General features: G+C 57.3%; 51 protein-coding genes and 3 pseudogenes. 16 read left to right on the plus strand and 38 right to left on the minus strand.

All coding sequences use genetic code 11. From position 1 onward, the window contains the following. Window positions 1–641: 641 nt before the first annotated feature. From AC07O2_RS22275 to AC07O2_RS22290, 4 genes and pseudogenes are all read right to left on the minus strand, one after another. Window positions 642–770 (minus strand): annotated as a pseudogene (locus tag AC07O2_RS22275) (IS3 family transposase); the annotation flags it as partial. A gap of 133 nt (window positions 771–903) precedes the next feature. Then, a complete protein-coding gene (locus AC07O2_RS22280; protein ID WP_495234423.1) occupies window positions 904–2136 on the minus strand; it encodes a D-alanyl-D-alanine carboxypeptidase family protein in 1233 nt (410 codons plus the stop codon). Between the two features lie 82 nt (window positions 2137–2218). Further along, window positions 2219–2371 (minus strand): hypothetical protein, encoded by a 153-nt coding sequence (locus tag AC07O2_RS22285; protein WP_495234424.1) that lies wholly within the window; start codon window positions 2369–2371, stop codon window positions 2219–2221. 211 nt (window positions 2372–2582) lie between these two features. Beyond that, window positions 2583–2957 (minus strand): hypothetical protein, encoded by a 375-nt coding sequence (locus AC07O2_RS22290; RefSeq protein ID WP_495234425.1) that lies wholly within the window; start codon window positions 2955–2957, stop codon window positions 2583–2585. Between the two features lie 212 nt (window positions 2958–3169). Here AC07O2_RS22290 and AC07O2_RS22295 point away from each other — a divergent pair, with 212 nt between their 5' ends. The 4 genes and pseudogenes from AC07O2_RS22295 to AC07O2_RS22310 all read left to right on the plus strand — a co-directional run. After that, window positions 3170–3607 (plus strand): HU family DNA-binding protein, encoded by a 438-nt coding sequence (locus AC07O2_RS22295; protein ID WP_495234426.1) that lies wholly within the window; start codon window positions 3170–3172, stop codon window positions 3605–3607. 115 nt (window positions 3608–3722) lie between these two features. Then, entirely contained in the window at window positions 3723–3938 is a 216-nt protein-coding gene (locus AC07O2_RS22300; protein ID WP_495234427.1) for an H-NS histone family protein, read from the plus strand. Beyond that, a complete protein-coding gene (locus AC07O2_RS22305) occupies window positions 3935–4144 on the plus strand; it encodes a hypothetical protein (protein ID WP_495106267.1) in 210 nt (69 codons plus the stop codon). The genes AC07O2_RS22300 and AC07O2_RS22305 overlap by 4 nt, the downstream gene beginning before the upstream one ends. Window positions 4145–4212: 68 nt before the next feature. Continuing rightward, a pseudogene (locus tag AC07O2_RS22310) lies at window positions 4213–4329 on the plus strand (P-type conjugative transfer protein TrbG); the annotation flags it as partial. 352 nt (window positions 4330–4681) lie between these two features. Here AC07O2_RS22310 and AC07O2_RS22315 read toward each other — a convergent pair. From AC07O2_RS22315 to AC07O2_RS22410, 20 genes are all read right to left on the minus strand, one after another. Continuing rightward, on the minus strand, window positions 4682–5308 hold the full coding sequence (locus AC07O2_RS22315; protein WP_495234428.1) for an ANTAR domain-containing response regulator: 627 nt from the start codon (window positions 5306–5308) through the stop codon (window positions 4682–4684). Between the two features lie 4 nt (window positions 5309–5312). Continuing rightward, on the minus strand, window positions 5313–6461 hold the full coding sequence (locus AC07O2_RS22320) for a transporter substrate-binding domain-containing protein (protein ID WP_495234429.1): 1149 nt from the start codon (window positions 6459–6461) through the stop codon (window positions 5313–5315). Window positions 6462–6470: 9 nt separating this feature from the next. Then, on the minus strand, window positions 6471–7466 hold the full coding sequence (locus tag AC07O2_RS22325; RefSeq protein WP_495234430.1) for an asparaginase: 996 nt from the start codon (window positions 7464–7466) through the stop codon (window positions 6471–6473). A gap of 22 nt (window positions 7467–7488) precedes the next feature. Continuing rightward, window positions 7489–8199 carry a branched-chain amino acid ABC transporter ATP-binding protein gene (locus tag AC07O2_RS22330; RefSeq protein WP_495234431.1) on the minus strand — a complete coding sequence of 237 codons (711 nt, stop codon included), beginning with the start codon at window positions 8197–8199 and terminating at the stop codon, window positions 7489–7491. Continuing rightward, window positions 8196–9908 (minus strand): ABC transporter permease subunit, encoded by a 1713-nt coding sequence (locus AC07O2_RS22335; protein ID WP_495234471.1) that lies wholly within the window; start codon window positions 9906–9908, stop codon window positions 8196–8198. The genes AC07O2_RS22330 and AC07O2_RS22335 overlap by 4 nt, the downstream gene beginning before the upstream one ends. 106 nt (window positions 9909–10014) lie before the next feature. Next, window positions 10015–10848 carry a branched-chain amino acid ABC transporter permease gene (locus AC07O2_RS22340; RefSeq protein WP_495234432.1) on the minus strand — a complete coding sequence of 278 codons (834 nt, stop codon included), beginning with the start codon at window positions 10846–10848 and terminating at the stop codon, window positions 10015–10017. A 619-nt stretch (window positions 10849–11467) separates the two neighbouring features. Then, on the minus strand, window positions 11468–12631 hold the full coding sequence (locus AC07O2_RS22345) for a substrate-binding protein (RefSeq protein ID WP_495106263.1): 1164 nt from the start codon (window positions 12629–12631) through the stop codon (window positions 11468–11470). Window positions 12632–12651: 20 nt separating this feature from the next. Then, the gene (locus tag AC07O2_RS22350) at window positions 12652–14349 is read right to left on the minus strand and encodes a methyl-accepting chemotaxis protein (RefSeq protein WP_495234433.1); all 1698 of its coding nucleotides are present in this window, start codon (window positions 14347–14349) and stop codon (window positions 12652–12654) included. Between the two features lie 275 nt (window positions 14350–14624). After that, a complete protein-coding gene (locus tag AC07O2_RS22355) occupies window positions 14625–15788 on the minus strand; it encodes a substrate-binding protein (RefSeq protein WP_495234434.1) in 1164 nt (387 codons plus the stop codon). A gap of 47 nt (window positions 15789–15835) precedes the next feature. Next, window positions 15836–16735, minus strand: coding sequence for a nitrilase family protein (locus tag AC07O2_RS22360; protein WP_495234435.1), 900 nt, complete (start codon window positions 16733–16735; stop codon window positions 15836–15838). A gap of 466 nt (window positions 16736–17201) precedes the next feature. Beyond that, window positions 17202–17339, minus strand: coding sequence for a hypothetical protein (locus AC07O2_RS22365; RefSeq protein WP_495234473.1), 138 nt, complete (start codon window positions 17337–17339; stop codon window positions 17202–17204). A 69-nt stretch (window positions 17340–17408) separates the two neighbouring features. Then, on the minus strand, window positions 17409–18170 hold the full coding sequence (locus AC07O2_RS22370) for an amino acid ABC transporter ATP-binding protein (RefSeq protein ID WP_495234436.1): 762 nt from the start codon (window positions 18168–18170) through the stop codon (window positions 17409–17411). A gap of 27 nt (window positions 18171–18197) precedes the next feature. Beyond that, entirely contained in the window at window positions 18198–19043 is an 846-nt protein-coding gene (locus AC07O2_RS22375) for a transporter substrate-binding domain-containing protein (protein ID WP_495234437.1), read from the minus strand. 68 nt (window positions 19044–19111) lie between these two features. Then, window positions 19112–19762: an amino acid ABC transporter permease gene (locus AC07O2_RS22380; protein ID WP_495234438.1), complete on the minus strand. Its 651-nt coding sequence runs from the start codon at window positions 19760–19762 to the stop codon at window positions 19112–19114. Then, the gene (locus AC07O2_RS22385; RefSeq protein ID WP_495234439.1) at window positions 19763–20431 is read right to left on the minus strand and encodes an amino acid ABC transporter permease; all 669 of its coding nucleotides are present in this window, start codon (window positions 20429–20431) and stop codon (window positions 19763–19765) included. 37 nt (window positions 20432–20468) lie between these two features. Next, a complete protein-coding gene (gene aroE / locus AC07O2_RS22390) occupies window positions 20469–21290 on the minus strand; it encodes a shikimate dehydrogenase (protein WP_495234440.1) in 822 nt (273 codons plus the stop codon). A gap of 20 nt (window positions 21291–21310) precedes the next feature. Further along, window positions 21311–22537, minus strand: coding sequence for a CaiB/BaiF CoA transferase family protein (locus tag AC07O2_RS22395; protein WP_495234441.1), 1227 nt, complete (start codon window positions 22535–22537; stop codon window positions 21311–21313). Continuing rightward, window positions 22534–22989: a MaoC family dehydratase gene (locus AC07O2_RS22400; protein WP_495234442.1), complete on the minus strand. Its 456-nt coding sequence runs from the start codon at window positions 22987–22989 to the stop codon at window positions 22534–22536. The genes AC07O2_RS22395 and AC07O2_RS22400 overlap by 4 nt, the downstream gene beginning before the upstream one ends. Before the next feature lie 8 nt (window positions 22990–22997). Beyond that, window positions 22998–23396 carry a VOC family protein gene (locus AC07O2_RS22405; RefSeq protein ID WP_495234443.1) on the minus strand — a complete coding sequence of 133 codons (399 nt, stop codon included), beginning with the start codon at window positions 23394–23396 and terminating at the stop codon, window positions 22998–23000. Continuing rightward, window positions 23393–24343 (minus strand): ketopantoate reductase family protein, encoded by a 951-nt coding sequence (locus AC07O2_RS22410; protein ID WP_495234444.1) that lies wholly within the window; start codon window positions 24341–24343, stop codon window positions 23393–23395. The genes AC07O2_RS22405 and AC07O2_RS22410 overlap by 4 nt, the downstream gene beginning before the upstream one ends. A 111-nt stretch (window positions 24344–24454) precedes the next feature. Between AC07O2_RS22410 and AC07O2_RS22415 the strand changes: the two genes are divergently transcribed. The 3 genes and pseudogenes from AC07O2_RS22415 (at window position 24455) to AC07O2_RS22425 (ending at window position 26975) form a co-directional block, all read left to right on the plus strand. Beyond that, window positions 24455–25396 carry a LysR family transcriptional regulator gene (locus AC07O2_RS22415; protein ID WP_495234445.1) on the plus strand — a complete coding sequence of 314 codons (942 nt, stop codon included), beginning with the start codon at window positions 24455–24457 and terminating at the stop codon, window positions 25394–25396. A gap of 71 nt (window positions 25397–25467) precedes the next feature. Then, window positions 25468–25599: pseudogene (locus tag AC07O2_RS22420) on the plus strand (integrase); the annotation flags it as partial. Between the two features lie 626 nt (window positions 25600–26225). Further along, on the plus strand, window positions 26226–26975 hold the full coding sequence (locus AC07O2_RS22425) for a hypothetical protein (protein WP_495234446.1): 750 nt from the start codon (window positions 26226–26228) through the stop codon (window positions 26973–26975). A gap of 291 nt (window positions 26976–27266) precedes the next feature. On the opposite strand, the gene AC07O2_RS22430 is transcribed toward AC07O2_RS22425, so the two are convergent. Together AC07O2_RS22430 and AC07O2_RS22435 are read right to left on the minus strand one after the other, a co-directional pair. Continuing rightward, window positions 27267–28694: a UvrD-helicase domain-containing protein gene (locus AC07O2_RS22430; protein ID WP_495234447.1), complete on the minus strand. Its 1428-nt coding sequence runs from the start codon at window positions 28692–28694 to the stop codon at window positions 27267–27269. After that, window positions 28684–30414, minus strand: a complete 1731-nt coding sequence (locus AC07O2_RS22435; RefSeq protein WP_495234448.1) for an ATP-dependent nuclease — start codon at window positions 30412–30414, stop codon at window positions 28684–28686. Before AC07O2_RS22435 ends, AC07O2_RS22430 begins: the two co-directional genes overlap by 11 nt. An 88-nt stretch (window positions 30415–30502) precedes the next feature. On the opposite strand from AC07O2_RS22435, the gene AC07O2_RS22440 reads away from it, so the two are divergent. Next, complete coding sequence (locus tag AC07O2_RS22440; RefSeq protein WP_495234449.1) at window positions 30503–30745, plus strand: hypothetical protein; 243 nt, start codon at window positions 30503–30505, stop codon at window positions 30743–30745. 31 nt (window positions 30746–30776) lie between these two features. On the opposite strand, the gene AC07O2_RS22445 is transcribed toward AC07O2_RS22440, so the two are convergent. After that, window positions 30777–31607, minus strand: a complete 831-nt coding sequence (locus tag AC07O2_RS22445) for a hypothetical protein (RefSeq protein ID WP_495234450.1) — start codon at window positions 31605–31607, stop codon at window positions 30777–30779. A 184-nt stretch (window positions 31608–31791) separates the two neighbouring features. Between AC07O2_RS22445 and AC07O2_RS22450 the strand changes: the two genes are divergently transcribed. From AC07O2_RS22450 to AC07O2_RS22470, 5 genes are all read left to right on the plus strand, one after another. Continuing rightward, window positions 31792–32073, plus strand: a complete 282-nt coding sequence (locus AC07O2_RS22450) for a DNA-binding protein (protein ID WP_495234451.1) — start codon at window positions 31792–31794, stop codon at window positions 32071–32073. A 196-nt stretch (window positions 32074–32269) separates the two neighbouring features. After that, on the plus strand, window positions 32270–33250 hold the full coding sequence (locus AC07O2_RS22455; RefSeq protein WP_495234452.1) for a PDDEXK family nuclease: 981 nt from the start codon (window positions 32270–32272) through the stop codon (window positions 33248–33250). A gap of 3 nt (window positions 33251–33253) precedes the next feature. Next, window positions 33254–35308 (plus strand): TnsB C-terminal domain-containing protein, encoded by a 2055-nt coding sequence (locus tag AC07O2_RS22460; RefSeq protein WP_495234453.1) that lies wholly within the window; start codon window positions 33254–33256, stop codon window positions 35306–35308. Further along, on the plus strand, window positions 35305–36726 hold the full coding sequence (locus AC07O2_RS22465) for an ATP-binding protein (protein WP_495234454.1): 1422 nt from the start codon (window positions 35305–35307) through the stop codon (window positions 36724–36726). The genes AC07O2_RS22460 and AC07O2_RS22465 overlap by 4 nt, the downstream gene beginning before the upstream one ends. A 1-nt stretch (window position 36727) precedes the next feature. Continuing rightward, complete coding sequence (locus AC07O2_RS22470) at window positions 36728–38464, plus strand: TnsD family Tn7-like transposition protein (protein WP_495234455.1); 1737 nt, start codon at window positions 36728–36730, stop codon at window positions 38462–38464. Here the strand turns inward: AC07O2_RS22470 and AC07O2_RS22475 are convergent. The 3 genes from AC07O2_RS22475 to AC07O2_RS22485 form a co-directional block, all read right to left on the minus strand. After that, window positions 38461–39546 (minus strand): TniQ family protein, encoded by a 1086-nt coding sequence (locus AC07O2_RS22475; protein WP_495234456.1) that lies wholly within the window; start codon window positions 39544–39546, stop codon window positions 38461–38463. The two genes, AC07O2_RS22470 and AC07O2_RS22475, sit on opposite strands and share 4 nt — an antisense overlap. Beyond that, a complete protein-coding gene (locus AC07O2_RS22480) occupies window positions 39543–39914 on the minus strand; it encodes a helix-turn-helix domain-containing protein (RefSeq protein WP_495234457.1) in 372 nt (123 codons plus the stop codon). The genes AC07O2_RS22475 and AC07O2_RS22480 overlap by 4 nt, the downstream gene beginning before the upstream one ends. 605 nt (window positions 39915–40519) lie before the next feature. After that, window positions 40520–40744 carry a type II toxin-antitoxin system MqsA family antitoxin gene (locus AC07O2_RS22485; RefSeq protein ID WP_495234458.1) on the minus strand — a complete coding sequence of 75 codons (225 nt, stop codon included), beginning with the start codon at window positions 40742–40744 and terminating at the stop codon, window positions 40520–40522. 455 nt (window positions 40745–41199) lie between these two features. Here AC07O2_RS22485 and AC07O2_RS22490 point away from each other — a divergent pair, with 455 nt between their 5' ends. Further along, complete coding sequence (locus tag AC07O2_RS22490) at window positions 41200–42144, plus strand: YiiX/YebB-like N1pC/P60 family cysteine hydrolase (RefSeq protein ID WP_495234459.1); 945 nt, start codon at window positions 41200–41202, stop codon at window positions 42142–42144. Between the two features lie 74 nt (window positions 42145–42218). On the opposite strand, the gene AC07O2_RS22495 is transcribed toward AC07O2_RS22490, so the two are convergent. Beyond that, window positions 42219–42581, minus strand: coding sequence for a signal peptide protein (locus AC07O2_RS22495; RefSeq protein WP_495234460.1), 363 nt, complete (start codon window positions 42579–42581; stop codon window positions 42219–42221). 199 nt (window positions 42582–42780) lie between these two features. Next, window positions 42781–43785: a threonine/serine dehydratase family protein gene (locus AC07O2_RS22500; RefSeq protein WP_495234461.1), complete on the minus strand. Its 1005-nt coding sequence runs from the start codon at window positions 43783–43785 to the stop codon at window positions 42781–42783. A gap of 467 nt (window positions 43786–44252) precedes the next feature. Here AC07O2_RS22500 and AC07O2_RS22505 point away from each other — a divergent pair, with 467 nt between their 5' ends. Beyond that, window positions 44253–44555 carry a hypothetical protein gene (locus tag AC07O2_RS22505; RefSeq protein WP_495234462.1) on the plus strand — a complete coding sequence of 101 codons (303 nt, stop codon included), beginning with the start codon at window positions 44253–44255 and terminating at the stop codon, window positions 44553–44555. 49 nt (window positions 44556–44604) lie between these two features. On the opposite strand, the gene AC07O2_RS22510 is transcribed toward AC07O2_RS22505, so the two are convergent. The 4 genes from AC07O2_RS22510 to AC07O2_RS22525 form a co-directional block, all read right to left on the minus strand. Next, the gene (locus AC07O2_RS22510) at window positions 44605–44730 is read right to left on the minus strand and encodes a mannan-binding protein (protein WP_495234472.1); all 126 of its coding nucleotides are present in this window, start codon (window positions 44728–44730) and stop codon (window positions 44605–44607) included. 24 nt (window positions 44731–44754) lie between these two features. Further along, window positions 44755–45306 carry a hypothetical protein gene (locus AC07O2_RS22515; protein WP_495234463.1) on the minus strand — a complete coding sequence of 184 codons (552 nt, stop codon included), beginning with the start codon at window positions 45304–45306 and terminating at the stop codon, window positions 44755–44757. 2 nt (window positions 45307–45308) lie between these two features. Then, window positions 45309–46097 (minus strand): hypothetical protein, encoded by a 789-nt coding sequence (locus AC07O2_RS22520; protein ID WP_495234464.1) that lies wholly within the window; start codon window positions 46095–46097, stop codon window positions 45309–45311. A 69-nt stretch (window positions 46098–46166) separates the two neighbouring features. Beyond that, a complete protein-coding gene (locus AC07O2_RS22525; protein ID WP_495234465.1) occupies window positions 46167–47405 on the minus strand; it encodes a metallophosphoesterase family protein in 1239 nt (412 codons plus the stop codon). Between the two features lie 634 nt (window positions 47406–48039). Here AC07O2_RS22525 and AC07O2_RS22530 point away from each other — a divergent pair. Then, complete coding sequence (locus AC07O2_RS22530; protein ID WP_495234466.1) at window positions 48040–48225, plus strand: hypothetical protein; 186 nt, start codon at window positions 48040–48042, stop codon at window positions 48223–48225. 157 nt (window positions 48226–48382) lie between these two features. On the opposite strand, the gene AC07O2_RS22535 is transcribed toward AC07O2_RS22530, so the two are convergent. Then, window positions 48383–48904 (minus strand): arsenate reductase/protein-tyrosine-phosphatase family protein, encoded by a 522-nt coding sequence (locus tag AC07O2_RS22535; protein WP_495234467.1) that lies wholly within the window; start codon window positions 48902–48904, stop codon window positions 48383–48385. A 137-nt stretch (window positions 48905–49041) separates the two neighbouring features. Beyond that, on the minus strand, window positions 49042–49389 hold a 348-nt coding region (locus tag AC07O2_RS22540; RefSeq protein WP_495234468.1), incomplete at its 5' end, for a YncE family protein.

Raw genomic sequence — 49389 nt, forward strand, 5'->3', positions numbered from 1 at the left:
AACAGGAGTTCTTGCGTCAGCCTCGGTTTACCTTCCGATTGTTCCAGCCGGGACTTGCCCGTCACAACCTGGGTTGTTCCGCTTAAATCTTAAATATATGGGCGAATTCAAGTATGAAGTGCAACGCAGAGAAAGAGGGGTAGGTCAAGAGTGAATAGGATGCACTGTTGTAACCGGCATCCAAGGGCTGCGACCATGATGGCTTGCTGAAGCTTATCGCCAAAGCCCGCTTGCGGAACGTGTCGTCGATATAAAGCTATGGGCCGGTCAAGGTTTTCTGCGGCTGCCCGTATTTGGACCGAAGCATCAAGATGCTGCGAATACCTTCACGGTCAAGATCGAGGTTTCTGTAGAAACCTGTGCAGCAGAACGCGGCACTGGTGGCACAGACGGCTGCGACTTCCAGCTGCACCTATGAGGGACGTACTCTGGTGAAAACCTGGAACGTCTCCGGCCGGAGAAGCAATCCTTCACATCCTGACCAAGCTTTTTCTAGATCCACGCGCAGATAACTACAGTCACCAAGAGTGAGCCAACCACTGCGGCTCCCCCAAGCTCCGCACGGCCGCAGAAAACCTGCGACGCCGCGCACGAAACGACTCATAGCCATGTGGGGCTTTACGGGCCGCCGCATGGGCGGACCAGTAGATGTAGGCGTCAACGATCTGAATGAACTGCTCAATGGTTGTCGCCTGCCAGTCCCGAGGGTAGAACAGCTCCGTCTTCAGCCGCCCGAAGAAACCCTCACAGACCGCATTGTCCGGCCAACAGTTCCGAGCAGCAGCACCTCGATGCAATCACTCTTACTCTTTGCAGCCCAACTCGCTGACCTGCTGGACACCGGTCCGACGCACACCTGTGTGTCCGTCGTCTTGGCTGAAGCCCCATCGGGGCACTCCCGAGTTACTTGACCAAGTGCTGCCACATGCGCAGCATGAAGCCCGCGCGCTCCACATCCGCCTGCGCAATTAGCGGAGTTTCACCAATCGGCTTGCCGTTCGATTCTGCGATCACCTTGCCGATCACGGCACCCTTGGCGACCGGCGCCTCCAGGTCAGGCTTTACCTGCACCGAGGTCTGCAATTTTTGACCGCGCGGGACGGTCAACGTCCATGGCAATCCCAGGCCTGCGGCGACGGTGTCGGCCTTGCCAAACCTGAGCTTGGCATTAGTGACCACGACATTCGGCTGAATGGGGGTGGCCTTCTCGAAGTGGCTGAATCCCCAACCCAGCAGTGTGCGGGTCTCGTCGGCACGTGCCTTTGCGCTGTTGGTGTTGAGGATGACCGTGATGAGGCGCATGTCGTTGCGCTTGCTTGAGGTGACCAGGCAGTAGCCCGCTTCCTCGGTGTGGCCCGTCTTCAGCCCATCGACAGTGGGGTCCGTGTAGAGCAAGGCGTTGCGGTTGCCTTGCTTGATCCCGTTGTACTTGAACTCGCGTTCGGCGTAAATCGGGTAGTAATCGGCACTGTCGTGGATGATTGCACGCGCGAGGATGGCGAGATCCCGGGCAGACGACTTGTGCGCCGGGTCGGGCAGGCCTGTGGGGTTCACGAAATTTGTGTTCGTCATCCCAAGGCGCTTGGCTTCGACATTCATGAGCTTGGCGAAGCCCTCTTCGGAGCCAGCCATGTGTTCGGCGATCGCCTTGGAGGCGTCGTTGCCCGACTGGATGACGATGCCACGCAGGATGTCCATCACCGTGGCCTGGCTGTTCAGCGGCAGGTACATGCACGACTCGGTGCTCGAACCGCGACACCAGGCGTTCTCGCTGACCGAAACGAGATCGTCCTTTTTGAGTTTGCCTGAGCGAAGGGCCTGCTCAACCAGGAAGCTGGTCATCATCTTGGTCAGTGACGCTGGCGGCAACGGTTCGTCGGGGTTGGCTGAGGCAAGTACCTCTCCGGAGTCGAAGTCCATCAACAGCCATGCCTTGGCGGGGATGGCCGGCGCGCCACCGGCCACGACGGATTGCCCGGCCAACGGCGCTGAGGCTGGCACCTCGACTGCGGACTTTTTGTGGGCACCAGGCTTGGCTGCTGGGCGATCAGCTGCAAAAGTCGCCAAGCTGGGCACCAAGGTGCCTGCGGCTACGGCGAATACGAGAGGCAGGAGGGAAAATTTCGTGGATTGCATAGGATTCATGGTCGTGATCGCTCATTGTGGCGGAGCGTACCCCGCTTTCTTGCATGGGGGAGATTTTCATCAGCGGAACCAGCTAGTTGGTCTGCCAGACACGTACGATGTGCGGCTTCAGCTCTGCATCGTGCTTGGCCCACCGGCTCAGCAGCGTGGCATCCAGCTGCTGCGCTGCGTATCGCCAGTAGCCGGATGGGGCGACCTGCAAGATCCTGCAAATCTTGGGAGCCATGGATTCAATGGTGACCCACTGCGATGGATATTCGCCCCCAGCCCAATCGATCGTCGCGGCTTATCCTCGTCCTTCCAACGCACATACCCATCCAGCTGGAAATTGCGAACAAAACCGGGGGCAGTGGTTCAGGTCCCCTTGGCGCGCGTCAACGCTTCGACACACGACGCCAAGCAAGCTGTATTTGTCAGAGTCGACCATTTCGCCCCCACTATTTCACACTGAAAGTCTCAGGTGGCATGTCCCAACCTAAGCGCCTCACAGTCTCCAGCATGATCCATGCAGACTGCTCCGCCGTGCACCAATGCTTGTGCAGCAACCCTTGGAATGCCGCCGCCATAACCTGTGCGTGGTTGTCCTGGAAAACAGGCAACTTGCGTGTGCAGTACGCGCCCATCTGATCGACCCAGTCATCGCACATTTGGAATATTTCAAGCACCTCCGCTGGCGAAGTACCCAGGGCATAGTACTTGCCGTCTTCCTCCACCAAATCCATCTTTGGCTGCGCACCGGCCAAGCCCGAGGGCGTCGCTTGGATGGGAAAGTCGTCTGGCACACCGGGGTAGTGAGAGCGATCGATGGACATAGCACGAGGCTCCTGCAAATGCATCCGGCGTAGCGTTCACTCGCATTGGAATCAAGGGGCGTTTCTGTCCCAGGCATAGGGCAAGATTGCGTCCATCAACGGCCATGGGCGAATCCGTGCCGCTGGCCTCGAACAGGTGGTCCTATGCGTTACCCCTAAAATAATTTCACGGCCCAACCGGGTCGGTGTCCTCCAACAACCAGTGAAATCACATGGCAACCACCAAAAAAGCGCCCGCCAAGACCGCGGCACCTGTCAAGAAAACCACCGCAGCCAAGAAGGTCGTGCCGGCTAAAGCTGTTACCGCCAAAGCCGCCGCCGAACCAGTCAAGGCCAAGCCTTTCAAAGACAAGCTGAACAAAACCCAGCTGACCGCGCATCTGGCGGCAGTATCTGGTGTGGAACCCAAAGGCGTACGTGCCGTGCTGGCCGCTTTGGAAGCGACGATGCTGGCATCGCTGCACAAGAAGGGCGCTGGAGAATTCGCTATTCCCGGCCTGGTACGTGTAGCGGCCATCCAGGTGCCGGCCAAAAAGGCCCGCAAGGGTATCAATCCCTTCACTAAGGAAGAACAGGTGTTCAAAGCCAAGCCTGCCACGGTGAAACTGCGTGCGACTTTCTTCAAGAAGCTCAAGGACGCAGCGATTTAAACCTACTGCCCTTGCCGCATGGCCAGCGGCATACGCTGCAGGGAACTCGCCCCACGCAAAGGACGCCTTGAGCGTCCTTTCTCTTATGCTTCAACGTTCCCCTTTTGGAAACCCTATGACAAAGACTCTGCTTAGCATCCACAAGAAAATTGAGAGTCTGCAAAAAGAAGCCGCGCTCATCCGGACGAGGGAAGTCGGAGGTGTGATCGAGCGGATCAAGGTTGCCATAGATTTCTATGGACTCACCGCAGAGGACCTCTTTGGGAACGCTACCGCGAAGGGTAAGCACAAGAGCAAAGGGCCACGGGCGCGTCCGCCCGTATACCTGTGAATCCATCTGTTGCCCATGCCGAAATCATCGCCACTTTCAAGCGGGCTGAGGCAGATGCCGCTCACAAGTTCGGATTGATCAAAGCAGCTGCGAAAAAGGGGCCCAAGGCCATCGAAGCTGCCGTCGACGCAGCGACAAAAGCAGCAAAACGCAGGGACTCTTACGCAAAGAAGCTGGATGCCTTGGGTGTGAGTCTCAAGGATTGATGAGTATTCCGCCTATTTCCCTGCACCGGTCCTTGGCGACTTCCCCCAACTGGACCCAACCCGAAGGGCAGGTGCTGGCCCTACAGCATCAGGCGCAGGCGGCCAATGCTGCCGCACGGGTGGAGTCGGGCCTATCACTGGAGAAGATTCGCTTTCGCTATGCGGTCAGTGGCAGCAACCCGCCGTAGAAGCTGCTACCCCACCAAGCGCCGGAATGACGCCCGATAGTCAATCGACTCCAGATGCAGCCTATCCGCCAGCCGCCACATTCAGGATGTGGAACGTGGGCTCCTCACTGAATGCAAGCGTCGCAAAAAAAGGGCCAGTAGCCCCTTTTTTTGTGAGCTCTCGACGAACTGTATTTTCCCGTATATAAATACCTATATCGCTTATGAAATATGCAGTTTGTGCTATTGTTCTGTGCAATTAAAGTCGTAAACAAGTCCAATATTTCTACCGCCGTCCAACTTTTCAGCCTTAAGTCGGCGGCAGCAGCATCGCTCCCCTTGCTGGATGAGTGCATCCAGAACATCAGTACTACTTACCTCGCGGCGTTGACTTTGAAAACCCGAGTTTCTCCATAGCTTCATGGGTTTCAAGAAGCATTGCGGACACCTCGGCCACCGTCACTCGCAGGCCGGTAGCACGTTCACGCATGTGCTCATAAGCCTGAGCTTCGGTCATGCGCTGGTAGTCCACCAGCACGCGGATCGCCTTTTCGATCTGGCGGCGTGACTTGATGGTGGACTCGAGTTTTTCAATCTTCCCTTGCTGGCGCTGCTGAAACCCTTGCGATGCCCTGGCCAGTACCAGAGTACTGAGAATGCCCGACGAACGAAACGGCTTCGTGAGGACGCCATGGGACTTTGTATCCAACAGCAACTTTAGCGTTGTTGGACTTTCGTAGTCCGAGAGCGCCACGAGGGCGGCATCCACCGCGCTGGCATTCCAGGCGCTGCTGCCTTCGAGGTCTTGGGAGACCTGGAAAAAGATCACGTCCACACCAGTGGGCGGTTCGGCCGGGAATGGCCAGACCAACTTGAGTCGGCAGCCGATGCGCTGCAATTGCTGTACGACCACGTCGCGGTCTTCCCCGGGCGGGTAGACAACGGTGACGCTGATACTGCGCAGGTCTTCATAGAGACGACGGAGGCTGGAGCTCATGGCCTCACCTCAACCAGAATTCGGAAAACCCGAAAGTGGACAGATATGGGTCGGGCTTTACGGGTTCCGATGCCTCCCACGCGATGTCGAACTGCCCGTCGGCGCGACAGATGCCGATGCGGGGCGTGAGCGCGCAATGGTTGTTCTCTGCGTCCACTGTGACACGTCCCTCGGGCGAATCGAAGGAAACGGCGCGCACGGCCTCCACCAACTTGCGTCGGTCCATACTGCCCGCACGCTGCAGGGCACGGGCAAACAGGTGCACCTGGGTGTATGCCATCTCTGACCAGGTACTTGTCGGCCGGTCGCCAAAGCGCTGTCGCCACAGCTCCACAAAGCGCCGATTGCTCTCGTTCTGCACCGACCCGAAGTACGTGGCCGAGGTGATATGTCCCTCGCACAGTGCAGGACCAATCAGCCTAATCTCTTCCTCAGCCATCGACAAGCTGGCAATCGGCATGGTTTTGGGGTCGAGCCCGAAGTCCCGGTACAGTTGGTAAAACAGGCGAGCCGATTGCCCCACCAGCGTGGAGAACACCACATCAGGCTGCTGTGCCTTGATGTCGGCTAGCACTTCCTTTAGTTCAGCTGCGCCGGCCTCGATCGGCAGGTAGACCTCTTCGAGTATCTCCCCGCCGTGCTGCTCGACCATATCGCGCATGATGCGGTTCGATTCGCGCGGATAGATGTAGTCTGCACCGACTAGAAAGAATCGCGTACCCCGGTTCTGCATCAGGTAAGCGGCCAACTGCACGCTGTTCTGATTCGGCACCGCCCCGGTGTAGATTACGTTGGGTGAATACTCGAAGCCCTCGTAAAAGGAGCAGTACCACAGCAGTGCATTGTTGCGTTCGATCACCGGCAGGATGGCTTTCCGGCTCGATGATCGGGAGCAGCCGAACACCACGTTGACCTCGTCCTCCAGCAATAGCCGCGTGGCCAGCTTACGATATTCCGCAATGTCTCCCTTAGGGTCATATGCGATGGGAATGAGTGGCCGGTCGAGCACACCGCCGAGCTGGTTGATCTCTTCTATGGCCAGAGCTGTACCGTAGAAGTGTTCGGACTCGGTGACGCCCGTAGCGCCCGAGCGGGAGAACAGAACGCCTACGCGCCAGCCGTCGTCCTGCGCTAGGGATGTGTCGTCAGACATGGCATTCCTTCACTGATCAAAAATGGCTTGCAACTGCCGGGAACTGACCGTATTTTGCAGCGACAGCATCAAAAGAATACGCGCCTTGTGGGGACTCAAATTGTCGGCGAAAACCGCACCAGCAGCTTTGAGGGTGCTGCCACCACCGTCAAAGCCGTAGGCCGGCTGCACACGCCCATTAGGAACCCTAGTGGATATGACCACAGGTACTCCCTGCGCAATGGTCTCTCTGATGGCCTTGAACATGGCTGCGTTTACGTTGCCAAAGCCCAGGGCTTGAACCACAATTCCCTGCGCGCCTAACGAGACCGCAGTCCGCACGAGATCGCCAGTGGCACCCGCAAACATCGGAATGATCTCCACCCGGGGCAAAGCCTGTGCCCACAGCTGCACGTGCTGACGGCGTGTTGACTGTCGCGAGAAGACCACCCTATCCTCATCAATCACTCCTAGCAACCCGAAGTCGCCGGACTTGAATGCTTCCACATCGGCTGTATGAGTCTTGCTTGCCTCGCGGGCCGCGTTTATCTGATTGTTCATGGCGATCACAACGCCCTGGCCACGCGCCTCAGGCGCAATGCAAACCCGCACTGCATTCAGAAGATTGCGCGGGCCATCGAAATCGGGAACCGACGCGTTGCGCTGCGCGCCTACTAGCACCACCGGCTTGTCACTGGTGACTGTCAGATCCAGAAACCATGCTGTTTCCTCCAGCGTATCTGTGCCATGCGATATGACTAACCCCACGATTTCGGGGCGCTCCAGCGCAGTATCCACTGCGTGCTTGAGCTCTACCCACCGCTCCGGCCCCATGTAATCGGAAGGTATGTTGAACAGATCCAGCACCTCCAGCCGAGCCCAGCGGGACATCGCAGGCACCGCGGCCAGCAGATCGTCACCCGACAGCGCGGGCACCGCGCCGCCTCGATGGGGGTCGACCTTCATGGCGATGGTGCCACCGGTCGAAATCAGCTGGCATAAGGGTAAGGGTGCCAAGGTAGACATCGGTTCTCCAATTAGCGACATGTCACACGCGCAGATGGTTGAACACAGATTCAAGAGCACCATCGGTCTTGGCCGCACCCTCATCGACCAGCTCGCCCTGCTTGAGGATCACGTAGCGGTCTACTACCTTGAGAGCAAAAGGCACGTTCTGTTCCACGATCAGCATCGTAGTTCCATGCAGTTTGCGCTCCTGCAGCAGTGCGTTGGCCAGTTTGTCGATCACCGAAGGCTGCAGGCCTTCCGTGATTTCGTCGAGCAGGATGACCGAAGGTCGCATCATCAGCGCGCGCGCCAGCAGCAGCATCTTCTGTTCACCGCCCGACAGCGTTCCGGCGTACTGTTGCAGCCGACTTTTAAAGACAGGGAACAGGATCTCAACGGCAGCGAAACGCTCGTGAAACAAGGACTCCTGCGCCAAGCCCAGGCGCAGGTTGTCACGTATGCTGAGGTCTGCAAATAACGGCTGCTCCTGTGAAGCATAGGCCATACCTTGTCGCGCAATGCGGTGTGGCGGCATGCGGGTGATATTCACGCCGTGCAGGTGGATAACACCAGCCTTTTTGGATAGGTAACCCATCACCGTTTTAAGCAGGGTGCTCTTGCCCATGCCATTCTTGCCCAGCAAGGCCACCGCTTCGCCCTTCTCTATATTCAGAGTCAGGTCGCGTAACACCACGGATGCGCGGTAGCCGCTGGTAATGCCGTTCAGCACCAAGGCTGATGATGGATTCATGCTGCCTCCTTCGTCGCATGGGTGCTACCCGAATAAATGGTCTTCACCAGTGGCGAATTCACGACCTCTTGGAAACTGCCTTGCATGGCGATAGCACCCTGGTGCAGCACCACGATGCGGGTGGAGATCATCTCCACAAAGTCGAGGTCATGCTCCACCAGCAGGCAGCACAGTCCGTACTGGTGCGCCAGAGAGGAAAGCACCTCGCCAATCTGCATGCGCTCGGTTTTGGTGAGGCCTGCCGTAGGCTCGTCGAGCAGTACAACGCGCGGCTCCAGGGCTAGCACCATGGCCAGTTCCAGTGCCTGTTGCTCGCCATGCGACAGATCCCGTGCAGCGGTAGTCAGTTTGTCTTCCAGCGCCGTTGCACGAACTACGTGCAGTGCGTAGGGAGGCAGGCGCAGAACGCTTTCCTGCCGCACCATCGAGGGATGCTCCAACCGCGCACCTGCAATACGCAGGCATTCCGCCACTGTCAGCGATTCAAAGATATTGGCATTTTGGAACTTGCGCCCCAGTCCTAGATGCACGCAGGCCTCCGGTGGTAACTTGCCGATGTCGCGACCGCACAACTCCACCGTGCCGCCGCTTCGTTCCGCGCCATCGCTCATGCAGCGCATTAGCGTGGTTTTCCCGGCACCATTCGGCCCGATGAGTCCGACCAGTTCGCCTGAGCGGGCCTCCAAGTCAATACCCTGCAGGACCTTTAGAAAACCGAAGTTCTTGGTTACGCCCTGCATGCGGATCGCCACAACACCTGCCGTGCCCGCAACTGATAGCGCAGGGCTTTGACGCTCCTCCAATACAGGGCTGCGAGCAGCGACCTGCGCCATGCCGAAGGGCTTGAGCAGCAAAGGGATCAAACCTTGAGGGAACAGCACAATGACTACAACAAATGCCGCCCCCAGAATCAGCTGCCAGGCGAAGGGCATGCTGCTGCTGAGATAGGCGGTAGCCACATTGATCAGCACGCCACCAACCAGTGGCCCCCACAAGGTACCCCGGCCGCCCAGTGCGACCCAGATGATGAGCTCGGTGCCCAGCGCGAAGCCCGCGAGTTCGGGGGCCACTACACCGCTGAAAGACCCGTAGCCAAAACCCGCTAATGCGGCCATGACAGCCATCGCCGTCAGAAGCGCTATTTTGATCAGCGAGGTGTTAATGCCCAGGTAGGTACAACGAACTTCGTTGTCGCGTATGGCTGCTAGCATGCGTCCCGCATCGCTGCGTACCAGCACCCAGCCGATTAGGCCAGCAACGAGCAGCATGCCCGCTGCAATCCAGTACCAGGCCTCGATGGAAAGGTCAAAAGTTTGGTACCCAGTCAGTCCCGAGCTGGATCCCGTCCAGTTGCCGCCGGATAGCAGCAACTGCGTGAGAACGATGGGCAATACCAGCGAAATCACCGTGGCAAAAAATGGCGACGCACCGCGATAGAACGACAGCCACCCGACCAGGAGACCCACGGCCGCGCTGGCTAGAACCGTTGCACTGATAGCCAGCAGCACCGTGTACGTACTGAATCCGGCATGTGTGAATACCAGGCCGGCCGCATATGCGCCAATACCAAAGAAAGCCGACTGGCCGAACGTCAGGTGGCCGGTGTAGCCCCACAAGATATCTACCGTGATGGCCGCAACGGCAAAGAAAAACGCCTTGATGAGTATGTTCAGCAAATAGGTATCGAAAATCCAAGGGCCAACCGCCATCAGCAGCAGCCCAAGACCGCCGAGCACGACGACGCTCTTGAAGGAGCGGCCTGGCAGTGCGGGACTGTCGGCATGCAGGTCCACATCGGTATGGGTGGTGGTAGTGTCAGCCACGGGCAAACCCCTTTGGACGAATGCGCAGCGTGACTGCAGCGAGAACAGCGATGGTCAGCCCGCCGAGAACGGGATTGGCGTAGGTACTGACCAGTACTTGAGCAGTACCGAAAACGATGCAGGTGACCAGCAGGCTGACCATTGAGTGGCCAGATACCATGACCAGCATGAAGGCGCTGACAAGCCATGGCAAACCCATGTTGGGGTCCACACTGGACAGCGGTGTGATCATTGCGCCCGCAAGCGTGCCAAGTCCGGCACCCAGGCTGAAGGTGATGAAACGCACCCTTCCCGAGTGGATGCCCAGGCTGCTTGCCAGATCTTCGTTCATGATCACAGCACGGGTGCGCACACCAAAGCGCGTGCCATTGAGCAAGCCGGTGAGTGCCAGACACAGCAATGCCGCTATGGGAACGAGCGCCAGTCGGTAGGCCGAATAGTCCACACCTAACACCGACCAAGTGCCCGACAGCGGTGCGTTGACAAACTGCACCTCGCGCCCGAAGGCAATCACTATCACTTGCCCGATCACAATACCTAGACCCCAGGTCGCCAGGATGGCATCGAGCGGCCGCTTGTAGAGTGGGCGCACGATAAGACCCTCCACGAGCATCCCTACGGCAATGCCCACCACTACAGCAAGGGGCCAGGCTAGCCATGGGGTGAGATGGAGTTGTGTAACTACATAGCTAGCGTAGCCACCAAGAGTCAGTAGCGCACCGTGCGCAAAGTTGACTATCTTCATCACCCCGAAGATCATCATCAGTCCTGCTGTCACGATAAACAGCATTGCGGCCGTTGTGAGTAAATCTAGCAATAGCACCATGGCGTACTCCTAGCGACGATGAAAAAGACAGATGGAATCAGCGGCAGCAGGCGCCGCAGCAACGGGTTGTTTCATTGAAAGTCTCCTTGGTTTTAAAAAACAATGGATGGATAGCAACGCATATGTCCATACCGCGTATTGCCTGCGCTTGGCATCAGGTCACTGCAATGGCTCCAGTGGTCTTTGAGCGCTTGGCTCAAGGAATGCAGATGACGTCCCGCCGGGTACCTCCAGCTTGGCATCGTCTCCACGTTCTCCACCAGAGTGCAGACCTGACGATCGGATAAGTACGGGGTTTTCACCGAAAACATTTCAACTCCAAAAAGCAAAAAGCCCCTGACTGCGCTATGAACGCATGTCAGGGGCTTTTATAGCCGGTATGTAATCAGCAATGTTGCTGAGAAACTGCTGTGGTCAAACCAGAACAGCTCGCTGAATTATGACAGCCGTTCACACCGGCGTCAACCAATGGCGAAGGTGTATTCTTCGCAATTTCTACAATCAAACCAGGACAAGATGGCTGTAGTGTTGCACTTTCAATAGCCCATTGCTGCCATCGCTAAGTGAGTTTCGCAGAGCCGAACATGCGTGTCCTCCATTCGCTTTTTCTTACCTTCAATCACTCTATCTGGGGGCACTGTTCTCCTGGATCGACGCTCGAAAAAGTCTCCAGGATACGAACACTTCCGTCTGATCGAATTTGACCTAAACGCATGGGAAGCGGTGTGTGCCGACTCTTTCCCATGCGTAGGGTTCCGCGCGGGCCGGTGATTGATACCTCGCCCAGCGCCTTGATGACTTTTATGGAATCCGTTGTGCCCACTGCTTCAACAGCTGCCTTGTAGTGGAAAAAGGCCTCGTACTGGGGCACGGAAAGTTCGTTGGGAGCCTTCAGCTCCGCACCAAATCGAACCAGCATGCGCATGCGAAACGACCGATTCTCTGCAGTATCGATAGATGGGAAGTAAGAGCCCGCCATCAAGACTCCCTTGGCTGCATCGCCCATTGTCCAGGCGGTACTTTCATCTATGGAGAGATTGCCGAAAGGCATCCTGAGATCAGCGTTCTTGATCTGTTGGGCGAGCGTTACGTTCGGCGCACCGCCGGCAGTGGCGCTAATCAACGCGTCAGGCCGGGCCGCTCGAATCTTCGCAATGATGGGTGCCCAGTAGCTGCTGTCCACCGGCAGGTATTCTTCGCCCACCACCTGCCCCCCATTGCGCCGAATGTACTGTCGGGCGAACTCAAGCATCCCGCGTCCGAATGCATAGTCACTGCCCACCAGAAAGTAAGTCTTTGCATTTCTATGTCGGGCGAGATAGTCAACCACAGGTGCCACCTGCTGTTCCGGCACCCAAGCATTCACATACATCCATGGGTTACATGAATGTCCCTCGTAGAACGAGGTATAGATGTACGGCAACCTCCCGCGTGAAATGATGGGTAGCGCGGCACTTCGGGCTGCACTGGTTTCCATTGCAATAATGGCGTTCACCTTCTTTTGGAATACCAATGTGTTGATTGCTTTCTCTGCACCCTCGGCCCCAGAGGCATCGTCTACGATCACTAGTTCAACTTTGCGCCCCAGGATGCCACCGGCGGCATTGATCTCTTCGACAGCCAGTTGCGAAGACTGCACTACCGCAGGAGCGATAACACTGTTGGCACCAGATAGACCGACGGCCACGCCAATCCTGATGGGATAGTCGGGTTGGGACTGTGCCGCCACCCCCCTCAAATTTACCATTATCGCGATGAGAAGAAGGCTGCGAAGTGTGTTCATGAGGATGACCTGTGTCGGACTTAGCGCTGCGCAGAGGTTTGCAGCCGTGGTGCATGCTCAGGCGCGATGGGGGAGTGAGGCCATAACTGCTGATGACCTGAAACCACCACCGCCTTACTGGTGGCCATTCCAGTATCGGGCGCATGTGAGAGGTCATCTGAACTCGACCCTAAATGAAAGTTAGACACCAAACCGATCAGTCGCCGAGCCTGGTCTTGCAAACTATCTGCGGCGGCAGCCCCCTGCTCCACCAGGGCTGCGTTCTGCTGTGTAGCGTTGTCGAGTTCTGCAATCGCCTGATTAATACTGCGGATGCCGCTGCTTTGCGTGGTGGATGCGGCAGTTACCTCGCCAATCAGGCCAGACACTTTTTCGACACTGGTCAGTATCTCCGTCATAGTGTCACCCGCGCCCTGGGCCAGCCGCGAGCCCGTCAACACATGTGAAAGGCTCTCTGAGATCAGTTCCTTGATTTCTTTAGCGGCAGATGCACTGTGCTGTGCCAGAGCGCGTACCTCGCCGGCGACTACTGCAAAACCACGGCCGGCATTCCCTGCGCGTGCCGCTTCTACCGCGGCATTGAGCGCAAGGATGTTGGTCTGGAACGCGATCCCATCAATCACACCAATGATGTCGGAAATCCGCTTGGAAGAGCCGTTGATCTCACGCATGGTAGCGACTACCTGAGCCACTGCCTTGCCGCCGCGCTGCGCGACCTGAGCAGCATCGCCCGCTAATCGGTTTGCCTGCTCCGTCGCTTGTGCACTATTTAGGAGGTTGCCCGCCAAGTGATCGAGAGAGCTTGCAGTCGCCTGCAACTGCGAGGCCGCTTGTTCAGTCCGCTGGCTAAGATCGAGGTTACCGGCAGCGACCTCGGAGCTGGCCGTCTCAATACTGACGGCTGCGTCACGGATGTCGGCAACCAAGCTACACAACCTGCGCTGCATGGTATCAATGGCCTCTAGCAGTCGACCGATCTCTCCCTTACCTACGTCTTCGATCACGTTGTCCAGCGCACCATCCGCGATGCGCTCGGCGATTCTCATCGCTCGCTCCACCGGCCGCTGAATGCTACGTGCGATCCGCCAAGCGACAAATACGCCAACTACCACGGCCGCCAGAGCGAGCAGTGCGCCGACGACTGTGGCGCGCTGGATATTCTTACCTACCTCCGTAGCCAGTGCGGCATTCCGCTGGGTCTGCAGTGAAATGAGCTGATTGACTTTGCCCCGCCACTGGGCTTCGGCAGGACGGAGTTCCTGGGTCAACGTTGTAGTGGCGTCGATGTTGGCACCAGCTAGCCCTTGCTTGGCTGCCTGCTGCACCAACGCTATGCCCCGTGCACCCAACTCAACGATAGCGACCGCAAGCTGGCGCTCGTCGGCCTGGGCATCGGTCATGGACATCGAAAGCGCTTGCTCGGCGCGGATGTACTCCGTACGGGCCTTCTCTAGAGTGGCACCTTCTGCCTTGAGTTCTTCAACATCGGTCAGCAGCACGATGGAGCGAACCTGCACGGTCATCAGATTAATGTTGTCTAGCAACTCACGGGCTAATGCGGCACGTTGATTGTTCACCTCAACGATCTGTTTTACCTGCTGACCTACCTGATGTGAGGACCATGCATCCATAGTTGCAACCGTCAATATCAACGCCAACAAACATCCAAAGCCAAGGGTTAGTCGAGCCGCAATGGAGTGGGTGTATGTTGGCAGCATGGGAGATCCTTCGGTTGGGCTACGCTGCGTTGCTGCGCCGAGTGTGCGCATCAATGCTTTGCACCGCTTACTGCGTACTATGGTCCTGGGTAGTGGAATACACGGATCCAAGCAAGCAGACATAGCGCTACAGGCTCGTGCCATGGTTGTGTCTTGTTCTTGTGAGTTCCAAGGGAACCCAAAAGGAAATGGATTTGTATTGGACTACTGAGTCCTACGATAGGCACTGGCCAGTCAGTGGCGTTCGCGCGCGAACACCACTGACGGCAACCGCCTTACTTCAGGTCAGGACACTGAGCACCAGGATCGACGCCCTTGAAAGTCTGCAAAATCTTGATCGTGCTGCCGGTCTGAATCTGACCCAGGCGCATAGCGAGCGGCGCGTGGCGGCTCTTATTCATGCTGACCTCGCCGCGGGGACCGGTGTAGGACACCTCACCCAGCGCCTTGATGATCTTGTCCTTATCCACGGATCCCACTTTCTCTACCGCCGCCTTGAAGAGATAGAACGCCTCGTACTGTGGCTCGGAAAGCTCATTCGGAGTCTTCAGGTCGGTGCCAAATTTCTTCGTCATGGCATCCATGAATTTCTTGTTCTCCGGCGTATCAATTGTCGTGAGGTACGAAGCCGACATGTACATGCCGGATGCCACATCGCCCATATTCTTCGCGGTTGCTTCGTCGATGGCCAAGTTGCCATACGGGAGGTTAAGGCCAGAGCCTTGCAACTGCTTAGCCAGCGAGACATTGGGTGCACCGCCAGCCGTGGCGCTGATCAAAGCATCGGGCTTGGCCGCACGGATCTTGCTCAACACCGAGGTCCAGTCGGAGCCATCTATGGGTAAGTATTCCTCGCCTACGACCTTGCCGCCGTTCTTTTCGATGTACTTCTTGGTGAAGTCCAACATGCCGCGCCCAAAGGCGTAGTCATTGCCCACGAGAAAGAAATTACGAGCTTTGAGGTTGGACCAAAAATAGTTAACGACGGGGGCGACCTGTTGTTCCGGCACCCAGGCGTTTACGTACATCCAGGCGTTACACGAGCGCCCCTCATAAAAGGATGTGTAGATGTACGGCACTTTGCCGCGCGATACGATGGGTAACGCGGCATTGCGGGCAGCGCTGGTTTCCATAGCAATGATGGCGTCCACCTTTTTCTGGAAGACGAGGGTGTCAAATGCCTTCTGCGCACCGACTGCGCCCGAAGCATCGTCCACGATCTCAAGCTCTACCTTGCGTCCGAGAATACCGCCAGCAGCGTTGATTTCTTCGATCGCCAATTGCGAGGACTGCACGACGGCAGGAGCCACGACGCTGTTGGCGCCCGACAGGCCTACGGCTACACCGATGCGTATCGGATCTGCCGCTTGGGCTTGCAGCGCAAGCGAAGCTGTCATCGCAATGGTGCCGAAGCGCACAGTGGAAGTTAGTTTTTTCATAAAAAGACTCCTTGGTTTGGGGTGAAAGAAACAGGTCGGCATCAACTTCAATGCCTAGGCAACGGCCAGCCGGTGCCAAGCATCGGGTCGTAAAGGTCGTCGCGGCGGTCTCGAAGTACGTGGTTGAAGGCATTGAGTTGCCGTTCCCGGCGCGTAGCCTTCAGGCGGATCTGTGCCAGGAGTACCTCTTCTGCGTCTATTGATGCAGGGCCAGCTATTGGCCAGCCCTGGGCGTCGACGATCAAGCTCTGGCCTATGAATAGCTGCTCGCGCTCATTGCCTATCCGGTTGGCGCAAACGATATTCAGCGCATTGCTGTGGGCGCTGGCCATGGCCAACGTATTGGCCATGGCTGGACGGTGAGCCGGCTGTCCGGACATTGGCACCCAGTTGGTAGGCATGGCCACAATGTCGGCACCTTGCATGGCCAATAGGCGATACACCTCAGGGAACCAGCCGTCGTAGCAGATCACTACGCCCAGGCGCCCCCACTCTGTGTGAAACACAGGCAGACCTCTGTTGCCAGCCTCGAAGTAAAGATGTTCGTCACCCCACAGGTGCAGCTTGCGGTAGGTGCCCAGCCAACCCTTAGGGCCAATGATCACTGCCGAGTTGTAGAGACGATCCCCGTCTCGCTCAGCAATGCCTGCGACGATGTGCACCTTGCATCGCTGTGCCACATCTATCCATGCCCTAGTGGCCGGACCTTCCGGCACAGACTCCGCCAGCGAAAAGGCCTCTGCCCGACTGGTAAAGACGTAGCCCGTGTTGGCCAGTTCCGGCAGCACTACGAGCGCTGCACCACCAGCGGCCGCGCGCTCGATCAACGCTACGGAGCGCGCCACGTTCGCATCCTTGTAGCCGATACGCGGCTCCATCTGAACGCTCCCCACGGTGATGAGATGCTCAGCCGAATTCAGCGCGGGAGTGGTTCCCAAATCAGACATTCAAACTCCAAAAAGCAAAAAGCCCCTGACCGCGCTGTATGCGCATGTCAGGGGCTTTCATAGCCGGTATGTAATCAGCAATATTGCTGAGGGCTTCTCTGGCTAAACCTGGGAAGTGCTAAGAATTATGACAGCGTAAAAAAAATGCGTCAACAAATTGCAAGGGGTATTTGAATATTCAGAATTTCTACGCCATCAGCAGGAATGGAGAGATTAACCGCCCCGGTGTTACTGCTAACCTTGAATTGACAACATAAACCAGTCCAAGAATTCCGCCGCCCCCCACCTTGCTCGGTATTCGATGGGTCTAAGTGCGCCGACGGAGGTTCCAGCCAGAAGCGGTCGTCGGCAGGGACGGCTTTGCAGCGAACTGAGACATTCGACCTGCATCGTCGGCTGACAGCTCTTACCGAGACCGGCCATCGACGTTAGACGGAGTTCGACTGCCGGTCTGCTTAGCCAGGCGCTATGACCCAGATTCATCGGGAAACTGCAGTAGATCGTTCTCGAATATTTCAACGCCGTCAAAATGCGCGGCTGCTGCGGCCTGTGGTTTTTCGCGCAGCATGCCGGAAAGGGAGACTGTAGCGATGCCATGTTTCATGGAGGTTGACTCGGCTTGTGGCAAAGCAATCAGGCAGTCTTCGTTGCTGTTGCCCTGCTGCGGGTTGGGTTAATGGCCCAGGATGTCGCCCAAGAATGCGCGGGTACGCTCGTGTTTCGGGGCCTGGAAGAAAGTGGCCGGTGGGCCTTCTTCCAGAATTTTGCCTTCGGCCATAAAGATAACCCGATCCGCCACGGCGCGGGCGAAACCCATTTCATGGGTCACGCAGATCATGGTCATTCCATCCTCTGCCAGCGAAACCATCGTATCGAGCACTTCCTTGACCATTTCCGGGTCCAGCGCCGAGGTGGGTTCGTCAAACAGCATTACTTTTGGGCCCATGCACAGGGCGCGTGCAATCGCCACACGCTGCTGCTGGCCGCCAGATAACTGGGCCGGGTATTTGTCGGCCTGGCTCAGGATGTGGACCCGGTCCAGGTACTTGCGCGCCGTTGCTTCGGCCTGTTCCTTCGAATGCTTCAGCGTATGGATAGGCGACAGGGTGCAGTTTTCCAGCACCGTCATGTGCGGGAACAGGTTGAACTGCTGGAACACCATGCCGACCTCGGCGCGCACCGCGTCGATGGCCTTGGCGTCGTTCGTCAGGGCGATGCCACCAACCCGGATCTGCCCTTTGGAATAGCCCTCCAGGTGGTTGATGCAGCGGATCAGCGTGGATTTACCCGAGCCGGACGGGCCGCAGAGCACGATCTTTTCTCCAGAGCGCACCGACAGATTGATGTCGGTCAGCGCCTGGTACTGGCCGTACCATTTGTCAACGTGCTCCATCACGATCATGGGGGTGTCGGCATTTGTGGATGTGGTTTGCATGGCCCGGGCTCTTTCTGTTGGCGCTGGTTACTTGGCGACGAAGGGCACGCCTTCGATGCTGGCGGGAAAGTTCAGGTTGCTGGCGCCCATCCACTTGGTCTGGATCTTGGTCAGGTCGCCGTTGGCCTTGATCTTGTCCATGAATGCGTTCAATGCTGTATTCATCTCCTTGTCTTCCAGCCGGGAGCAGGCACCGTTGAACAGAGGTTTGAATTCGAGCTTGTTTTCGTAGGTATTGGGTGCAGCTTCGTTCAGGCGCTTAACGTAAAACACGTTGGCACCGACGGCCTGGACCTGCCCGGACAGCATGGCCTGGATGGTGGCGGCATCGTTGTCAAAGCGGCGTATGGTGGTGCCAGCGGGCGCATGGCTGGTGACTTCCGTGTCCTGGACGCTGGAGCGCGGCACGCCAATGGCGAGCTTGCCCAGGTCGGCATCGGATTTGACCACCGTGGTCTTGGCTGCTACCAGGTAGATGCTGTTTGCCACATAGGGCTTGCTGTATTGAACCGATTTCGCGCGCTCCGGCAGCATGGCCATGGTAGCGAACAACACGTCGACACGGCCCGATGCCAACGCCGGAATGCGGTTGGCCACTTCCAGGCCGACAAACTCCACCGGCACCCCCAGCTCCTTGGCGAAGGCCTTGCCCATGTCGGCGTCGATGCCGTCGGCATTGCCGCTGGTGGCGTCCACGTAGCCCCAGGGTGGATTCGCCGCCTGGATGCCGACCACGAGCTTGCCCTTGGCCTTGATTTCAGCGGGGGTGATGCCCGACGCGGGCCGGCTGTACAGCGCTGCGGCGGTGGCCACGGTGGCCATGGCGAGCAGGGCGAGGTTGCGGCGGGTCAGGGAAATATGGGTAGTTTTCATTTCAGTTGTCTCCAGTTTTAAGTTGCAGGTTGCAGAAAGGGTGAAATTCAAGAGATGGTCAAGGCGGCTCACCGGGCTGCCGTGGCCAACTGGCGTTCCAGCCGCGATCCGTACAGTGACAGCGGCCAGCACATGGCGAAGTAGATGGCGCCGACGATGCCGTAGACCATCAGCGGCTGGAAGGTCTGGTTCGAGACGATGCTGCCGCTGCGCGCCAGCTCGGCAAAACCGACGATGGCCGCCAGCGAGGTGCCTTTGATCAGCTGCACAAAGAAGCCGATGGTGGCCGGCAGCGAGATGCGCAGCGCCTGGGGCAGCACCACTTTGCGCATACGGTTGACGTAGCTCATGCCGAGTGCATTGGCGGCCTCGGTCTGACCGCGTGGCACGGCTTCGATCGAGCCGCGCCAGATCTCTCCCAGAAAGGCGCTGGCATGCAGCATGAAACCAATGGCGACCGACAGCCAGGGGTCGAGCTTCAGCCCGATCAGTGCCAGGCCGTAATAGGTCACAAACAGTTGCATCAGCAGCGGGGTGCCCTGGAACAGCGCGATGTAGCCGCCCGTCAGGCGCCGTAGCAGCGGTGACGCAGACATGCGCGCCAACGCAATCACCAGGCCGGCCACCGCACCCAGTGCCAGAGCCATCACCGACAGGGCGATGGTCCATTGCGCACCCTTGAGCAAAAAGCCAAATTCAGCAAAGGTGATGGTGTGCATTTATTTCACCGGATAGCTGAAGAAGCGTTTCACAAAGTGGCCGAAGCCCATCAGCATCACCGTGGACATCGCCAGGTACAGCACCGTGACCGCGCCGTAGACCTCGAAGCTCTTGAACGAGTCGGACTCGATGCGTTGCGCCACCGATGTCAGCTCGTATGCGGAGATCGAGGAGGCGATGCTGGTGGTCAGCGTCAGCAAAATGAACTGGCTCACCAGCGAGGGGAAGATGGCCCGCAGCGCCGGCTTGAGCACGATCAGGCGAAAGATCTTCATCTTGTGCATGCCCAGCGCCATGCCGGCTTCGATCTGCCCCTTGCTGATGGCTTGCACGCCGCCGCGGATGATCTCGATGGCATACGCGCCGCCGTTCACACCCAGCGCGATGATGGCGGTCGGCGTAGGGTCGAGTCGCACGCCTACCAAAGGCAGGGCGAAGAAGATGAAATAGATCTGCACCAGAAACGGCGTGTTGCGGACCACCTCCACAAAAGTCATCACCGCCCAGCGTATTGGCGCCACCGGCGATTGCCGCAGCACCACACCACCGATGCCGATGATGGTCGCCAGCACCATGCCGCCGAGCGCCAGGCCCAGCGTGCCCAGGCAACCCCACAGCAGATCCGGCAGGCCGGCAATCACCGGCGTGAAGTCGAACTTGTAGTTCACTTTAATGTCTCTTTAGTAGTTATTGGTTTTACGAAAATCAAATCAGCGGGATAGTCAGCTTCTCGATGACCTTGTCGGTCGGTGGGCGTATATGTCGCCACCACGCGAAGGCTTCTGCTGCCTGCTCAGCCAACATGCCTACACCGTCTGCCAAGCGTTCAACACCGGCGTTTTGCGCTAAGCGCAGAAATGGAGTCAGGCCTTTTCCATACGCCAGCTCATAGGCCAGGCAGTGATGGCTAAATACGTTCGTCGGTACCGGCGGCAGTTCTGCACGCAGGCTGGCTGACGTGGCGTTGAAGACCACATCGAAATTTTCCGTGCGCAAGTCGGAGTAGTCGCAGCTACTGACGCAGCCGTACTTGCTTCCGATCTGAGCCAAATCCTGCGCTTTGGAAAGGGTCCGGTTTGCGATCACCAGAATGGCGGGTTCTTCCGATAAAAAGGGAAGGAGGGCTCCGCGTGCAGCCCCTCCTGCGCCCAGCATCAGGACACGCTTGCCTTTCAAAGCAAATTTCAGGTTATGCACTACGTCGCGAACCAGGCCGACGCCATCGAAATTTTCGGCAAATACACTATTGCCTTCAAACTTCATGGCATTGGCTGCTCCAGCTAACGTCGCCCGTTCAGAATGATGGGTTGCATAGGCAAAAGCATCCAGCTTGAAGGGCGCAGTGACGTTCAGTCCCTTTCCTCCAGATGCGCGAAAAGCATCCACTGTTTCTGCAAACTGGGCGAGCGGGCCTTCAATCTTGGTGTATTCAATGGTGTGCCCGCATGCCTCTGCAAACATGCCATGAATCATGGGGGACTTACTGAATGCAATGGGGTTACCAATGACCGCATATTTGTCTGCCATGTCCGACCTTTCGTTGGTTTTTATTTGGAATAGAGCACGCCGTCGGCTTGCATGGCTGCGATGTCGGGGGCGGAAAAGCCCAGACTTGCGGCGATGTCAGCGTTGTGCTCTCCCAGATTGGGTGCAACCTGCCTCATCGTGATGTCGCAATCCGAAAATCTGAATGGCAGATTCGGTAGTTGGATCTTTCCCAGTACCGGGTGGTCTTGCTCCAGCACCATTCCACGTGCTTGAATCTGTGGATCTGCCAATACCTCATCGATGCGCTGCACTTTTGCGCTGGGTACGTCAATGTCGTCCAGTGCTGCGAGCACTTGCGCAACGTTTTTACTTGCAACCCATTGCTTGACCACGGGCAGGATTTCCAGACGGTTGGCATTGCGGCCAGCGTTCGTGTGAAAGCGCGTGTCGGAGGCAAAGCCGGCGGGCCCACCGGTTTGTTCCACCAGTGCAGCAAAGCGCTTCCAGGCATCATCGACTTGCGCGGCAATCACCAGATCACCATCCGCTGCGCGGAATACACCGTACAGGGTTGAGTTAGGCATGTCATGGCCTGTTTGAACCGGCACCTCTGTGCCACCAGACAATGTGTAGCACTGCACGGCATATTCATGCATCGAGACGAGGGTGTCGTACAAGGCCATGTCGATGTGCTGGCCCCTGCCAGACTTCACCCGTCCAAGAAGCGCGGCATTGATAGCCGCCACTGCGTGAATGCCTGTGTACATATCGCCCAATGAGATGCGCAGCAATGGAGGTGCTTCTCCTGGGTTTCCCACCATTTGCATGATGCCGCTCTTGGCTTCGGCAATGAGGCCAAAGCCCGCACGATGGGAGTCTGGACCGGTGTGGCCATAGGCGGAAATGGAGCAATACACCAGACCGGGGTTGCGTGTCGCCAATTCCTTGTATCCCAATCCGAGCTTTTCCAAGGCACCGGGGCGGTAGTTTTCTATGAATACGTCGGCGCTATCCACCAGCTTTTGCATCAGCTCGCGACCGCGGGCATCTTTGGTGTTGACGCACAAACCCTTCTTGCCCATGTTCTGCTGCAGGAAGTAGCCGCTGTAGGCGTTGTCTTCACCGACAAACCAGGCGTGTTGGCGTCCGGCATCACCGGCGCCAGGGCGCTCCACCTTTATCACTTCAGCGCCTAACGCAGCCAAGCATCGGCCGACGTAGGGGCCAGCCAAGAAGTGGCTGTAGTCAATGACTCGGAATCCTTTGAGAGGAAGATCTTGGCTCATGCAGGCCTCCGAGGAATCATCAGGCGGTGCTCACCCTTTTGCACAACTTGATCGTTCTGGTTGATCAACTCTGAGGGCAAAGTCACGATGCCCCAGCCTGGTCGGCTCTTTGAAGTGCGCAGACCGCTCACTGAGAATTTCACGTGCAAGACATCGTTAACCTTGATTGGCAGCAGGAAGTCCCACGTCCATCCAAGGGACATGCCGGGCAGAAATCTGTAGTCGCTCTGTGTCTTCAATCCATCCGCAATCGACAGGCCAAAGAGGCCGTGCGCGACGATGCAGCCAAAGTGGCTGGCATTCGCGTATGCCTCGTCCACGTGCACAGGCGTATGGTCACCGGTGAGGTCGGCATACGCCAGAATTCGCTCCTTTGTAACGGTGTAGGTCGGACTGATGCAGACGTCGCCATCCTTTGCATCGTCCCAATATTTCTCAGGGCTGAGTGTCATGGTGTGTTTCAGGAAAAATTGCGAGGGTTGATGGACAGTGCTTGTGCAACGGTTCCCGGGCTGGCTTGGATTAGTTCCAAGGCCAAACCGTCAGGAAGGCGCAGCCAGTTGGTGCCCTGGGGCATTTCTTTCACGTCGAAAAGTTGGGCCGCGGCAATAGCTGCGTCCAGGTCCTCACACATCACACCGATATGGCCCAATCGGCCTTCGGGCTCTGAGAAATCAGGCTTGGCAATGAACTGCATGCCACCCAAGGTCCAATATTGGCTGGGGTTTTCCACGGTTCCGTGCACTTCGCGCATGGTCATACCGAGCACGTCGTGGAAAAACTTGATATGCCACTGGATGTCCTTTACCCATATGGCGACGTGTTCTACATAAGCACGGGGTTTGGCGGCGCTTGTCATGCTATTTCCTTGTGTGGTTTGGGTTCTTTGAGGCCTCGTTCAATTCCCTTGATACATGCGACCAAGGCAGTGTTCACGGGCGTGGGCACACCCAATGCGGCACCGCGCTCCACCACCGAACCATTGATGTAGTCCACCTCGGTTGGTGAACCTTTTTCCAGGCTCTGCAGCATGGATGCCTTGAACTCGTAGGGCAGGCCAGAGGCGGCTTTGACCCAAGCTTCGCTGGGCTCTTTGATGGAGAGTTGGATTCCGCTGGCCTTTGCAACGGCCATGGCCTCAGCGACTGCAGCCAGCGCACAGGCTTGAACTTCAGGAACCTGGTAGAGCGCGCCGTACGGTAAGCCGGTGATACCGCTCAGAGCTCCGGTAGCTACATTGATCAAGAGTTTGTCCCACATGGTTGCGCGGATGTCGGCGCAAACTATGGTGGTAAGACCAGCATCGTTGAACAGTTTGGCAACCGCATCCGCTCGATCGGATCCGTTGGCATGGAGCTCACCGATTAAAGTCTCCTTGCCCTGGGTTCCTACGACCACTACGCCGTGGTTTACCAATAGGCCTCCCACATAGGTCTTGCCAGCCAGTACGCGCTCTGCACCAACCAATTCGGCCAATACATCTTCGTGCCCAAGCCCGTTTTGCAGCGACAGAACCATGGTGCTGTCTCCGACCAGAGACATGGCACTCAGCATTGCACTGCGCGTATCGAATGACTTGACCAAGACAATGATCAGATCCATCTGTCCCAGTCCTTCGGCAGTCGTTGCAACATGAACCTTGACACTCATGTCCCCGTTGGTGTCTCGCAGAGTCAATCCGTTGCGTGAAATGGCATCGACTTGCTCTTGTCGGCGATTGATCAAGGTGACATCGGCACCCGCCCGGGCCAAGGTGCCGCCAATGGCACAGCCCAGAGATCCGGCGCCCAATACACAAACTTTCATGGTGTCTCCATAAATGTGGCACGCCATCGGTGCCACGGATATGAACGATAGGGATAGACTCACATAGCGTCCATTCAATGGACTAAATGCGCTACATTGTTTGAGGCAATAATGGATACCAATCGAGCTGACACCAACCTTCTCGACGTCAAGCATTTGCGCTTGTTTGATCTGCTGTATTCCACGCGCAGCGTTACACGCTCTTCGGAACTCTTGGGTCAATCCCAGCCGACAGTTAGCATCTGGCTTTCAAAATTGCGCAAGGAACTCGGCGATCCCTTGTTTATTCGCACAGCCGATGGGATGCAAGCTACGCCAAGAGCAGATGAATTGATTGTTTCAGTGCGAGCTGCGTTGGACGCTATGCGGCAGCTAACCGCGCCGGAAGCGGTTTTTGATCCAGTGCAGAGTACACGACACTTTAGGATTTGCATGACTGATGCAAGTCATGTCACGTTGTTGCCGCAGATACTGGCCCACGTACGTGCGATGGCTCCAGATATCACCCTCGAAGCAGCACGCATCGACGAGAAAACAGCAGAAGCTCTACAGTCTGGTGAAGCCGACCTGGCTATCGGTCTTGTTCCTTGGCTTGAGTCGGGCTTCTACCAGCAAACATTGTTTCCCCAGGATTGGATATGCCTGGTGAATCCGCGTCACCCACGGATCAGCGAAACATTGGATCGAAATCTCTACAGTGAGGAAGGACACGTCGGCATCGTGTCTGGGACAGGGTCGCAGCTTCTTGCCGAGGCGCTGTTGCGTAACCACATACGACGCAGGATCGTATTAGAGTTACCTGGTTTTCTTGGACTTGCAGCAGTTGTATCCAGCACAGATCTTTTGGCTACTTTGCCCCGCCACATCGGGGAGATGCTGGCTCAGATGAATGGTCTGCGTGTGTTTCCGTGTCCAGTACCTATTCCAACCTTTACGGTCAAGCAGCATTGGCATGCCCGCTATCACAATGAGGCTGGAAATATTTGGCTCAGAGGTGTTTGCGCCCGTTTGTTTATGGACAGAAAAGTTCGCGGCGCCGCCAGAAAACAATAACATGCGTATTTAGGTGGCAGCTCTTTGTGGAGTCAGTTCACTACAGGTGTCATCTGAAAAAACGCCCCACTATCGCCTGCAGAACCAAGAGCCTGCGTGCCGTTCAACTTTTACTCGGGCATACCAAGTCGGAAAGTACGGTTCGCTATTTCGGCATAGAGGTTGAGGAGGCCTTGGAAATGTCAGAGCAGTCTGAGCTTTGAAGAGATGGCCGGCAGCGACGTCCAGGCTCTCGGTTGTCGGTTTTTCCAAGCAAACCCGTCGTTCACAGCGATAGCCCAACCGGCTGCTTCCGCTGCAAAGCAGCCTGTCGCAACACACGGTTTACCCGGGTGTTTACGACTTTAAAAAACCGTCTCTAAAATCCAACGCCCCGCAAACCCGCATGAATGCTAGGGTTCTGTTTACGACTTTAATTGCACGGAATAAATTCGGAATTGTGACTGGAGTAAATAAAGTTCGTCGGATTTACCGATCGTAAATCATTGATTTAATTGATGCGCATCAGCTATACAAAGTTCGTCGGAGTTAGGAACTTTGTATAGCATGTCTCCAATGCTAAAAATAAAGTTCGTCGGACCACGGTGAGACATGCGCACAATATAGGAAGGCAATTGATTTACTAAACCTTCTCAAGAACTAGCGCAATACCTTGACCAACACCAATACACATTGTGCAAACGGGCCTGCGTGCTTCGCCAACGCTTCGGTTTCTGCGCGCATACATAAAATCCAGTAGAACAACGTAGGAGTTAGGATGGGCTCGTCGCCATGGACATATTTCATAGGTCCGTTCTTCGGCACATTTCTGGCTTTCATATTAGCTCGTATGTATGACGCAAACAGGCGCTTTTTCGAAAGCCTTGCGTCGGCTAACTTGGCACTGATGACACTCAAGAATCAGTACAACGACTTTTTGCTGTTCAGGGTGGGCTTCGCACACGACTGCGTGCGCTTATCTCTCACAGGCGACGAGCCTGTATGGTCGCTACTCCGGCCTAGCCACATGCGTTACGGTGACTATGAGTTTGACTTCGAGAAAATCGCGTTTCTTTTCGAGAGCGGGACGAGGCCGCCAGTGTTCGAGGCTATCGAGCTTGCGCAAATCACACATAAAGACCTAATAAAACTGGACGGCCAGCGCACGGACACTGCACGGGAGACGCAGCGTAAGGTTGCAGAGAAACTCAAGGACGAAGACGCCGGGCTAGATGCTGCCGAAAGGCTTTTAGGCCGGGCATACGTTGCCGAACTGGACATGCTGGTCGAGGGCCTTGCGGTTAGGGCATGCGACGGTGAACAGGTCTACATCCAAGCGTTCAAGGAATTGCGCACTGCGTTGCGCGAGCACATCATGAAGACTTGGCGCTACAGGATTGGATACCTCTGGCGGATGCGGCACGACAATACCGTTGAGGACATGCTTCTGAAGATGAAGGACCGGCTCAGCCCTGGCTTCAATGCCGACGAACTGCCTGCGCTCCCCAAGAAGCTTCAAACAAGGGTAGAAAAGGTGCTTTCTCAGCGTAGCGCTAGGAAAGCGGAAGGCCACGCTCAACAGGTCAAAAACCGGCATTAGAGCCTGGGAGAGAAGGTCCGTTTTTGGCCGGTAGTCGCCGGTCACGGTGATTTTATGGAAGTCGGCTCCCAGCCTGAAGCGGCCGTCGGCAGGGACGGCTTCTCAGCGATTGCCGACCTTAGTCGTAATCAACCCTACTTCCGCTGACTGGTAACAGGCGGTCATTGGCTCTACGATTGGACATTGTCCGAACGAGGTCGTCCATGTTTGCCAAGGCGCAAGCAGCCGGCTTCTTGCGTAAAGTACCCCAAGGAAGACTGTTCATTCGCCATGCAAGGCGCCATAGCTTCTTCATCCTTCGATGCGCGGCGTCAGAGCGCTGCTTGGAGAACACACCACGAGTTGACGCGCACCTCGCGTCAGCGCGACATAGAGGTGTTGGGCTGTCATGGCCTGCGGTTCGAGCACGACCGCAACATCGGCCTCCAGTCCTTTGAGCAACAAGGTACTGCCGACGGCCCGTCGCGCAACCGGCCGGCTCATATGACGCTGCCGCTCGCGCGCCTGAAGGGCTGCGGCGTGCAAGGTACATGTGCCACCAGCGGCAGCCTGCATCGCAGCCTGACAGCAGCGCAGAACTTCGGGACGGTAAACATGGCTCCCCGGCTGCCGAGCGAACGCCTGCAGCAGATGAGAGGCCTCAGCAACACTGGGGCCTCGTGCGAACGCCAAGGCTGCTGCTTCAATTGGCGTCGGGGGATTGCGCGGCCTGCCATGTTGCAGAACTTGCACACGCTGCAGCAATCCGGCCGCACCGACGCCGGTCATCAGGCTCGCGGCGAACTCGACCACTTGCCCCAGCGGATCGGCGGCGGTGGGGTCGAACATCCGTGCGAACTGGATGAACTCGACGAGGTCGACGCGCTCGACAACCGTCGCTCCGGGTGTCTGGCTCGTCAACTGGTAGCGCCCGCGGACATTCATCGCGTCGCCGATGATGAGCACGCTATCCTGCGCGTTGCGCCCGCGCGTCCTCGCAGCGGCACGGCGCTGCTCTTCGGCCGTCGCCGCGTCCAGTTGCACCCATTGCACTGCAGCTGGCGCCCCCTGCAGTTCTACCGATTGGCCGGTTTGAAGCAGAATCCGCGCATTCAGCAGCCATTGCCCGAGATCCTCGGTGCCGGCCAATCGCCACCGCCACGGTGTCCGCAACATGCCGACCGGAGGAAATTGTGTCTCGACATCGGCTTGCCAGTTAACCAGGCGATTGCCACCAAAACTGAAAATCGCCTGCATAGGATCGCCGAGCACGCACGTCGGAAGGACCTCTGCAGCCCAGGCCACTAGGCGGTGTTGCGCAGCATTGCAGTCCTGGTACTCGTCGACCAAGAGCCTTGCGTACGTGGCCCGCAGCGGTGCATTGATGTGTCCGGCCTGCACCAGATTGGCCGCAGCCTCCCGGATCGCTGGATAGTCCTGGCGGGGATTGGCGAGTTCCAGCACCTGGGCAGGAAGGCCACTTCGCAGCGGAAACTTCCCGGCGAGCCGCATCGCAAATCCGTCGATCGTCGAAATTCGGTAGGCAGAGCTGGGAATGGCCGCCCGGGCCATGCGAGCCCGCAGCGCCGCGACGCCGGCATTGGTGTGGGTCAAGACCAGGATGGGCTTGCTGCCCTTGTGCGCGGCCAGCGTATCGGCAATGAGTTGCGTCTTGCCGCAGCCAGCCGGTGCGGTAACTGAACCACGCGCGACCGCGAACAGGTCGAGTTCAGGCGGCATGGGTCCACGCCCACAGTCGATTCATCACATCGACAAATCCGGCTTCGGCGTTTTGTATCTGTGGCCCAACGATCCTGCGGCCGACATGTTGATAGGCGGATACGGACTTGAACCAGCCATTTCTGCTGACTCGGGCTGCACGGCCCAAAAGCTCACGCGTCGCCGCCGTATAGACACCCTGCGCAGCCCTTTCAGCCTCAATGGCTATCAGCGTTCGCTGGTTTTCGGATTTGGAACGAATATGCTCTGCGACGTCATCGCGGCCGATGCGCTCGATGGCGTAACCGAGCAGGGAGTCGATCGCCGCGTCCGTCATGCAGATGAACAGCTCGTCTTCTAACGCACGACCCGCTCGCCAGGTGAGCAAGCCAACGCCCTCGGCGGCAAGCGTTGCAAGGAGCGCTGGCGTTGGCTCTTTGTCCGCATCGATGAATGCCGTCACGTTGTAGCCCAGCCGGCGCAACACTAGCGCCTTCTCCAGGCACAGGTCTGGCGTGCTACCGCCCGCGTTGACGTACGCGCCACCGTACGCGAAGAATGAGGTCAGGTTGAGGTCCTCTACGCCGTACTGGTCAAGCCCTCGCGCCAGTCCGATCTCGCTGGCTCCCTCGCAGACCAAGATGGATTTGGCCAGAAAGGCTTCCGGATCCGTACGCAGGATGCTTTGTACCTGATCGGTCACGCCCGCGGGGCGGACCACATGGCGATCCCCTTCGCTTCTGACGATGAACAACTGGTTTCCGGAAAGCTCGCGCAGCGCAACGGGTGAGTGCGTCGTCATGAACACCTGAAGGGGGAGGTTCACGTCCTTAGCGCCCAAGGAATCCAGCAGACGCTTGAGCCGGTGGGGCTCCAGGCCGAATTCGACTTCATCCACGAGTGCGATGGTGGCAGCTTGAGCGGCCTCGCGCTGCAATCCTGCCATGAGCAACCGTGCGGATCCCGTTCCGAGCGAGCGCAGCGGAATACCAGCCTCGCTGTGCAGAGCGATCGCACCATCGCCAATGGAGACGGCATGAGCGTCCAGCATGGCCTGAGCTTGGCCTACCGGAACGCCCAACGCCGTGGCGGTGCGCGTCACGACCTGCAAAGTCTCCGAAAATTGCGCGCTGGCCTGGTTGCCGAACCCCGTCCTCGCGTCCCTCGCCGCACGCGCCAACTCTGCGCCTAGATCGGGACGCTCGTCAGTCAGCTTGTTAAGCACGGAACTGCGGCTCCAGGACAGGTGTGTGCTGGCGTAGCTACCGATGCGTGCAGGGGCGAGCGTGGCACGATGCTTCCAGGCAAGACCACGCTCCAGCCCTTGCTCCTGCGCCCGCTCCGAGTAGAGGAGCCAGGACGGTTCCAGGTCCGCCCCCACTTCCAGGCGCAAAGTCAATGCGGTTTCGATGTTGGCCCGGGGCTCGGGCTCAATCTGACCCGTCGCCGCGTTATGCCCACGCAGAAATTCTCCATAGGATTCCAGACTCAACAACTCGTCTGGCAGGCCGCCCAGCGTAACCGCGATAACGATGGGCTCAGTGACGACCAGCCCGTAGAAGTCGGTGTCTGCAATGCTTATGCTGCGACGCGCACCGAGGCACAGGTCGATGGCGTCCAGGATGGTCGACTTTCCACTGTCGCCGGGGCCGATGAGGCAGTTGATTCCAGATGAAGGTGCCCAGTCAAGCGTCCTGATAGAACGAAAGTTGCGGATTTCCACCCGACGGATGCGTGCCATGCCTCTCCCCAGTCTCATGTTGTTGTAGCTGGCCAAGTATGCGCCCTTTGTAGCCGGCGTCGGACGATTGCCTTGCCATAACGACCTGATGAAGTTCAGCGACGTCTTTTCACCATTGCGGCAGAACTTGACCGACTGCAACCTGCCTAAGGCAACAGCAGTCATTGACCGGCAACAACTTGGTGACTGTTCTCAGCCAGATGCGGATATTGCGCCGGCCTGCTTCAATGTCATTTTGGCGTTGATTTCTGTGTGGAATCTCATTTTTCAAAAGCATTACGCTCTAACGGCCATCGGCGCGTCAGCTGATTTACGCATTTGCTATGCTTGAGCTGATATTTAAGCAAGGACGCATGGTCAGGCTAACTTGCACCCGAGAGTGCGAGATGTGCTCCCCGTGCCCAGAGATCGGCATCAAAGCCGTCGGCGACCTCCGGCAGATGACGTGGCACGGCTATTACTAGTCTTTCAAGCATCCGAAAGTATTCGGCCTCTGTTGCCGATGGACCTACTGACGTTGGAGCAAGTTGAAAAAATTCCACGTCCACATATTCAACAAGCGGGCGCAACAAACCGTGTGCCAACAGCCAACCGGCCTGAATTAGCAACACGCGGTTGACTGCCTTCCCAAGTCCATACGCTGCGTGGCTGGAAGCCGCCAAATTGCCGCGTCGCAGAAGGACAAGCAAGCAGGCAAGGTCGTCGAGCGTGCCCCTGTTACTCAAGGTCCGTACGTAGCTACTTTCCCAGCGGTTTGGGTTGTCTTGAAGCTGAATCTCCAGCTGTTTCGAGAAGTCGGCCGGTAGTCTTCGGCGGACCTCGTCCCTACTGTGATCAAAGTGCCAGTCTGTGCGCAACGCAGGCCACAACGCCAACTCGAATATGCAAGCACTGTCGGCGCAGAGCCCTTCGGCGGCCAAGATGGTTGCACGCGTAGGGCATCGTCGCCCGCTAGATCGCTCCGTCCATTGGTGGTGGAGCATCTTGTATTTATCAGATGAGATAGTGCCCTGCGGACCGTAGTGGCCGACCATGTCCCCGATTGACGTTGCATCCGCATCAGCCGCCAGCACTCGAAACCACGCGATGGTGGCGAAAACGTCGACGACGGAGCGCCGCGAAACACGCGAAAGTTTCGGGTTAGCCCACGCGAAAGTTGCGTGACTGAGAGAAAGCGCATTCGTATCAAACACTTAGGGCATTCTCCTGAACTTTTGTAGCTGACCTACGTTGGCGGTTTACCAAACTTAGACCGTGAACTAGCATGCCATGAGTCCCTGCGATCTCACATGACCGCATCGGACTTGATGCATTGGCAGTGATACAGATCCATGTCCCAACGTCCCTAAACCTTACGATACGAACGAAATTCGACTTATGCAGCCAGACAGAAGCGCAATCGACGCGGTGCGTAGGCAGTTTTACGAAGACGGTAAAAGCGTTTCGGACTGGGCGCGCGAGCATGGATTTGATCGTGGTCTGGTCTACAGCGTGCTGAACGGCCGGTGCCTTGCTAGGCGTGGTGCAAGCCATCGCATTGCCGTTGCGTTGGGTTTGAAGAAAGGGGACCGCGGTGGCGACCCTGAAGCGCCGTCGGCGGCGGGCCGCAGCATGAATCACCCAGTCACTGATTCAAAGGAGGCGTCAATGACCACGTAACTCCAGACATACCAGAGAACGCCAGAAACGCGAAAGCCGCAGATTTACGAGATCTGCGGCTTTCAAAGACGTATCGAGGGAAACCCTCAAATTTCCAGTGCTGGAATCAATATACCCGCTCCCATGGAGCGGGTCAAGGGTGTCCCTCGTCGATTCATATTCGAAGTCGCGGCCATGCCGCACTAAAGGGACACCTATGACCGACAGGAAGATGACGCTCGCCCGTGTGCGGGAAATTTATCGACGCCAAGATCCGCCGCAGTGGGGTGCGGCGTACGAACCCAGTATCAAGGCAACGCGGGAAGAAGCGCCGGCGATATCCAGACCTGCAGAGATGTGGTGCGAGCGGCTGCAGCGCGATGTGCACGCACTGTCGAAGCCTGAGCAGGCGGCCGTTCTGCTTGCGTTACACCACCCTCGGCTCTTCGAAATACAGGAACAGCGCATGTTGCCGGTCGCGAGCCGACCTCATCCGCTGACGGGGCATCCGCGTACCATCGACACGGATCTACCGACCATGGAAGGAACCATCGCTGTGGCGGAACGGCTGGATCTTCTCAAGGTCCATGGCTGGCTGCGCGCGCGTGATCCCGCCACCGGCGAAGACCAGGTCGTGCCCATTCCTTTCCTGGGTGATCTGCTGTTGTTCATGGTGGACGATCGAGGACCGTACTGCGTCAACTGGACGGTCAAGAAGAACAAGGAGGATTTCGGCCAGTCGATCAATGCAAGATCAAGAGTTCGAAACGCGACCAGGGACGCCAATGCGGCCAACGCGCGCCACGCCATCGAAGAGCAGCTGTATCTGGATGCGGGCATCCGAACTGTCAGGGTGGTGGCGAGGACGATTCCAGAGCTACTTGAATGCAACCTGCGCAGGCTCTTTCTTCACCAAAGGTGCGACCCGTCGCTTGACGTACACGTCGAAAGGGAGCTTGAAGACCGTGTTAGGGCCGGCATGCAAGCTGGCCTGCCACCACTGGATGCGATCTTGGGCGTTACACACCGTCATGGATGTGCCTACCAAGACGTCCAAAGGGCGTTCTACCGAATTCTCTGGGAACGGCGCGTACGGGTTGAACTGGTTGATGCAACGGTGCTGGTCGATCAGCCGCTGATGTCGGAGCGCGGCGACCTGTTCACGCGGTTCAGCCATCTGTTCAATCGGGAGGTCTGACCCATGATGCTAGGAGAGCAGCTTGTTGCCCCCTATGGCTTTGAAGGGCTTGTGGCCAATGTGGTGTATCACTTCATGTACAGCGACGCCGATCGCAATCGGGTCGTGCTTCTGTCCTTTGACGCTCCAACTTTGGCCCTCCCGGAGGTGTGTGCACCATCGCGCGGTGCTGTTTACAAGGCCGTGCTTTACTTTGTTCAGCGCTATCGCTTCGAGGCGGCCAAGGACAGTGGCCTGATCCGCCCGTTTGAAAGGCCCCGATCGCTTCCGCATTGGCTCGGGGATGTGACCATCTCCGATCTGCTGGAACACGATAAGCAAGATCACACGCGCCGACTACCTCACGTTCAGCGCATTGACACGATGCTCGCCCACCTGTGGCCAGCGGTCCAGGGATTGGCTGGTGTCTTTGGGGCGGAAAACCCCGAGGCCGTGTTGAACCGGTACGCCAGGTCATGCACGCCTTGCCAAAATGAGTCCCGGTACCGGGCTGCCTTCTTTGCTTACATCGCTTTCGGCATGGAGCGGCTGGCATTGCACTACCCGATCAACAAGCTCGGTAAATGGAAACGTGCTCCGAAGAACAAGAAGTTCGGGCGCCCCTCGCTGCTCGGAGCGCAGCATGGTCATAGCGCGTGCGACGAGGAGGTGCAGGAGCTATGTCTGCAAGGCTTTCGCGAGTACGCCACGCCTGGCCAGACTATGCATGCCATCTACCGACGGACAATCGTGCGGGTCTTCGGCTGCAAGCCTGTCAGCGACGCCCGGCAGCGCATGTCCTTTGTCCAGCCAGAGGGCAAGGCATTTCCTACTTTTGGTCAGTTTCGGTACCGGGTTGGCTTGGCCTATGACCTAGAGACCCGTCAGCTTCTGAAGTATGGCCAGGAGCGCGTCAGGTCGAAGCTTGCGCCATCGAACGGATCTTTCACCAATGCCGTGGCTAACGCGATGGAGATGCTGGAGTCGGACGGGTACTTCGTCAAGGAAGTGTGCGCAGGCTACTTGGAGGGGAGCCATTTACCCCGAATCTGTGTCGTACGGATACTGTGCGTGGGCTCCGCTATGGTGGTCGGGATCGGCTTCTCGTTGAAAGGCGAGAAGGCAGACGCCTACCGCATGGCGAAGTTTTGCATGTCGGTTGACAAAGTTTGGTATTGCAGCTTGTTCGGCATTCAGATCTCGCCAGAAGAATGGCCTAGTATCGGACTGCCGCTGCATGATGTCGCTGACCGAGGCCCAGGGGCAACCCGTCGTGCCAATGGCGACGCTGCAGCGCTGAAGCCGATCATCAGGGAAATGGCACCCTCATATTCCGGTCAATCGAAGGCCAGCGTTGAAACCCGGCACCCTAAGTCTGTCAAGGTCGAGGGCGCGCCGCGCTATAAGTTGACACGGCAATCTATTGTGCAAGTCGTTCGGAACGAGATTTGGCGGGTGATCGAATCGAACAAGTCGACCAACGTCCGGCTCAGGTTAGGACCAGAGGCTATTTCCCAGCGCGTTCTTCCTACGCCTATCGGCATGTGGAATTACCTAGTTGGCCGTGGGCGGACATTTGGCTACAAGCCGCAGCGCGAGCAGGCGATCCGCAACTACCTTCAGCAGGTAGATTTGACGGTAAGCGATGGCGCGATTTATTTCATGGGTTTTCGGTACTGGTCTGCGGCGCTTCGTGACAGCATGCTACTGACGAGGGCAACGACCCGGATCCAAGGCTATCTGCTACCTGCATGCGTTCGGCACATTTTTCTCGACACGCCGGACGGCATCCTCGTTGTCGATGCTTCTTTTGGAATACGGGGCGGTGACGACGAAGACTTCTTGTCGGTTGCGGAACTCGCGCAGCTCGCCGATCTACGGGACAAAGAACTAGCTGCATTTCGAGAGCACCGAGAGGCCGCCAGGGCGGATGTGTCCGAGCGGTACGAAGCCGAAACGGGGCTAGCCTACGACCAGGCGGACATTCGGCCGGGCCGCGCAAAGCGAGGTAGTGCCGTTTCGTTGAGGGAGGCCCGGGACATCATGCCGCTGATCCACGCGAAAGGAGGTCGCCGATGAGCCGGCATGGGAATACGGTGCCACCATGGGTGCATTGGTTCGATGGGCTCGCCACCGACGACGGGCTTCGCGAGCGGGTTACACACCTTGTGGCCGCGCCGCAAGGTCTTGCACGAGATGCCCCTGTCGTTGCATGCGGGCGGATACTCGACGCTTGGAAGGCTACCTATATTCCGTGCGCGGCGCACCTCGCATTCATTCGGCAGCTCGTCGACCGCGTGCGGTTGAGCGCAATGTCACGCATTACGTCCGTCAGCGCATACGAGGCTGCGATCTATGCCCGCAGTCCGGTCGTCCAGTCTGACCAAGAGATTTGGGGCGTTACGGGACTGGCGGGCTGCGGGAAGTCGTCGGCAACAAAAGCGTTCGTGCGTGCACTTTCATCTGGCGTGAAGGGAGGGATCGCGCCAGGCGTACAAGCGCCCATCGAGCCCGTGATTCGCATCGAAATGCAGGCTCAGCGATCTGCCAGGCCGGTACTCCGATCGCTGGCAAATCCCGTTTTCATAGCGGGTCGAAGAAACATCGCAGCCGAAGAAATGTCGCAGCATCTGCGGCAGTGGCTGTACGCGAAGGGTACACAGGTACTGCTCGTCGATGAAATGCAAGCGATGACGCGAAGTGACCAGTCGACAACGCTGATTGCGAACCTCATAAGCGATCTCAACAGTCTCGGTCCTGCGGTTGTCTACGTTTTCAATTATTCTCTCGGGCACAAGCTGCTAACGCGCCCGCAGGAGGACAAGGATAGGTTGTTGGCCAACTGTCTTACTCTAGAACCACCGCTGGCGGATGACAGGCACTGGCAAGCTGTATTGGACGAGTATGTGCGCCTTGGTTCGGGGTTGATCAACATTGATGCTAAGCACAACGCGCATGCGCTGCATCAGCTGACGGGAGGTCTCTACCGTCTATTGCGCATTCTGTTGCGGGACGCTTGTCGGATTGCTTGGCCCTTGAAGGTCGATCGGGCTGTCACCATGGATGATGTTCGAGCGGCCTACCAATCCCGGGCGTACGCCAGCCAGCGCGGCGACGTGGATGCACTGCGTTCGCTTCACTTCAGTGGGTTGCTGTCCGAAAAGAGGCGGGACCTCAGTGCACCATTTTCTGGACCGATGCCGAGCACCGAGGGCGGCAAGATTGCGGCAACCAAGCCGATGTTCAATCAACCACCACCAGCAGCGGCTGTGCATCTCTTGGAAAGTGCGCTAAACGCCGATGAGCGCCGCGCGCTGAGCAAGCTCCGCGCGTCGCCAGACATGCCAACCGTCGCCAAGCCGAGCACCAACGTCACGCGGCTTCCGCGTCGGCCGACAGTCAATGCCGAAGCGCTGCTTGCAGGTTCTCGGCTGTTGAGCGACGGAAAGAAGAGGGGCACGGTTCAAAAAGTCGACGTCGAAAACGGGGGCGACTGAAATGCTGCAAGCCCATTGGCCTATCGGGGAGCGCGTACCCTGGCTCCCGGACGAAACCTTGTTCAGTTGGTGCAGCCGCTACCACCTGCTGAGTTCCAACGGTATTGCCTCAGCAACCTGCCTCCAGCTGTTTGGGCGGCGGCGGCATGGCACGGCGCATGATCTCCCGGCAGGGTTAGAAGCGCTGGTAGCGCGCTCCGCTGGTAGTCTTGGAACGGTGCAAGCGCTGGCGAATGATCGGACGCTCCTACCGTTCTATGGTCCTTTCCGGTCTAAGGATATATACGACCGAGCCGTTCTAAGTATGTACGGCGACGGCATCCGTAGCCTCAAGTTCCTGCTGGGTCTGCTAACCAGTGGATTGGGTGCTGCACATCCGCTGAAAGCCTGTTCAGCATGCATGGGCGAGGATCGCCGACAGCATGCCGTGGCTTACTGGCGGCGCATGCACCAGTGGCCTGCTGTTTGGGTCTGCCCGATCCACGGCGATCCTTTGTTGATATCACCTGTCAAGCTGGATCAGCGAGCACGCTTTCAGTTCGTGCTGCCGATGGATGCAGGCTTGGTGCCGTGGTGGGGCGGTGGCGATGACATTCGAACGGTAAGACAGCTGCAGACACTTGCGGCTCTTGGGATCGACCTGTGTACTCTGGTGCCAGGACGTCTCGCGGATGTTCATGCGATCTCGCAAGCCGTTCTGGAGGGCATGCGCCGTCGCGGCTGGGTGTCCTCGTCGCGCCGCATTGCCTGGCAAAAGTTCGAGAGTGATCTACGGTTGCATACCGCCGTTATGGTCCGCTTGCCGCCATTTGCCATGCAGATGGACGTCAAAGTCGCGCAGGCTCAGTTGTCGAGGATTGTCGCCGGGAGGTCGTTGACCCAGCCGTTGCGCTACCTGGTCTGGTTGTCTTTGGTATTCGATGACCTGGCTGCATTTATAAGAGAGTATGACCGTTCGTGTGCCCCAGTAATTCTGTCCCTGATATCGCATGCGGAACGCTCTGCCTCCCGCGAGAGGGGAGGATTGACCCAGCAAGACGCTGCAGAATTGCTGTCGGGTAGGGCATCCGCGACGGCCCTGGCAAGGCGCTACGGCGTCGATCCATCGACCGTCGCTGCATGGGCAGCAAGAGCCGGCTTTGAAACGCCGCGGCGGCCGAAGGTTGTCGACGAGAAGAGACGGACGGTCGCCATCCAACATTTGCTTGCAGGCCAGGACAAAGCTGTTGTTGCGGCCTGGCTAAGAACTTCCCAAGTGACGGTCACCAAGCTACTTCGGCAGGTGCCTGGACTGCAGGCGCGTTGGCATCAGGTTCGCACGAGTCGGGCGCGTGACAACGCTCGCGCGGCTTGGATGGCCGTTGCTTGTGCTGCTCCTATGCTTGGCGTGGCAGCCGCCCGTCGAGCAGAGCCAGCGGCGTATGCTTGGCTGTATCGCAACGATCGCGAGTGGCTCAAGCTGCAAAGTTCTAATTTCACTGACCGGCGCCGCGATGCCAACCATGCCACCGTGCGTATAGAGCGGGCAGATGATCGGTATGCGCGTGCGTTGCGGGCGGCTGTCATGGCACGCGCTGAGTCCAGTGAGGCCGATCTGCTCAACCCGGAGCATTGGACTGTGTTGGCGCCCGGCTTGAAGCGGGTTCTACGTCGACCGCAGGCATGGCCGCGCACGTTGTTGGTGCTCCAGTCGGTGCTGGGAACCACGCTGCGCTCGGACCCTGAGCAACTCTTCTAAGCTGGCACGGGGGCCGTCAGTCGCAAGTCTTTCCAGCCCTTCGCTGCTGCCCTCAGCCATTGCTCGAACTGGTCGATCGGGATACCGTGCATGTCGCATGCGGAGCTCAAGCTCTGACCGCTCACAAAAGCCTTTCGAGCCGCCAGCATCGCGTCGCTGTCATTAGTCTGGCTATCGAGCTGTGCTTGTTCTGCCGTGAACAAAGCGGCAACTTCCTCAACAGAGTCGAACAACACCGCGAGAGCCAGCGCGCAGTTTGCACTGGCGTATGCTACGTGTTTGTCTTTGCTGATGCCGTCCAACCTAGCAAAGAATGCCTCTCGCTCCTTCGATAGCAATGCGGGCAAGTACTTCTTGAGCCAGCCGCGTGGAACGATCTCCTTAGCCCGATCGCTGATCACCGGACGCTTGCCTACCTGTCCGGTTCGGAGGTCGCGTCGGCGGCAGCCTTCTTGAGCGACGCGATTCAAGGCCTTGCAGCTCATCGAAGTGGGCTGCTGCAACCACTGCGCCAACAGACCTGCGTAGCGCCCGAGCACCGATGTGGGCGCGTTGTTCCATGGACAGTCGAAGTTGTGGCCCTCCAGTCGTCTGATCGCCTCACTTGGTGGCATGGCGAAGGCTTCGCACTCGAATCGGATTAGTGGGGTTGCGTGCTCAATGCACCAGTCGACGCCGGGAAGATGGTTTGAGCGCCGCCAGTAACTTTGCTTGCCCGAAGCGATATCCCGCTGCACACAGGTCATGCACGTCAAGGCTTCTGTAGAGGAGCGCCGGGAAAGCCCGGATATGTGGAGGCTGCCATCGGCGCCTCCCCAGGTTGGCGTCCGCTGTTTTGCTTCGGTCGTGAACGCTCGTAGTGCTGGCACCGTCGTGAAACGTCGTTGAAGGTCGGCGACGGTTGTGTCAAATGCCGTCGCAATGATCCACAAGGGCTTGCCTTCGTTTTCATGCTGCTGGGCATTTTGAAGGCCATCAATCAGGTTGTCGACGGAGGTGCAACCGTTGGCGGCGGCCATGCGACCAAGGAGCCCTTCAAGCAACTCGTCCGGCTGCGGTTGAGGAATGACAACGTAACTCATACTTTGATGCTCTCCGTTGGAGGGTCACTCGGTGCCAGCAGCGTCAAGCTGCGGATGACTGCTGCCAAAGCCCTTGCGTGGGCTGGCGTTCCGTCCCAGGCAACTTCTAGCGCGCTCATCAGGTCCTCGTTCGACGCAAGGCGGGCTCGCATTGATAAATTACGTTGCATAAATACATAATTTTCTATGTCGCGTGCTAGCTTTGACGAGGAGGATGTCTTCCCGGACAAAATGCGGCTCACCTGCGACTGGCTTGCTTGCATTTTTAACGCTAAGGATTCTTGGGATATTCCCTGCCGACGAAGCTCCTTCCGCAGTAGCTCGCTTATTCGCTGATTAGATTGCGTTGACATACATGAATAATGCATAAATGCATTAAAAATGTCAACTTTCAGTGTTCGTCAACGGTATGAGACCGTCGTAGGCTTGGTCGGCTAGAGTGGGTCGATGTTGAAGGTGCAGGCCCGATGTTGTTGGCTGTCGCGCGCAATCAATGGCGGCTGCTTTGCAGTTCGTGTCGCTGTCGGTGGTCATGCAGCAAGTTGACTACCCATTGCTTCTGCCGTCTTTTTTGCAGCGGAGTTGCTAAAAAGGCGGGGCCGCTTAAATTGGTAGTCGCATGTGCAATTTGGAGCGCCTCTATGCGATCAGTCTGGATGTGGCAGGCTCGGCCATGCAAGCGATGATCGTCCAAAGTCAGCTTGTCTGTGGTGCCCCTCGGTAAGGGGTTTTCCCATGTCAGCGTTGAACGAGGAAAAATGAAGTGCCCGTGCTGCGGTGCTGCTCACCTCGTCCCAGATACCGGAGGCGTGCCTTAAGTCTATAAGGGGCGGCCAATCGTTAATCTTGCTGTTTCGGGGGGGGCGACGCGCGGCGAGGTTGTGAGTCGATATCGACGCGAAGTTGGGTTGACATGGGGTTCACCATGCAATTGTTGCCTTAAACCAGGGGGACTTCAGGCATCTGACAAAGGTTAAAACGAGCCGAGATTCTGCTGCTGCTCGTCAGTTTCGCTACGAAACTGCGCCATCAACCGGCAATAGCGATCACTCTGTTCTCGGTCAAGAATAAGTTCGTCACATGCAGGGCAGAAGTCACCCGTGAAGGCCGGAAAGGTCGTATTCCTGCCCTTGTAGGTGTAGGCAACATCGCGTGTGTCACGAATCAGTTCGGCCGCTCCGCAGCATGGACATTTCATGATAGCAACTCCTGTGATGGTGCTTCGGTGCCGCTTAAGAGCGATAGTTTGCCGTAAAACGTGCAGGACTGTTGACGCTACCTTCAGAATGACCAATAGGGGGGCGTAAGATTTTGACTGGTTTATGTCGTAAGTCCGAGGCTTGCTCGGTATTCGATGGGACTGACAGATATTAGCTAATTTATTTGTTGCTGCCAGCGTCTATTTGAGCACCCCTGCCAGCTTTCGCTGACCATGGGGCGTCCTTCTGCAACCTGCGGCAACCTTCAAAACTTTTGGTATGTGAGCTGGTCACTGATTTCCAGCACACTTGGTCAAACCGACGTCGGCGCCAACTGCCAATGCTTCTTTGGGACCTGGGCGTACCTCCGATGGGGAATGAACTACCGTTTTACGCCTACCCGCGCATTCCCGAATGCCCTAACATTCCCTCGAACAATGCACCACCCAGAACCATGCATCAGCTCCAACGACCAGCGCACTCCACACCGCTCGAAGGCGACATTATTTTTTGCGGTGCTTCTTGGAATGTTTTGGCTCAAAAGGGATTGAGACTAGGAGATAGAGCGGATTTCAGTCATGTAGCCTTGATGTGCCACATCAACTATGGGGTGCAGGCCATGCCCGGCGAGGGCGTTGCAGCCTTTGGTTTGTACGACTTCATGCGCAAACAGGGGCAAACAAATTGGCGCGTGTTCCGACGACGTGATCTGGATGAAGCCTCCCAGACAAATCGTGATAGCGTCGGTGTACGCATTCGTAATGCGGCGGGATATTTCTTAGCACAAGGCTACAACTTCGCGATAAATCTACCTGAATTACCGGGTCGTACGGAGGACTCTAGCCGCAGCTTTTGTTCACAGTTGGTGTCGCGGGTTTATCAACGGGCGTTAGGGGAGCGCCCCGATGAACGATGGCTCACTTCAACGGTGTTACCGGCTGACTTGCAAGCGCATATCTTCGACAACGCCGATTGGGTCGAAGTCACTTCGATTTATTCCGATCGCTTTAGCCATCTGGAGCGGCAATCTCCGCAGCGCCAGGAAGAAGAGATGCAGCGACAGCGCTCGTCGATTCAAACTTTCCTGCAAGGCCTCGAAATCAATATGGTGATGCAGACGCAATTCGCCGACGCTGCCCAAGCGCTGTATGCGCTCGAAGACGATGTCAATTCGATTGAAAAAACAGCCGATCGCCTGGCCCAGGCTGCAGCGTTCCGAGCACGCCCACCCCGGGAGAGCTTCCGTGCCACGGAGCATTTAGACGATGCGCTAAAAGCAGGCGCCAAAGTGAATTGGCGTTCCCGCAAGATATTGAATACCCACTTGTTGCGAAGCCGCCTCAGGAAACTCTCGCAGTGGTTGAAGGACTTACCCGCGCGTTCTAGTTCAAAGGCGTAGGCATGCCCAACCTGTCAATTCAAAGTTGACAAAAAAGGGCGCCGAAGCGCCCTTTAACTCACAGACATCCCTGCTTACTTGTTGCAGGCTTTGCCGTGGTCGGCATGGTTGCCCTTGGCTTTGGCATCGGCTTCGGTCATGTATTCACCGACCTTGGTCTTGCCATAGGACTTGGAGCCCTCGCAGTGGTACACCTTCGACTTCGTGTTCACCCACACCTTGCCGTCGCCACCACCGGCTGCTGCAGCAGCCGCGGGCGCAGCAACCTTGGCCGTGGGCGTTACAGCAGCTTTAGCCGCCGGAGTCGTAGCTGCGGGGGCCGTCACAGCGGCAGGCGTGCTTGCCTTGGCCGCGACTGGAGCAGCCGTCTGTGCAAATGCGGATGCGGCACAGAACAGGCCAAGGGCGATGGAGAGAGCACGAACTTGTGAACGCATTTGAAATTCCTTTGCAGTATGCAGTGGGCTGCAAAAACTGTAGCCCTGTACCTACAACGCGCTCCAAGAACATGCGTTTACGAACCAATGTGAAGTTCAGATGAAGCTGGTAGACGGCGCAGTAGCCGCAACGGTGTACGGGGACAAACCGGACAGTCGTGAGGAGCTGTCCTAACGTCCCCACGACAAGGGCATCGGCCTATTGGGCGGAGCCTGCCAGCAACTCACTGAAGTGAGCGGTGTCAATGTTGGAGCCACACACGATCAGTGCCACGCGCTTGCCATTAAGCCGCTCGCGTAGTGGCCCCAGCAAGGCTGCAGTGGCCACTGCAGCCGCTGGTTCTGCTACCAACTTCATGTCACGAAACAGATGGTGCATGGACGCAACGATTTCTTGGTCCTTCACGCGAACAATCTCGTCGACGAAGCGCCGGCAAACACCATAGCTGTACTCCAGCGCATAAGGAGCGCCCAGACTGTCGGCGACCGTGTCTACATGTTCGAGTACTTGCGGTTGACCGGCCTGGAAGCTGCGGTACATGGCATCGGCGCCGAAGGGCTCCACACCAAAGACCAAGATATCCGGGTTGATCTGCTTCACCGCCGATGCAATGCCACCACACAGTCCGCCGCCCCCCACCGGCACGATCACGGCATCGAGTCCCTGCACTTGACGCATAAGCTCCAAACCGATGGTAGCCGTGCCTTCTGCGGTCAGCGGCCCGTCGAAGGGATGGACCATACTGCGTCCCTCCTCGACCACCAAACGCTTCGCCAGTGCGAATGCCTCGTGGATCGTGTCGGTCAGTAGGAGATCGGCTCCTTGGTCACGGCAGGCATCCACACGTGCTGAGCTGGCATGGCGCGGCATGGCCAGCTTGGCGGTGGTACCAGCAGCACGTGCCGCGTAGGCGACAGCTACGGCGTGGTTGCCTGCACTCGCCGCCACGACCCCGCGGGCAAGGGCAGCAACGTCCAGTGCCTGGATGCAGTTCAAAGCGCCACGGAGCTTGAAGCTACCGGTGCGCTGGAACAATTCCAGCTTCAGCCAGACCTCGGTCTGTGGGCAGAGGTGATGGACGACGCCTGTTTGCCAGTGCCACGTCGGTGTCTGCAAAATTTTTTTGCCCAAACGTGCTGCGGCACGTTCGACATCTTGAAGCCGGGGATAGGGCGACTCAGCACCCGGGGAAACTTGAAACATTGAAACTCTCCATCGATCGATTCATGGGATAGCGCACTAGGAGCACCGTTGCATGCAATGGGACCGTTGGGCACCGGCGAGAAGCCGCAGCTCAACGATCCGAGAGAATTCGAATCGAAATGGAGGTTGGAGCAATAGACGCGCGACCCAGCGTGCGGCCCGTGGAGGGCGACACTTGATGGTGGGCGCAGTCGTTGGATATCACGGAACCATGCTAGCACAACGTCGAGTTCAAATCTTAGCGTGGCGGCCGCAGAGCCTGCGCTAATGATGGCAGCGTCCGAAGGCGATGAACAGGCGCCCTAGAACCTGTGTTGCCCATCATTTCGGCAATATCGCTACATCGGTCGGCCCTATTGGGGAGAATGCGAATCCTCAGTCTATTTATGGATAGCGCAGAAAAAAATCACGGTGTGCACAATGGAAATTAGCACTAGCCGCCCGGCGTCGTGGCATAGTTTCAGGCCATGGTTCTAACTCTTCAAATCGACCAGATTGACACAGGCCTTTATCGCGCTGTGGCCCTACGAGGAGGCAATGAGGTCAGCCTGCCGGAGGTCTATTCCTCTATCGAGGAAGCTGTCCGGGAGGAAGCCGCAGCAGTACCTGATGGCTTTGCCTATTTCGCAAATGTGGAATATGGCGGCGCTGCAAGCGGCACCATTTCTCTATCGGTGTTGCAAGAGCGAGCCGCACAGGTGACAGACCAACTCGTCGCCATCGTCGCCGAGATGAACCGTATCGAGCGGTCCGAAGAAACTGATTTTTAAAGCGAGACCAAGGTGAACACGCTATGGTGACCCCTGTGCGGGACTTGATTCAGTTTTGGTTCATGCCCACATTCTTGTAGCAACCACACACCGATATCTGACCCCACACGGTCGTGGTCCACTGACCGTTCCATTGAGCCGCGTGGCTGGCACAGGTGGCTGGGCACTTGGTGATAGTGCCCTTAGACCCACCGGATGTTTAGGTTCCAAGGGTCTTGGCATGTCGCTTGGCATACGGATGTAGAGGCTCCGCTGGGTTAGTCGGATACCTCAATCGCCTCGGATGCACCATTTGTTGACCCGCGCCCGGCTGCCGTGGATCGACCGGTGGCTCCCAGCACAGCACCCAACTTGAGATCATGATGTTTGCGGCAGCGACTGTATCGAGGTCGCTGCTCATAGTCGCAAGACTGACGCCCACGGTCCAGGTGCCATGCGGATCAAAAGAGCAGTTATCGACCGTGTCCAGCGCCGTCATCACGGTCGCGGTATCGTCCCCCAATTGAGCGGAGTCGTCCTGGTTTTGCAACATTTGGATCGCAGCCGTCGTGGAGTGCCGGAAGATCGTCGCCCGAGGGTCGTAGCCCACGAGCACGAAATCGGTGATCACCGTGGTGGAATAGCGGTAGAGCTTCATATCGTTGCCCATCGCCGCAATCCGGAAGCTGTGGCGCACCACGGCAAGCGTGTTAAATCCGTCCGGGCCAACGACCGGTATGCGCACGATCGGCTGCGGGAATATGCTGTTCACGGTCAGTTAATCCTCATCACGGAAACGATGAAATTGATACCGTCCATGGATGGCGCGGAACCGGTCAGCGTGAATTCCATCGGTCCGTTAATCTGACCACATAGGGCATTTCCCGGAAACGGTGGTCCGAGTGCCACCGTAACCTGCAGCGGTATCGCCAGCTTGGGGTTGTCGATGCGGTAATGCGCGACAAAGGTATCGCCAGCCTTGTCAACCTTGAAGATCTGGCCTGGTGTGAGTGGCGTGAGCTTGGTGTAGCCAAAGCCTCCGCCGGATGGATTGATATGCTCGATATGGTTGGCAACAATGCCGAAAGATCCTGCGACCAAGCCTGGGTCCAGGCTGTGTGGCGCAAGCATCGATGCCGGCCAGGTGATCGTGCCGGAGATATGCGGGCTCACCTTCACCAGCGTGGCCACAACCTGGTAGGAAATGCGCCCGAGATAGGAGTATTCACCCATCAGCGCGGTATCGATATGCAGAAACAGCTCACCTGAATCGCGCAACGCGACCGTGACCGTGTCGGCAGCAAAAAGGAACGACGAATCGTCGTTCATGATGCTCGTCAGCCCAATAAAGGCGCTAGCTTGTTCGAGATTGCTTGCAAAGATGCCGAGGTTGATCTCGGTCTCGCCATGCCAGACGTGGTCGCTGTTGTACTTCCAGTCGATCAACGCGATGCCTGACAGCACCACCAGTGAGCGACCTCCGCCGAGATCGGCGCCGGTGATCGCACTTTGCGAAACAACCTGCGGCGGATTGGCGTTGACGTCGAGAACCTGGACAGTCATGCGACAAACTCCTCAAAGAGGCGGCAAGAAGCGCATTATTACGCTGATGAGCCCACTACATCAAGGTCGCTATTTCCCCTTGGACTTTTTGGACAGCTTCGCCCCCTGGGCAGGCAGTGTGTTTGGCACATAACGGTGCTTACGCCAGTCGAACTCGAAATAATCCTGTAGGGCGTTGGGCAAATTGCTCGGTTCGGTCGGTTTGGGCACCGTGAAATAGCGGCCAGTGATCAGCTTATCGGTAACCTCCAGCCGCAGAAACCCCCAGCGGTCATCACAGTAGTTTTCCAGCACGACGCTTTCGCCCTCTTTGTCGACAAAGGTTGTCGGCGTCACCAACTGCTGCCCGTCAACCTTCATCATTTTGTGAAGATTGTGGTAGCCGCCGGCACCCGCGACGATGTACGGCACGACTGTGCCATCCGCTGTGTTTTTGGAAATGCGTTCATAGGCATGGACGTGCCCAGCCAGGACCATGTCTGGATGACGACCTGCCTGTGTGGCGGCTTGTTCCAACAGTTGCTTCATATGCGTGCTGCCGGAGTGGTAGGTGTCAGCCGAATATATGGGGTGGTGCAGCGTGATCAATAGTGGGAGATTCTTTGGCAGTGTTTTAAGCTGCCCTACCAGCCACTCGATCTGCGGTGACCGTATGTCACCGCCCTCTGGTACGTTGGAGTAAAGCCCAACAATATTGGCAAGCGGTGTGCGCAAAGTCCAGAAGACATAGGGTTGCGTCATGGTGGTTCTGCCTGAATCACCCATGAGATCGGGAAGGATCTGTGCCTTACAGGAACAGAAGAACTTCATGAACCCATCAAGCGTGCTGTCTGCTGGCACGTTCTCGCCATCGTGGTTGCCTGGGACCGCCACAATCGGAGCCATATAGTGCTTGTAGGGCTCGTAAAACTGTGTCCTATAGCTGGCGATCTCACCGTTGAAGTACACGCAGTCGCCCAGTATGTACAGAAAGGCTGGGTTGTCAGAGGCTTTGGCTCCATCCACAAAGTCACCTTCCATGCCAGCGGCCACGAGTTCCTGGGCGGTTGGGCTAACGATGCCGCCCATGTCACCGTTCACGTGGAAGGTCATCTTCTTGGCCTGCTGGATGGCCTTCAGGTCCGCAGCTGGGATGATGGCAGCCAAGTCCATCTGGTAGGGAGGCTTGCTGCATTCCGGCGGTGGTGGCAATGGTCGAAAGTGCACATCTCGCACCTCTTGGGGTATTGTGACATGCACATTGAAATTGCCGTCCCCTGATGGACGGGTGACGCCGAATTTGTGGGACTGCGGTTTGGCTGTTGCCATGGCGACCTCCTGCGATGGATGGGACATTGAGATCCGTACCCGATGGCTGGAACAGACCTTGGACTGAAATCGCACGCGATTCTGCGGCGTTATAGCGTCGGTAGCTGCTAAGCGTCAATGCGACAAAATCGGCCCACACAAGGGTGAGTTCATAGGGGATTTCGAAAGGCTATTGCCGATAGGTAAATATCCTCAAATTTAATGAAGGTCAGTGATGATCCATTTGGGCGAGGTCGATTTTTAAATGGTTTTCTGCCGCTAGCCCAACAATGACTGCTCACGGAACATTTTCTCTCGCGCGCAATGCTTCGATGTCGTTTGGGATGAGCGCAGTCCGTCAACGGACATGCTCGAAGGGCCGCCTGAAGCCACCGTGGGCAGGGCCGGCTTTGCAGGGCGAAAGCAGCCGGTTGGGCTATCGCTGCGAACTACGCGTTTGCTTAGAAAAGCCGACAACGGAGTAGCCAGGGTACCGTTGCCGGCCATCTCTTCAAAGCTCAGCCTGCTCTGACATTTCCAACTCGCCCTAGACATTGCATTGGAATAGGACACAGAGTCCAAAAATAGACTAACTATTCAATTCACTGCGCGGTGCTAATATCCAATATCTATCCACTTTATCGCGGAGCTAGCCATGGGATTGCTGAATCAAATCATTGGTGCGGTGGTTGCAGAAGAAGCAGTTGAGAAACTTGACCCCGAAGCTGGGCTGTTAAAGAAAGGCCTGGCTGCTATTGCCGGCTTTGAGGGCGAGAAAGTTATCGAAGAAAAAATAGACGAACATCTGGCTAAGCCAGAGGATGGCTCTACCCCGGCTTGATTCGGAACTCTTGGCGATACAACGCCCAAATAATCGTGTCTAAGCGGTCAGCGCAAAACCCCATCCCGTTATATGCCACGGAGTTGGGGTTTCTGGTCCGCTTCAAATTGCGCAACATGACTACGGCCAGCTTGGGCTTCAATCTGGACCTATCGAGTCAGTCGCCTTGGTCTTCAAAAAAGTGACCCATATAGGCCATGTCCCGGATATCGTCGCGCAACGCAGTCCGATCCGGACCGGGCATTGGTAAGGCAATCAGCAACTCCAAGCGCCGGCGTATCGAGTACAAGATTTGCAGGGCAAGGGGTCTCATGTCAGAGTCATTACCTTCTGGCGACAGGATGGCGGGATAACTCCAAAGCGCTGTAACTGGCTGCCCCGGCCAACTGGGATGCTGGTCGACGCTTACTGGGTCCAATGCAATGACGAAGTCCATCCGCGGAGCTCCGCTGCGCGTGAAATCTTCCCAAGACTTGCTCTGAAGACCATTGGCAGGGATCTGGGCCGAAGCGAGCACGCCCAGTATTACCGGATGCACAGGTCCGCCTGCCTTTCCTGGGATTCCGCAGGAGAACGCCTTGAATCGGCCCATGCCCAAATGGTTCAAACAAGCCTCAGCAAGGATGCTGCGCGCCGTGTTCTCGGAAGATACAAAAAGTACACGTGTTGAAGATCGCATCAGATACCCGGCCAGCACTAAATTGCTAGTACTTTAGCAACAGGGTAGCTTAGTTCTTTTCCACCGAATGCCAAAAGCTAAGCCCCCCCAAAATCGCGGCGACCCGGAACGTCTCTGCGATCTAAGGGCGGCTCTTTTTACTTGCTGTAGGTCAGCACGTAGAACTTGTTGTCAAAGAAGGTGTTGGCGTAGTACGGCGACACGCTGGTGGTGATCTTCTTGCTGTAGTCAGCGCTGCCCTCGGCGGTGATGGCGTAGATCTTCTTGGTCTTGTGGTCCATTGCCATGGTGCGCACGCCGGCCATGGTGCCCAGCGCTTCGGACGGCTTGTAGGTGTTGGCGTCCACCTGCTCAAACACGTTCAACACCGAGTTCACACCGTTGGCCAGGAACACCCGCTTCAGGTCCGCGTCATACACCACGTCGTCGTTACCGCCACCGATTTCATAGGTGTACAGAATCGCGCCATTGTCGGCATCCATCAC

The organism is Rhodoferax sp. GW821-FHT10B06 (assembly GCF_059415605.1).

Coding starts and splice junctions, on each gene's coding strand:
- AC07O2_RS22280 (WP_495234423.1), bottom strand. CDS start 2,136: ATGCAATCCACGAAATTTTCCCTCCTGCCTCTCGTATTCGCCGTAGCC.
- AC07O2_RS22285 (WP_495234424.1), bottom strand. CDS start 2,371: ATGGCTCCCAAGATTTGCAGGATCTTGCAGGTCGCCCCATCCGGCTAC.
- AC07O2_RS22290 (WP_495234425.1), bottom strand. CDS start 2,957: ATGTCCATCGATCGCTCTCACTACCCCGGTGTGCCAGACGACTTTCCC.
- AC07O2_RS22295 (WP_495234426.1), top strand. CDS start 3,170: ATGGCAACCACCAAAAAAGCGCCCGCCAAGACCGCGGCACCTGTCAAG.
- AC07O2_RS22300 (WP_495234427.1), top strand. CDS start 3,723: ATGACAAAGACTCTGCTTAGCATCCACAAGAAAATTGAGAGTCTGCAA.
- AC07O2_RS22315 (WP_495234428.1), bottom strand. CDS start 5,308: ATGAGCTCCAGCCTCCGTCGTCTCTATGAAGACCTGCGCAGTATCAGC.
- AC07O2_RS22320 (WP_495234429.1), bottom strand. CDS start 6,461: ATGTCTGACGACACATCCCTAGCGCAGGACGACGGCTGGCGCGTAGGC.
- AC07O2_RS22325 (WP_495234430.1), bottom strand. CDS start 7,466: ATGTCTACCTTGGCACCCTTACCCTTATGCCAGCTGATTTCGACCGGT.
- AC07O2_RS22330 (WP_495234431.1), bottom strand. CDS start 8,199: ATGAATCCATCATCAGCCTTGGTGCTGAACGGCATTACCAGCGGCTAC.
- AC07O2_RS22335 (WP_495234471.1), bottom strand. CDS start 9,908: ATGGCGGTTGGCCCTTGGATTTTCGATACCTATTTGCTGAACATACTC.
- AC07O2_RS22340 (WP_495234432.1), bottom strand. CDS start 10,848: ATGGTGCTATTGCTAGATTTACTCACAACGGCCGCAATGCTGTTTATC.
- AC07O2_RS22345 (WP_495106263.1), bottom strand. CDS start 12,631: ATGAACACACTTCGCAGCCTTCTTCTCATCGCGATAATGGTAAATTTG.
- AC07O2_RS22350 (WP_495234433.1), bottom strand. CDS start 14,349: ATGCTGCCAACATACACCCACTCCATTGCGGCTCGACTAACCCTTGGC.
- AC07O2_RS22355 (WP_495234434.1), bottom strand. CDS start 15,788: ATGAAAAAACTAACTTCCACTGTGCGCTTCGGCACCATTGCGATGACA.
- AC07O2_RS22360 (WP_495234435.1), bottom strand. CDS start 16,735: ATGTCTGATTTGGGAACCACTCCCGCGCTGAATTCGGCTGAGCATCTC.
- AC07O2_RS22365 (WP_495234473.1), bottom strand. CDS start 17,339: ATGAAACATGGCATCGCTACAGTCTCCCTTTCCGGCATGCTGCGCGAA.
- AC07O2_RS22370 (WP_495234436.1), bottom strand. CDS start 18,170: ATGCAAACCACATCCACAAATGCCGACACCCCCATGATCGTGATGGAG.
- AC07O2_RS22375 (WP_495234437.1), bottom strand. CDS start 19,043: ATGAAAACTACCCATATTTCCCTGACCCGCCGCAACCTCGCCCTGCTC.
- AC07O2_RS22380 (WP_495234438.1), bottom strand. CDS start 19,762: ATGCACACCATCACCTTTGCTGAATTTGGCTTTTTGCTCAAGGGTGCG.
- aroE (WP_495234440.1), bottom strand. CDS start 21,290: ATGGCAGACAAATATGCGGTCATTGGTAACCCCATTGCATTCAGTAAG.
- AC07O2_RS22395 (WP_495234441.1), bottom strand. CDS start 22,537: ATGAGCCAAGATCTTCCTCTCAAAGGATTCCGAGTCATTGACTACAGC.
- AC07O2_RS22400 (WP_495234442.1), bottom strand. CDS start 22,989: ATGACACTCAGCCCTGAGAAATATTGGGACGATGCAAAGGATGGCGAC.
- AC07O2_RS22405 (WP_495234443.1), bottom strand. CDS start 23,396: ATGACAAGCGCCGCCAAACCCCGTGCTTATGTAGAACACGTCGCCATA.
- AC07O2_RS22410 (WP_495234444.1), bottom strand. CDS start 24,343: ATGAAAGTTTGTGTATTGGGCGCCGGATCTCTGGGCTGTGCCATTGGC.
- AC07O2_RS22415 (WP_495234445.1), top strand. CDS start 24,455: ATGGATACCAATCGAGCTGACACCAACCTTCTCGACGTCAAGCATTTG.
- AC07O2_RS22425 (WP_495234446.1), top strand. CDS start 26,226: ATGTATGACGCAAACAGGCGCTTTTTCGAAAGCCTTGCGTCGGCTAAC.
- AC07O2_RS22430 (WP_495234447.1), bottom strand. CDS start 28,694: ATGCCGCCTGAACTCGACCTGTTCGCGGTCGCGCGTGGTTCAGTTACC.
- AC07O2_RS22435 (WP_495234448.1), bottom strand. CDS start 30,414: ATGGCACGCATCCGTCGGGTGGAAATCCGCAACTTTCGTTCTATCAGG.
- AC07O2_RS22440 (WP_495234449.1), top strand. CDS start 30,503: ATGAAGTTCAGCGACGTCTTTTCACCATTGCGGCAGAACTTGACCGAC.
- AC07O2_RS22450 (WP_495234451.1), top strand. CDS start 31,792: ATGCAGCCAGACAGAAGCGCAATCGACGCGGTGCGTAGGCAGTTTTAC.
- AC07O2_RS22455 (WP_495234452.1), top strand. CDS start 32,270: ATGACCGACAGGAAGATGACGCTCGCCCGTGTGCGGGAAATTTATCGA.
- AC07O2_RS22460 (WP_495234453.1), top strand. CDS start 33,254: ATGATGCTAGGAGAGCAGCTTGTTGCCCCCTATGGCTTTGAAGGGCTT.
- AC07O2_RS22465 (WP_495234454.1), top strand. CDS start 35,305: ATGAGCCGGCATGGGAATACGGTGCCACCATGGGTGCATTGGTTCGAT.
- AC07O2_RS22470 (WP_495234455.1), top strand. CDS start 36,728: ATGCTGCAAGCCCATTGGCCTATCGGGGAGCGCGTACCCTGGCTCCCG.
- AC07O2_RS22475 (WP_495234456.1), bottom strand. CDS start 39,546: ATGAGTTACGTTGTCATTCCTCAACCGCAGCCGGACGAGTTGCTTGAA.
- AC07O2_RS22480 (WP_495234457.1), bottom strand. CDS start 39,914: ATGCATTATTCATGTATGTCAACGCAATCTAATCAGCGAATAAGCGAG.
- AC07O2_RS22485 (WP_495234458.1), bottom strand. CDS start 40,744: ATGAAATGTCCATGCTGCGGAGCGGCCGAACTGATTCGTGACACACGC.
- AC07O2_RS22490 (WP_495234459.1), top strand. CDS start 41,200: ATGCATCAGCTCCAACGACCAGCGCACTCCACACCGCTCGAAGGCGAC.
- AC07O2_RS22495 (WP_495234460.1), bottom strand. CDS start 42,581: ATGCGTTCACAAGTTCGTGCTCTCTCCATCGCCCTTGGCCTGTTCTGT.
- AC07O2_RS22500 (WP_495234461.1), bottom strand. CDS start 43,785: ATGTTTCAAGTTTCCCCGGGTGCTGAGTCGCCCTATCCCCGGCTTCAA.
- AC07O2_RS22505 (WP_495234462.1), top strand. CDS start 44,253: ATGGTTCTAACTCTTCAAATCGACCAGATTGACACAGGCCTTTATCGC.
- AC07O2_RS22520 (WP_495234464.1), bottom strand. CDS start 46,097: ATGACTGTCCAGGTTCTCGACGTCAACGCCAATCCGCCGCAGGTTGTT.
- AC07O2_RS22525 (WP_495234465.1), bottom strand. CDS start 47,405: ATGGCAACAGCCAAACCGCAGTCCCACAAATTCGGCGTCACCCGTCCA.
- AC07O2_RS22530 (WP_495234466.1), top strand. CDS start 48,040: ATGGGATTGCTGAATCAAATCATTGGTGCGGTGGTTGCAGAAGAAGCA.
- AC07O2_RS22535 (WP_495234467.1), bottom strand. CDS start 48,904: ATGCGATCTTCAACACGTGTACTTTTTGTATCTTCCGAGAACACGGCG.